This window comes from Lactobacillus sp. IBH004 (assembly GCF_026185255.2).
In the GTDB taxonomy this organism is placed as follows: Bacteria; Bacillota; Bacilli; order Lactobacillales; family Lactobacillaceae; genus Lactobacillus; species Lactobacillus melliventris.
In genome coordinates this window covers 57,672-115,342 of sequence record NZ_CP110217.2, presented here as the reverse complement: position 1 = coordinate 115,342, position 57,671 = coordinate 57,672, and the positions used below count along the sequence as shown (strand labels likewise).

General features: G+C 37.0%; 55 protein-coding genes and 1 rRNA gene (2 of these 56 cut by a window edge). 17 read left to right on the top strand and 39 right to left on the bottom strand.

Annotated features, from left to right (window positions below; genetic code table 11):
- Nucleotides 1-690 (bottom strand): 16S ribosomal RNA (locus LDX54_RS00540); it reaches 868 nt to the left of the window's first position.
- Between the two features lie 675 nt (nt 691-1,365).
- Here LDX54_RS00540 and LDX54_RS00535 point away from each other — a divergent pair.
- Entirely contained in the window at nt 1,366-2,451 is a 1,086-nt protein-coding gene (locus LDX54_RS00535) for a serine hydrolase domain-containing protein (protein ID WP_265667635.1), read from the top strand.
- A 259-nt stretch (nt 2,452-2,710) separates the two neighbouring features.
- Here the strand turns inward: LDX54_RS00535 and LDX54_RS00530 are convergent, their stop codons facing one another.
- The 3 genes from LDX54_RS00530 to LDX54_RS00520 form a co-directional block, all read right to left on the bottom strand.
- Nucleotides 2,711-2,962, bottom strand: a complete 252-nt coding sequence (locus LDX54_RS00530) for a hypothetical protein (protein ID WP_046324090.1) — start codon at nt 2,960-2,962, stop codon at nt 2,711-2,713.
- A 196-nt stretch (nt 2,963-3,158) separates the two neighbouring features.
- The gene (locus LDX54_RS00525) at nt 3,159-5,999 is read right to left on the bottom strand and encodes a DEAD/DEAH box helicase (protein WP_265667199.1); all 2,841 of its coding nucleotides are present in this window, start codon (nt 5,997-5,999) and stop codon (nt 3,159-3,161) included.
- Nucleotides 6,000-6,116: 117 nt separating this feature from the next.
- Nucleotides 6,117-6,944, bottom strand: coding sequence for an exodeoxyribonuclease III (locus tag LDX54_RS00520; RefSeq protein WP_122025471.1), 828 nt, complete (start codon nt 6,942-6,944; stop codon nt 6,117-6,119).
- Between the two features lie 325 nt (nt 6,945-7,269).
- On the opposite strand from LDX54_RS00520, the gene LDX54_RS00515 reads away from it, so the two are divergent.
- Nucleotides 7,270-8,280 carry a D-2-hydroxyacid dehydrogenase gene (locus tag LDX54_RS00515; RefSeq protein WP_122025470.1) on the top strand — a complete coding sequence of 337 codons (1,011 nt, stop codon included), beginning with the start codon at nt 7,270-7,272 and terminating at the stop codon, nt 8,278-8,280.
- 98 nt (nt 8,281-8,378) lie between these two features.
- Here the strand turns inward: LDX54_RS00515 and LDX54_RS00510 are convergent, their stop codons facing one another.
- The 3 genes from LDX54_RS00510 to LDX54_RS00500 all read right to left on the bottom strand — a co-directional run bounded on the left by LDX54_RS00510 (nt 8,379) and on the right by LDX54_RS00500 (nt 10,799).
- On the bottom strand, nt 8,379-9,146 hold the full coding sequence (locus LDX54_RS00510) for a pyrroline-5-carboxylate reductase (RefSeq protein ID WP_122025469.1): 768 nt from the start codon (nt 9,144-9,146) through the stop codon (nt 8,379-8,381).
- A gap of 15 nt (nt 9,147-9,161) precedes the next feature.
- Nucleotides 9,162-10,025: an aldo/keto reductase gene (locus LDX54_RS00505; RefSeq protein WP_046324085.1), complete on the bottom strand. Its 864-nt coding sequence runs from the start codon at nt 10,023-10,025 to the stop codon at nt 9,162-9,164.
- A 63-nt stretch (nt 10,026-10,088) separates the two neighbouring features.
- Complete coding sequence (locus LDX54_RS00500) at nt 10,089-10,799, bottom strand: YjjG family noncanonical pyrimidine nucleotidase (protein ID WP_122025468.1); 711 nt, start codon at nt 10,797-10,799, stop codon at nt 10,089-10,091.
- A 637-nt stretch (nt 10,800-11,436) separates the two neighbouring features.
- On the opposite strand from LDX54_RS00500, the gene nrdJ reads away from it, so the two are divergent.
- From nrdJ to LDX54_RS00475, 5 genes are all read left to right on the top strand, one after another.
- Nucleotides 11,437-13,671, top strand: coding sequence for a ribonucleoside-triphosphate reductase, adenosylcobalamin-dependent (gene nrdJ, locus LDX54_RS00495; protein WP_122025466.1), 2,235 nt, complete (start codon nt 11,437-11,439; stop codon nt 13,669-13,671).
- A 23-nt stretch (nt 13,672-13,694) separates the two neighbouring features.
- On the top strand, nt 13,695-14,078 hold the full coding sequence (locus LDX54_RS00490) for a DUF4430 domain-containing protein (protein ID WP_122025465.1): 384 nt from the start codon (nt 13,695-13,697) through the stop codon (nt 14,076-14,078).
- Nucleotides 14,079-14,157: 79 nt separating this feature from the next.
- Entirely contained in the window at nt 14,158-14,550 is a 393-nt protein-coding gene (locus tag LDX54_RS00485) for a DUF4430 domain-containing protein (RefSeq protein ID WP_265667200.1), read from the top strand.
- Nucleotides 14,551-14,556: 6 nt separating this feature from the next.
- Entirely contained in the window at nt 14,557-15,075 is a 519-nt protein-coding gene (locus tag LDX54_RS00480; protein WP_046324079.1) for an ECF transporter S component, read from the top strand.
- Complete coding sequence (locus tag LDX54_RS00475; protein WP_122037100.1) at nt 15,072-15,614, top strand: cob(I)yrinic acid a,c-diamide adenosyltransferase; 543 nt, start codon at nt 15,072-15,074, stop codon at nt 15,612-15,614. The genes LDX54_RS00480 and LDX54_RS00475 overlap by 4 nt, the downstream gene beginning before the upstream one ends.
- A gap of 76 nt (nt 15,615-15,690) precedes the next feature.
- On the opposite strand, the gene LDX54_RS00470 is transcribed toward LDX54_RS00475, so the two are convergent.
- On the bottom strand, nt 15,691-16,554 hold the full coding sequence (locus LDX54_RS00470) for an NAD(P)-dependent oxidoreductase (RefSeq protein ID WP_265667201.1): 864 nt from the start codon (nt 16,552-16,554) through the stop codon (nt 15,691-15,693).
- A 677-nt stretch (nt 16,555-17,231) separates the two neighbouring features.
- On the opposite strand from LDX54_RS00470, the gene LDX54_RS00465 reads away from it, so the two are divergent.
- Nucleotides 17,232-18,977, top strand: coding sequence for a 1-deoxy-D-xylulose-5-phosphate synthase (locus LDX54_RS00465; RefSeq protein WP_265667202.1), 1,746 nt, complete (start codon nt 17,232-17,234; stop codon nt 18,975-18,977).
- 33 nt (nt 18,978-19,010) lie between these two features.
- Nucleotides 19,011-19,877 carry an alpha/beta hydrolase gene (locus LDX54_RS00460; RefSeq protein WP_265667203.1) on the top strand — a complete coding sequence of 289 codons (867 nt, stop codon included), beginning with the start codon at nt 19,011-19,013 and terminating at the stop codon, nt 19,875-19,877.
- Nucleotides 19,878-19,882: 5 nt separating this feature from the next.
- Here the strand turns inward: LDX54_RS00460 and LDX54_RS00455 are convergent, their stop codons facing one another.
- Nucleotides 19,883-20,236, bottom strand: a complete 354-nt coding sequence (locus LDX54_RS00455) for a MerR family transcriptional regulator (RefSeq protein WP_110445384.1) — start codon at nt 20,234-20,236, stop codon at nt 19,883-19,885.
- Nucleotides 20,237-20,528: 292 nt separating this feature from the next.
- On the opposite strand from LDX54_RS00455, the gene LDX54_RS00450 reads away from it, so the two are divergent.
- A complete protein-coding gene (locus tag LDX54_RS00450) occupies nt 20,529-21,407 on the top strand; it encodes a LysR family transcriptional regulator (protein WP_265667204.1) in 879 nt (292 codons plus the stop codon).
- An 83-nt stretch (nt 21,408-21,490) separates the two neighbouring features.
- Here the strand turns inward: LDX54_RS00450 and LDX54_RS00445 are convergent, their stop codons facing one another.
- The 5 genes from LDX54_RS00445 to LDX54_RS00425 form a co-directional block, all read right to left on the bottom strand.
- Nucleotides 21,491-22,270 (bottom strand): ABC-2 family transporter protein, encoded by a 780-nt coding sequence (locus LDX54_RS00445; RefSeq protein WP_199282444.1) that lies wholly within the window; start codon nt 22,268-22,270, stop codon nt 21,491-21,493.
- Nucleotides 22,270-23,040: an ABC-2 family transporter protein gene (locus LDX54_RS00440; RefSeq protein WP_046324072.1), complete on the bottom strand. Its 771-nt coding sequence runs from the start codon at nt 23,038-23,040 to the stop codon at nt 22,270-22,272. The genes LDX54_RS00445 and LDX54_RS00440 overlap by 1 nt, the downstream gene beginning before the upstream one ends.
- Nucleotides 23,037-23,984 (bottom strand): ATP-binding cassette domain-containing protein, encoded by a 948-nt coding sequence (locus LDX54_RS00435; RefSeq protein WP_265667205.1) that lies wholly within the window; start codon nt 23,982-23,984, stop codon nt 23,037-23,039. The genes LDX54_RS00440 and LDX54_RS00435 overlap by 4 nt, the downstream gene beginning before the upstream one ends.
- Before the next feature lie 134 nt (nt 23,985-24,118).
- The gene (locus tag LDX54_RS00430) at nt 24,119-25,012 is read right to left on the bottom strand and encodes an EamA family transporter (protein ID WP_265667206.1); all 894 of its coding nucleotides are present in this window, start codon (nt 25,010-25,012) and stop codon (nt 24,119-24,121) included.
- Nucleotides 25,009-25,170, bottom strand: a complete 162-nt coding sequence (locus LDX54_RS00425) for a hypothetical protein (protein ID WP_265667207.1) — start codon at nt 25,168-25,170, stop codon at nt 25,009-25,011. Before LDX54_RS00425 ends, LDX54_RS00430 begins: the two co-directional genes overlap by 4 nt.
- Nucleotides 25,171-25,309: 139 nt before the next feature.
- On the opposite strand from LDX54_RS00425, the gene LDX54_RS00420 reads away from it, so the two are divergent.
- Nucleotides 25,310-26,704, top strand: coding sequence for an IS3 family transposase (locus LDX54_RS00420; protein ID WP_348650909.1), 1,395 nt, complete (start codon nt 25,310-25,312; stop codon nt 26,702-26,704).
- 67 nt (nt 26,705-26,771) lie between these two features.
- On the opposite strand, the gene LDX54_RS00415 is transcribed toward LDX54_RS00420, so the two are convergent.
- The 4 genes from LDX54_RS00415 to LDX54_RS00400 all read right to left on the bottom strand — a co-directional run bounded on the left by LDX54_RS00415 (nt 26,772) and on the right by LDX54_RS00400 (nt 31,909).
- On the bottom strand, nt 26,772-27,995 hold the full coding sequence (locus LDX54_RS00415) for an ABC transporter permease (protein ID WP_265667208.1): 1,224 nt from the start codon (nt 27,993-27,995) through the stop codon (nt 26,772-26,774).
- Nucleotides 27,988-28,884, bottom strand: coding sequence for an ABC transporter ATP-binding protein (locus tag LDX54_RS00410; RefSeq protein ID WP_265667209.1), 897 nt, complete (start codon nt 28,882-28,884; stop codon nt 27,988-27,990). The genes LDX54_RS00415 and LDX54_RS00410 overlap by 8 nt, the downstream gene beginning before the upstream one ends.
- 220 nt (nt 28,885-29,104) lie before the next feature.
- On the bottom strand, nt 29,105-29,782 hold the full coding sequence (locus LDX54_RS00405; RefSeq protein WP_265667210.1) for an NAD(P)H-binding protein: 678 nt from the start codon (nt 29,780-29,782) through the stop codon (nt 29,105-29,107).
- A gap of 147 nt (nt 29,783-29,929) precedes the next feature.
- Nucleotides 29,930-31,909 (bottom strand): PTS glucose transporter subunit IIABC, encoded by a 1,980-nt coding sequence (locus LDX54_RS00400; protein ID WP_265667211.1) that lies wholly within the window; start codon nt 31,907-31,909, stop codon nt 29,930-29,932.
- A 207-nt stretch (nt 31,910-32,116) separates the two neighbouring features.
- On the opposite strand from LDX54_RS00400, the gene treR reads away from it, so the two are divergent.
- Nucleotides 32,117-32,848: a trehalose operon repressor gene (gene treR, locus LDX54_RS00395; protein WP_265667212.1), complete on the top strand. Its 732-nt coding sequence runs from the start codon at nt 32,117-32,119 to the stop codon at nt 32,846-32,848.
- Complete coding sequence (gene treC / locus LDX54_RS00390; RefSeq protein ID WP_265667213.1) at nt 32,845-34,497, top strand: alpha,alpha-phosphotrehalase; 1,653 nt, start codon at nt 32,845-32,847, stop codon at nt 34,495-34,497. Before treR ends, treC begins: the two co-directional genes overlap by 4 nt.
- An 86-nt stretch (nt 34,498-34,583) precedes the next feature.
- Here the strand turns inward: treC and LDX54_RS00385 are convergent, their stop codons facing one another.
- Entirely contained in the window at nt 34,584-35,075 is a 492-nt protein-coding gene (locus LDX54_RS00385; RefSeq protein WP_046324058.1) for a PTS glucose transporter subunit IIA, read from the bottom strand.
- 272 nt (nt 35,076-35,347) lie between these two features.
- Nucleotides 35,348-36,241: a LysR family transcriptional regulator gene (locus LDX54_RS00380; protein WP_265667214.1), complete on the bottom strand. Its 894-nt coding sequence runs from the start codon at nt 36,239-36,241 to the stop codon at nt 35,348-35,350.
- Between the two features lie 117 nt (nt 36,242-36,358).
- Between LDX54_RS00380 and LDX54_RS00375 the strand changes: the two genes are divergently transcribed.
- Complete coding sequence (locus LDX54_RS00375; RefSeq protein ID WP_265667215.1) at nt 36,359-36,901, top strand: PAS domain-containing protein; 543 nt, start codon at nt 36,359-36,361, stop codon at nt 36,899-36,901.
- 301 nt (nt 36,902-37,202) lie between these two features.
- On the opposite strand, the gene LDX54_RS00370 is transcribed toward LDX54_RS00375, so the two are convergent.
- Complete coding sequence (locus LDX54_RS00370) at nt 37,203-38,168, bottom strand: nitronate monooxygenase (protein ID WP_265667217.1); 966 nt, start codon at nt 38,166-38,168, stop codon at nt 37,203-37,205.
- Between the two features lie 113 nt (nt 38,169-38,281).
- Here LDX54_RS00370 and LDX54_RS00365 point away from each other — a divergent pair, with 113 nt between their 5' ends.
- A complete protein-coding gene (locus tag LDX54_RS00365; RefSeq protein WP_265667218.1) occupies nt 38,282-38,836 on the top strand; it encodes a TetR/AcrR family transcriptional regulator in 555 nt (184 codons plus the stop codon).
- A gap of 143 nt (nt 38,837-38,979) precedes the next feature.
- On the opposite strand, the gene LDX54_RS00360 is transcribed toward LDX54_RS00365, so the two are convergent.
- The 4 genes from LDX54_RS00360 to LDX54_RS00345 form a co-directional block, all read right to left on the bottom strand.
- On the bottom strand, nt 38,980-39,684 hold the full coding sequence (locus LDX54_RS00360) for an ATP-binding cassette domain-containing protein (protein WP_265667219.1): 705 nt from the start codon (nt 39,682-39,684) through the stop codon (nt 38,980-38,982).
- Nucleotides 39,685-39,699: 15 nt separating this feature from the next.
- Entirely contained in the window at nt 39,700-40,458 is a 759-nt protein-coding gene (locus LDX54_RS00355; RefSeq protein WP_265667220.1) for a hypothetical protein, read from the bottom strand.
- Between the two features lie 502 nt (nt 40,459-40,960).
- Nucleotides 40,961-41,239 (bottom strand): DUF2087 domain-containing protein, encoded by a 279-nt coding sequence (locus tag LDX54_RS00350; RefSeq protein WP_265667221.1) that lies wholly within the window; start codon nt 41,237-41,239, stop codon nt 40,961-40,963.
- A complete protein-coding gene (locus LDX54_RS00345) occupies nt 41,229-42,827 on the bottom strand; it encodes an ABC transporter ATP-binding protein (RefSeq protein WP_265667222.1) in 1,599 nt (532 codons plus the stop codon). Before LDX54_RS00345 ends, LDX54_RS00350 begins: the two co-directional genes overlap by 11 nt.
- 140 nt (nt 42,828-42,967) lie before the next feature.
- Between LDX54_RS00345 and LDX54_RS00340 the strand changes: the two genes are divergently transcribed.
- A complete protein-coding gene (locus LDX54_RS00340; RefSeq protein WP_265667223.1) occupies nt 42,968-43,813 on the top strand; it encodes a helix-turn-helix transcriptional regulator in 846 nt (281 codons plus the stop codon).
- On the opposite strand, the gene LDX54_RS00335 is transcribed toward LDX54_RS00340, so the two are convergent.
- The 10 genes from LDX54_RS00335 to LDX54_RS00290 form a co-directional block, all read right to left on the bottom strand.
- Entirely contained in the window at nt 43,810-44,679 is an 870-nt protein-coding gene (locus tag LDX54_RS00335; RefSeq protein ID WP_174794535.1) for an ABC transporter ATP-binding protein, read from the bottom strand. The two genes, LDX54_RS00340 and LDX54_RS00335, sit on opposite strands and share 4 nt — an antisense overlap.
- Nucleotide 44,680: 1 nt before the next feature.
- Nucleotides 44,681-45,943 (bottom strand): tellurium resistance protein TerC, encoded by a 1,263-nt coding sequence (locus LDX54_RS00330; protein ID WP_265667224.1) that lies wholly within the window; start codon nt 45,941-45,943, stop codon nt 44,681-44,683.
- Nucleotides 45,940-47,058: an ABC transporter permease subunit gene (locus LDX54_RS00325; protein WP_265667225.1), complete on the bottom strand. Its 1,119-nt coding sequence runs from the start codon at nt 47,056-47,058 to the stop codon at nt 45,940-45,942. The genes LDX54_RS00330 and LDX54_RS00325 overlap by 4 nt, the downstream gene beginning before the upstream one ends.
- A gap of 230 nt (nt 47,059-47,288) precedes the next feature.
- Nucleotides 47,289-48,506: a DUF4874 domain-containing protein gene (locus LDX54_RS00320; protein WP_265667227.1), complete on the bottom strand. Its 1,218-nt coding sequence runs from the start codon at nt 48,504-48,506 to the stop codon at nt 47,289-47,291.
- 49 nt (nt 48,507-48,555) lie between these two features.
- Nucleotides 48,556-48,756, bottom strand: coding sequence for a hypothetical protein (locus tag LDX54_RS00315; RefSeq protein WP_265667228.1), 201 nt, complete (start codon nt 48,754-48,756; stop codon nt 48,556-48,558).
- A 13-nt stretch (nt 48,757-48,769) separates the two neighbouring features.
- Nucleotides 48,770-50,197: a DUF4874 domain-containing protein gene (locus LDX54_RS00310; RefSeq protein ID WP_265667229.1), complete on the bottom strand. Its 1,428-nt coding sequence runs from the start codon at nt 50,195-50,197 to the stop codon at nt 48,770-48,772.
- A gap of 15 nt (nt 50,198-50,212) precedes the next feature.
- Nucleotides 50,213-51,223 (bottom strand): substrate-binding domain-containing protein, encoded by a 1,011-nt coding sequence (locus tag LDX54_RS00305; protein WP_046324040.1) that lies wholly within the window; start codon nt 51,221-51,223, stop codon nt 50,213-50,215.
- Between the two features lie 282 nt (nt 51,224-51,505).
- A complete protein-coding gene (locus tag LDX54_RS00300; protein WP_046324039.1) occupies nt 51,506-52,339 on the bottom strand; it encodes a PTS system mannose/fructose/sorbose family transporter subunit IID in 834 nt (277 codons plus the stop codon).
- A complete protein-coding gene (locus tag LDX54_RS00295) occupies nt 52,329-53,162 on the bottom strand; it encodes a PTS sugar transporter subunit IIC (protein ID WP_046324038.1) in 834 nt (277 codons plus the stop codon). The genes LDX54_RS00300 and LDX54_RS00295 overlap by 11 nt, the downstream gene beginning before the upstream one ends.
- A gap of 1 nt (nt 53,163) precedes the next feature.
- Entirely contained in the window at nt 53,164-53,655 is a 492-nt protein-coding gene (locus LDX54_RS00290; protein ID WP_046324037.1) for a PTS sugar transporter subunit IIB, read from the bottom strand.
- Nucleotides 53,656-53,820: 165 nt separating this feature from the next.
- Here LDX54_RS00290 and LDX54_RS00285 point away from each other — a divergent pair, with 165 nt between their 5' ends.
- Entirely contained in the window at nt 53,821-54,213 is a 393-nt protein-coding gene (locus tag LDX54_RS00285; protein ID WP_046324036.1) for a hypothetical protein, read from the top strand.
- A gap of 108 nt (nt 54,214-54,321) precedes the next feature.
- On the opposite strand, the gene LDX54_RS00280 is transcribed toward LDX54_RS00285, so the two are convergent.
- From LDX54_RS00280 to LDX54_RS00265, 4 genes are all read right to left on the bottom strand, one after another.
- Nucleotides 54,322-55,893, bottom strand: coding sequence for an ABC transporter ATP-binding protein (locus LDX54_RS00280; RefSeq protein WP_265667231.1), 1,572 nt, complete (start codon nt 55,891-55,893; stop codon nt 54,322-54,324).
- A gap of 185 nt (nt 55,894-56,078) precedes the next feature.
- A complete protein-coding gene (locus LDX54_RS00275; RefSeq protein WP_265667232.1) occupies nt 56,079-56,537 on the bottom strand; it encodes a hypothetical protein in 459 nt (152 codons plus the stop codon).
- The gene (locus tag LDX54_RS00270; protein ID WP_281214429.1) at nt 56,524-56,673 is read right to left on the bottom strand and encodes a helix-turn-helix domain-containing protein; all 150 of its coding nucleotides are present in this window, start codon (nt 56,671-56,673) and stop codon (nt 56,524-56,526) included. The genes LDX54_RS00275 and LDX54_RS00270 overlap by 14 nt, the downstream gene beginning before the upstream one ends.
- A gap of 191 nt (nt 56,674-56,864) precedes the next feature.
- On the bottom strand, nt 56,865-57,671 hold the 3' portion of the coding sequence (locus tag LDX54_RS00265; protein WP_265667233.1) for an NAD(P)-dependent oxidoreductase. It continues 150 nt past the right edge of the window; 807 of the gene's 957 nt are visible here — the last part of the coding sequence; its start codon lies off the right edge, out of view; its stop codon occupies nt 56,865-56,867.

Here is a 57,671-nt window from a genome sequence, read left to right as displayed (position 1 = left end):
CTCTCCTCTTCTGCACTCAAGAAACATAGTTTCAGCTGCAGTTCCCCAGTTAAGCTGGGGGCTTTCACAGCTGACTTATCTTCCCGCCTGCGTTCGCTTTACGCCCAATAAATCCGGACAACGCTTGCCACCTACGTATTACCGCGGCTGCTGGCACGTAGTTAGCCGTGACTTTCTGGTTGATTACCGTCAAACAAAGATCAGTTACTTTCCTTGTCCTTCTTCACCAACAACAGAGCTTTACGATCCGAAAACCTTCTTCACTCACGCGGCGTTGCTCCATCAGACTTGCGTCCATTGTGGAAGATTCCCTACTGCTGCCTCCCGTAGGAGTTTGGTAGTGTCTCAGTCCCAATGTGGCCGGTCAGTCTCTCAACTCGGCTATGCATCATCGCCTTGGTAGGCCGTTACCTTACCAACTAGCTAATGCACCGCGCCCATCCTTTAGTGACAGCTCGAAAGCCGCCTTTCTCAGCTTGAGCATGCGCTCTTGCTGCTTATTTGGTATTAGCACCTGTTTCCAAGTGGTATCCCAAGCTAAAGGGCAGGTTGCCCACGTGTTACTCACCCATCCGCCGCTCGCGCTTCTGACTTCCTACCGAAGTATTCTGTCAAAATTGCTCGCTCGACTTGCATGTATTAGGCACGCCGCCAGCGTTCGTCCTGAGCCAGGATCAAACTCTCATTTTTTAAATGTTTGTTTGAATGTTTGCTCATTCGTTCCAAGATTCGCATCTCGGATTTATTTGCTTGCGAAATTGACTTCGCTCTTTTGTTTTGGGTTCTTTAAACCCGCACATTTTTGCGAAAACATTGTTCAGTTTTCAAGGTACTACCTGCTGCTAAAGCAGCTTTTTTATTTTGCCAGATCCACTTGCTTTTGTCAAGCACTTTTTTCTGACTTATTTTGCCGTCTTACCGGACAGCGTTTATTATCTTACTAAAACAATTGTCTTTTGTCAACTGCTTTTGCTTGATTTTTACGCTGTCTTCGTGCTCTTGCCTTGCGGCTCATTGCCCGACGACAGTTATTAATACTAGCAAGTATTTTTCTTTTTTGCAAGTCTTTTTTGCATTTTTTTGAAATAAAAATATTTCTTCATTATATTTGAATTATTTTTGCTCAATTAATTAGCCTAGCTTCGCCGTAATCTAGTTTGAATTGCCCCACAATTTCCTTGAAATATTTGTCTCATCTATTCTTTATTTGTCAAAATTTCGTATCTTAAAAATAGCAAACGTTATCTAAACTTAATCCTTTCGTATAACCTAATTAATTTAAAAGTTTTATAATACAACTATCTTTTTAAGGAGATTAAAACTATTTTGAAACATAAAATCATTACACTAGTCACGGCCTTAGCTATGGCCGCTACACCCCTAGCCGCTGTTTCTACTACACAAGTCAACGCAGCACCAAGCAGCACGCAGACAGAAATGTATAATTTTGTCAGAAATACCTTGCAAAAACATCATGTTCGCGGCATTGTCACCGTTGTTAAAAACGGTGTACCACAGACAATTAGCTATGGTTATGCTTGGTATGGCAAGCGTATCGGTAACGGCAATAGCAAAGTTGTCTATCCGACAGCTTCTTTGCAAAAAGTAATAACCGCGGCCATGGTAGTACAATTAATTAACGAAACCAAGGGCACTAATAATTCCTTTACTCAATATACCAAAATATCCCGGTGGTATCCTAACCTCAAAAATGCGGATAGTATCACTGTAGGCAATCTGTTAACTCATACCTCCGGTATTATGGCGACTAAAACCGAAGTAGACAGGGGCCGAAATTATTCGGAAGAAAAAGCAATTAACTGGGTAGTTAACAACATTAATTCTTCTCCATCCGACACAATAGGTAATTATCATTACAATAATAGTAATTATATTTTACTTACAGGCATTATCAGACAAATCACCGGTAGATCGTATGCGGATAATATCCAGAGCCGAATTATTGACAAGCTGAACTTGCAGAATACATATCTTTACCAAAACATTCCTAAGGGTAAAACAGACCCTATTTCATACTATTCAAATGGTGGTAAAAATTATCAGCAAGCCGCTTATCTTAAAAAGAGTTTAGTCTCACAGATTCCAGGTGCCGGCAATCTATTTACTACTACAGAAGAATATTACAAAATGCAAGTTGGTTTAACAGATGGCTCTATTCTTAGTAAAAACGATTTTTATTATCTAACACACTTAAAAAGCAAGGTAGTTAATTATTCGGGCGGACTTTATTTATATAATAACGATAATATTAAAAACGCCTATGGGAGTTTTAAAGGGGTTCATTTTGGTACCTGGATGCAGCTAACTGCAGATAATCAAAACGGTATTGTGATGTTTTTAAATCAAACTGATGATAATGAAAACAACCAAAAAGATGTAGGCTACGAAATATTGCAGCACATCAAGCCTAATACTTTCGTCGCGCGTTAGTTTTAGTTATCAACTCTTTGATTTAGCTTAACTTCTATAATTATTTAATTGCGATAAATTCAGTTTAAAACAAATAAGAGTTAGGAAATTTCCCTAACTCTTATTTTTTACTTGTAATATTTATTAAAAGTTACTCTTTTTGACGTATTGATTTTTCCTTACGATTCCTTACGATATAGTATAACTTCCGATGGGATCTTAACGGCTGCGCCATAAAGTTTCATTTATCTTGATTATTTTTAATATTTAAAAGTTAAAATTATTTTTCACGTTTCTTTTTGATTTTGTCATACAGATACATCGTATCAGAGATAGCGAAATAGACAAGTGTAATAAAAAATGCAACTGTAGCAATTTTAAGAGCCAAACTAAAATTAGTTAATGCTGTCCACATTAAAAAGACTACATATAGAGCCGCAATTGGTAAAACAACTCGATTAATTCGATGTTCTTGACGCATAGCATGAATTGCTTTATTTTGATCTGCATCTTTAAGGTTACGTTCTGCCATTTTGTTACCTCCTTTTTATGGCCTACTTATTTAAATTTTATAGTATTTTAACATAATATTGGTAAAATAGATAATTTTATTAATATTTATTTAATATTTTTTATTTATCTTATCAAGTAAAAATTCTATAATGGCGACTCTTGAAGCGTTACAGCTAACACAAAAAGTCTAAGAAAATTAATTCTTAGACTTTTTCTTATTCATTAAATAATAACTCATACATTTTTGTACTCAACGGCTTTTCTAACAATAAATTCATCCCTACCGCTACTTTTTTCTTCGGCCCTAGCAATTCTTCTTTGACCGTGTCTTTTTGAATATCTACCTGTCCTAAATAGTAAAACTGTTTGCCAATCGCATCACTCTTCTTAACAAAAAGTAGCAACTTCATTTGCGGCGTATTAAGCAATCTCTGCACCTCATCTGATTCTAGATGACGTGGCGATCGCGTATACCAGCGTAAACAGCGGCCGTCTTCTAGCGTATTATGGTATAAAGCATTGCGCTTTTTAGCCGAGTCTTTTTGATAAGTGATAAAAATAGGAGTTTCATGTTCGTCCACACGGTAGCCATACATTGGTGCAGAAACATCTAAGGGCCAATTGAGCAATCGACAAGCATCTTTACGATCGTATTGCTCGTAAAGAGTAAATTGCTTTTGGTTATCATATTTTTGATTCATTGCCAAACCGGTTTTAATCACATCAACAAACAATTTTTTAAAAGTATTATTTTGCAAAAGAGACTGCGTCAATTGCGGTGCTAATGCATAATCCAGTAAATCAGCTTTAATCACAAGCGGCTGGCCGCCATATTGTTCTTTTTTGGTTGTCTTGCCCTGCTTAATGGCAAAAAAGCTTAACGAAAGAATATCTTCAACTGAAGTTAACACTCTTTCATTAACATAGGCACCATAATCATGCAATTTTTTTTCAAATTCTTCCTGACTAACCTGCTCTTTTTCTAAAAGCAGCTTTAAAAGCAGCAGTTCATGTGGCCTTTTGCCATTCAATAATTCTTTAGTAACAAAAGATAAAACCGCACTCTCATAACCATTCAATTTTACAGGCTCACCCATCTTGACCAGAAACTCGCCATAGTGCCCAAGACTATGATTATTCGCGAAGACCATTGGTGAAGTTGAACCGTAACGATAAAAATCAAATAGCAAGGGCGGACGCCCTATCTTTTCAGCTAATTCTTGGTAAGATTGCCGCAATTCCTTAATGCTGTCCAATTTAATCTTATCCAGCGAAGCCAAAATTTTGGCAGAAGCAATTTGGCTAAAGTTAATCGTTGAAACATCAATAAAGCTCGGGAGCACACTTTCTTCACGTGCCTTATCCTGCGAACGACTGTCATCCTGATTCAAAGCAATCGGAATTAAATAGTTATTTTTATAGTTACCGATAAAGTCGATGACCGTAACATAATCTTTACCGGGATATTTACGTAAGCCCCGACCTAGCTGCTGGATAAAAACAATACTGGACTGCGTATTCCGCAACATAATAATCTGATTTAAAGCCGGTATATCAATTCCCTCATTAAAGAGGTCAACGGTAATAATGTAATCAATTTTACCTTGTTCCAGCTGCCTGACTACTTGCAGTCTTCTTTTTTCACTGTCTTCATTAGTTAAGGCGATTGCTGGATGCCTGCGCTCTGAAAAGCTTTGAGCTAATTCACGCGCTTCTTCTTGGCGACTGCAAAAGACCAGACCTTTAGCTTGAGAGCCACAATAACCATAATAATCCAGCTGCTTTAAAACATAGTCAACACGCTCCGGCGCCAGTAATCTGCGCAAGTTGGCGGTCTCATCAATGCTTGCACCAGCAACTTCATAGTCCGCAACTCCCACATAATGAAAAGGAGCCAGCATTTTTTCTTCTAACGCTTCCCGCAAGCGGATTTCATAAGCTAGATTATAATCAAACAATCTATAGACATCCTGATCGTCCATTCTTTCTGGCGTGGCAGTCATCCCCAGCCAAAACTGCGGCTTAAACTTGGCAAAAATTCTCTGGTAACTTGGTGCGGCTGCTCTGTGGGCCTCATCAATCAAAATGTAATCAAAAGTTGTTGCACTCAGGCTGGCAAGGATATCCGGCTGACTCAAAGTCTGCACGGTGGCAAAAACATATTTGCGCTCAAGCTGGTGCTTATGTCCGGTTAACAAGCCATAATCAGTTGGATTGCCGCCAATTACCTGGTAAAAACTTTTTAAAGCTTTTTTGGCAATTTGTTCACGATGAACTACATAAAGAAACTTATGCGGTTTAAAATCTTTAACCGCAAAAGCCCCCAAATACGTTTTCCCAGTTCCAGTCGCTGAAACTACCAGGCCGCGTTTTTGACCATCTGCAACTAGTTCCTTTAGTTCACGCAGAGCTTCTACTTGCATCTTATTTGGCACAATTTTAGCTGCTTCATTAACATGAATCTGTGATTGCGGTTGTGGCTTTACCCAATTTTGTTCATATTCTCTTATCCAGCTTGCGGATAATGGCGTGCTCGTCTTTTTTAATTCATGCAGCTGTTGAGCAATTTGTGTTGTCAGTGTCGCATTATTCTTCGAACTAATTTTCAAAGCCCATTCATAATTACTTAAAAGTGCCGCACGGGTAAAATTAGCACTGCCAATAACCAAAGTTTGCCAATCGTCATGGTCAAAGAGATAACCCTTAGCGTGAAAACCGGCTTGCGGCGTAATCTTTACCGTTAAGTTGCTAATCTTCATTAATTCACGGAAAACTTTGGGATTGTTAAATCCTAAATAGTCACCTGTAATTAACGTACCCGTAACGTTTCTTTTAGCCAAATCGGCCATGACTACTTTAAAGGGGACAAGCATGTCCTGCGTCACAAAAGCCACTGCCCAGGTAAAAGTGTTGCAACTGAGGAGCTCTTGGCGCAAAGTCAGCCAAATGTTCTCCTGCTTATTATTTTGCAGGAGCTTTGGTCCTAATACTTCATGTCCCGGATAACTGGAATCATATAAACCGTTAAGAATGGCATCTTGCAGAGGCTCATTCATTCACATCACCTCAAAATTATTTTACACAAAAGAAAAAGAAACCCAACCTGATATGACCCCCAATTTATCCTAATTTTAGGGAACACTTCAATCCTTTGGATCTCTTTTGCTAGCTATCTACCAGTCTATTTCCAGTAAAATTGGGCAATGATCGGCGCGCGCTCCTGTATCCATCATTTCAGAGCGCTTTACCTTATCAGCAACTCTATTGCTTGTCAGCCAGTAATCAATTCTCCAGCCTGAATTGTTGGCTTTAGCAGTTCTTACCCTTTGAGCCCACCAAGAATAGACCCCTTCAACGTTGCCGTGAAGTTTTCTAAAAGTATCTGTAAAACCGGCTTTAAGCATTTTGGTAAAATCTGCCCGTTCTTCATCAGTAAAGCCAGCAGAATGATGATTAGTATCAGGATGCTTCAGGTCGATTTCATGGTGCGCACAATTATAATCACCACTAGCCAAGACCGGCTTTTCCTGATCTAATTGCTGCAAATATGCGATGTATTTTTCATCCCACACTTGCCGGTCATCTAGGCGCTTAAGGCCATTGCCAGAATTGGGGGTATATACTTGCGTGACAAAATACTCAGGAAACTCTAAAGTAATAATTCTGCCTTCGTGATCCATTGGCTCCGGCGCTCCAATAATAGGATAAGTTACTTTAGGCTTAAGTTCTTTTTTATATAAAAACATAGTTCCGGCATAACCTTTACGAGCTGGTTCTTCTGAGGAACGCCAGACTATATCATATTCAGGGAATTCCTTAGTTAATATTTCCCAATGCTTTTTAGTAGGACCCGTGGAGCGTAATTTTGTTTCTTGAATGGCAACAATATCTGCATTTTGGTCATGTATTTTTTCTAAAACCTTACGTGTCTCCACTGCACGCGAGGAAGTTCCGGTTAAAGCAGCATTTAGTGAGTCGATATTCCACGAAATTAAGATCATATTCTTCTCCTTATTATTCATTTCTTTCATTATATAGTTTTTTCACGGGGACTCAAAATTTCAGTAATTTTACCAGTACTATTTTGACATAAAACTTTATCTGATTTGCTCAAAAATGCTGTTATTTTTTTCACGACCTCAGCAAAAAAATTCGAAATTTTTTTAATATTGCTTAATCCCTTGATGCACAATATTGTAAGCGATTACTACTGCGGCGCGGTTTTTGCAAAAATTAATTTTTCACAATTTTATATTTTTAAATCATTTTGAGCAAGTGTATAATAGCACAAGAGATAACAATAATAATCTTTGGAGGTTAGATTTTATGACTAAAATTTATGCTTATGCCATTCGTAAAGACGAGGAACCATATGTACATGAATGGAAGGAAGCGCACAAGGATATTGAGGTTGATTATACTGATCAACTTCTTACCCCTGAAACAGCTGAATTAGCTAAGGGTGCTGACGGTGTCGTAACTTACCAGCAACTTGATTATAAAGCTGATACAATTGAAGCTTTGGATAAATTAGGTATTCATAACTGGTCAATCCGTAACGTTGGTATTGACAACATTGACCTAAAGAAAGCTAAAGAATTAGGCTTCAAGATCACTAATGTTCCTGTTTATTCACCAGATGCCATTGCTGAACATGCTGCCATTCAGGCTGCCAGAGTTCTACGTCAAGATAAGGCAATGGACGAAAAAATCGCTAAGCATGATCTTCGCTGGGCACCTACAATTGGTCGCGAAGTACGTGACCAAACAGTTGGTGTTGTTGGTACTGGTCATATTGGTCAAGTATTCATGAGAATTATGGAAGGCTTTGGCGCTAAAGTTATTGCCTACGATATTTTCAAGAACCCAGAATTGGAAAAGAAGGGCTACTACGTTGACGACTTAGATGAGCTTTACGCTAAGGCTGACGTTATTTCACTTCACGTCCCTGATACTCCAGAAAATGTTCACATGATTAACGATGATTCAATCAAGAAGATGAAGGACGGCGTTGTGATCGTCAACGTTTCTCGTGGACCATTAGTTGATACAGATGCAGTTGTGCGCGGTCTTGATTCAGGCAAGATTTTTGGCTTCGTAATGGATACTTACGAAAACGAAGTTGGTATTTTCAACAGTGACTTTAGTGGCAAAGAATTTCCTGACAAGCGTCTGGCTGACTTAATTGCACGGCCAAATGTTTTGGTTACGCCACACACAGCCTTCTACACTACTCACGCTGTACGCAACATGGTCGTTAAGGCCTTTGACAACAACTTGAAGTTAATTAAGGGTGAAAAAGCTGATACTCCAGTTGATTTAAATAAAGAGTTTTAATTTCTACACTTATTTCCCTTCTTAAATACACTTTTAACATTTCAAATAATACAAAAAGACACCAGATAAAATTATCTGATGTCTTTTTTAGGCTAAATTTAATTAGCAGAAGCATTAACAGCTTGAATTAATGCGTTTCTAAAGCCCAGTTCTTCCAGTTTGGTGACGCCTCTGATGGTTGAACCACCTGGGGTAGTGACTTCATCTTTTAACTCTTCAGGCAGCTTTTTACTAGCTAATGCCAATTTACTGGTACCTAAAAGCATTTGGTTAATTATCTGATATGATTCTGCTCGCTTAACACCGTTTTGCACAGCGGCATCACTAAGAGCTGCAACCAGCAAATCAACGTAAGCAGGTGTGCATCCGGCTACTGTACCATAGATACCCAGTAAGTTTTCGGGTACGACATATACTGTTCCCATTTGTGTAAAAATCTTTTTCACAGCAGCGATTATTTCCGGCTTTTCATCTGGCAGAAAACTAATAACAGTAATGCCAGCACCAACTTGAACCGGTGTATTGGGTACAACTTTGGCAAAGGTAGTGCCTTGCGGAAGATCTGCATTAATCTGCGTCAGGTCACCGCCACCAGTTGACAAAATTATGCCATGATATTTTTGACCTAAATTTTTGATGATGGTTGCAGTAATTGAACCGCCCACTGCAACTAGCACTGCTTGACAGTCCTTAAAGTCATCATAATTATTAATCAAGGTTAAGTGCAGCTTAGCTGCAAGTTTTTGCGCTGTATGATGTTGTCCACCGTCAAAAACATAGATGTCTTCACTGGGATTTTTAGCATTTAACAAGCCCTTAATAATTGCGGCGCCAATCTTACCAGCCCCAATAAAGCCAATTTTCATCACTTATTCACCTTTTTAAAAGTCTGTTTGATCTGGATCATTTGCTAACTTACCTGCTCCATGCAAACCATCAAGTTTAGCCATATCTTCTTCAGATATAGTAAAGTCAAAGACTTGTAAGTTGGATTCAAGACGCTCGCGGTGGACCGATTTTGGTAATGGAACAAAGCCATGTTGCAACGACCAGCGTAACAGGACTTGTGCTGGACTTTTATCATAGTGTTGGGCTACAGAAACTACTGTTTCGTTGGCAAATAAATCTCCTCTGCCTAGTGGTGAGTAAGCCTCACTCAGAATACCCAGTTCTTTGTTATAAGCTGTTACGTCTTCCTCCATATCACTAGGATTCAAGTAAATTTGATTGACGGCCGGACGAATTTTGGCAGTTTTCAGTAATTCAGCCAAATGCTTGCGTCTAAAGTTAGAGACTCCAATTGCACGAATTTTTCCTGCTTGCACTGCTTCTTCCATTGCCTGCCAGCTCTCCGCATTTAACTCAGCCCAGTGATCACGTACAGGAGCCGGATTAGGCCAATGGATTAAATACAAATCAAGATAATCCAAGTCTAACTTAGTCAAGCTTTCGTCAATGGCAGCTTTAGTTTTTTGATAGCCGTGATGATCGTTCCACAACTTAGTGGTTACAAACAAATCATGTCTGTTCACTCCACTTACTTTGATTCCCCGGCCAATACTTTCTTCGTTACCATATGCGGCAGCAGTATCAATTAACCGGTAGCCCAGATCCAGTGCATTCTCAACGGTTTTTTGAGCAACTTCACCGTCAGGAGTTTGCCAGGTTCCCAGTCCGATAACCGGTATTTTGACGCCATTATTTAGTTCATAAGTATCATTTAAAGAATGAATTTTGCTAGTCATAATTTTTCACCTCTCCCATCATTATACCGGATTGAACTATACTTCTACAGTAAAAGATAGCAATTATTGCGGTTGTTTTTGGAAGTCGCTTTTAAGTAAAGCCACAAATTCAGGATAGGTAGTTACTTCGTATAACGGATGCAAGTTCATCGTATTTTTCCGTTTCCGGTGGTTATACCAAATACTGTCAAAGCCATATTTTTCTGCACCTAGTATGTCTGACTGCAAACCGTCACCAAAGAAAACTGTTTGTTCCGGGCCGATTTTAGTATGAGCAAAAAAGTAATCAAAGATACGGGCATCAGGTTTAGCAAATCCTGCTTCTTCTGATGTCACAATCAACGAAAAATAATTAGCGATTCCGGCTAATTGTAGCCGATGTCTTTGCATATATGCTTCGCCATTACTTAAAATAGTCAATGCATAATTTTGTTTTTTGGCATAGCGTAAAGTATCAACTACACCCGGGAGCAGTTTATGTGCTTCGCCAAAATAAGAGCGGTATTCGTTCATTACTGCTAAGCCGTCAATTTCAATCCCGAATTTAGATTTAATAAAATTGGCAAAAGCTATTTTACTCAGCTGCTCATAGTCGATCTTGCCCTGCTCAAGCTCACGCCACAGACCTTGATTATATGCATGATAGTCCCGCTGCAGCTCATCAGTTAACGGCCATTGGTGCGCTTTAAAAAGACTCTGCAGAGCAAAACTTTCTGTAGCAGCAAAGTCAATTAAGGTATCATCAACATCAAAAATTATTTGTTTATAACGCAAGCATGTTCTTCCTCTCCAACTATTCCTCAGAATATAACACGTATTCACTAAAAATTAGTGTGGAGATTCATTATAACAATATTTCACAGCTAAAGAACATAATTAACTATTTTTAAATTTTGGGTTGCATTGCTACTGCTATTTCACAAAATAAGCTATAATATCCTTTAATTTTAGCAAAAGGGGTGATTGAGCATGTTTACACTATTATTGATTTTTTTTCTCATTTGGCTTTTTGTCAAAATGGGTATTGGCATCTTTAAAATTCTATTTTTCCTTCTGACTTGTGCTCTGACCTTCTTTTTCTTTGTTCAATTACTGCTTCCGGTAGCTGTTTTTCTGGGAGTCATTTTTCTCATATTTGCCCTAGTTAGACGCTAGTTTATCTCCAAAATTAAACATATATTCAAGCATAATAAGTATCACTTTTAACTTATTATGCTTTTTTATATTTGCGAATGCTATATGATTTTTTATTAACCTCGATAACTTACTCGCACATCACGTTGTGACTTTTACTTGTGTTTGAGACTAAATTTTTCTCTATCAAATACAAGATATTGTGGTATAGTTCTAGTGGACACCATAGATAATGTATCTGTGGAACAATAATTAATTTTAAGGAGTGACTTTGAATATGAAAAATACGAGCATAACGTTGGATCAGGGCTACATTGATCAAGTGAAACAAAATGTCACCCCCCATTGGGGAGAACTTGGCTGGGTTACTTATAAACGAACCTATGCCAGATGGCTTCCGGAAAAAAATCGTTCCGAAAATTGGGACGAAACGGTTAAACGTGTAATTGAGGGCAACATTAACCTTGATCCTCGTCTCAAAGGCACTCCTTCAAAAGAAGTAGTCGCTGAACTAACAAACGAAGCCAAGGATTTATTTAAACTAGTGTACGGTTTAGGAGCAACGCCTTCTGGACGTAATCTGTGGGTTTCCGGCACCGACTACCAAAAGCGCAATGGTGACTCGTTAAATAATTGCTGGTTTATTGCTATTCGGCCACAAAAATACGGTGATAGCCATATAGTTCCCGACTATTTAGGTCAAACGCAAGAAGCAGTTTCAATGCCTTTTTCATTTCTTTTTGACGAATCAATGAAAGGTGGCGGCGTTGGCTTTTCTGTTGTCCAAGACAATATTAAAAAGATTCCTACAGTTGATAATAAAATTGATTTAACGGTTGTAATTGATAAAAAGAGTGCTTCATACGCTGATTCAGTTAAACTTGGTGCAACGGATAAAGATGAATGGGCCAAGCAAAGCAAGGACAAATCAGATTACGTTTATTACAATTTGCCTGATACTCGCGAAGGTTGGGTTTTAGCTAATGCCCGTTTAATCGACATGCACTTCAATCAAACTAATCCCGAGAATAAGACCAAGCTGGTACTTGACATCAGCAGAATTCGTCCTTACGGAGCTAAAATTCACGGCTTTGGCGGTACCGCTTCTGGTCCTATGCCATTAGTGGAAATGTTTTTCGATATTAACAACATTATTAACAACCGGGCTAGTGGCAACTTAACTTCTGTTGATTGTACGGATATCTGCAACCTGATTGGTAAAACAGTCGTTGCTGGTAATGTAAGAAGGTCAGCGGAACTAGCTTTAGGTACAAGCACCGACCAAGACTTTATCACTATGAAACAAGATAAAGACAAACTTTACCACCACCGTTGGGCCTCAAACAACAGTGTAGCCATTGATTCTAACTTTGATGAATATGAACCAATCGCAAACGGTATTAGAGAAAATGGTGAACCGGGAATAGTTAACCTGGATTTATCTCGTAATTATGGCCGGATCATTGACGGTTATCAAAAAGATATTGACGGTGATGTTGAAGGTACGAACCCTTGTGGAGAAATTTCCTTGGGTAATGGTGAACCATGCAACCTGTTTGAAGTATTCCCGTATATTGCCGAGCAAGAAAACTGGGATTTAAAAGATGTTTTCAGAATGGCAACTCGCTTTGCTAAACGAGTAACCTTTAGTGACTACGACTGGGAAATATCCCGCAACATCATTTCCAAGAACCGGAGAATTGGTGTTTCAATGTCAGGTATTCAGGACTGGCTCTTAAATGATTTAGGTCACCGCGTTGTTACCGGCTTTGAAGACAGCGTTGATGAAGAAACCGGTGAAAAGATTAAGAAGCCAATTTACGATCCTCAAGGAATTAAAATGGTCACTTCCGCTTACCAAGCTGTCGTTGATGCTGATAAAGAATACAGCAAGACTTTAAGCTGCAACGAGTCAATTAAACATACTACTGTTAAACCTTCAGGTACTGTGGCCAAATTAGCGGGAGCTTCTGAAGGAATGCACTTCCACTACGCCGGCTACCTCATTCAACGGATTCGGTTCCAAGCTTCTGACCCACTGCTTAAAGCGCTCGATGCCTGTGGTTACTACTCAGAACCAGATATTTACTCACCAAACACAACTTGTGTCGAATTCCCATTGCGTGCTGCTCACGCTGACAGCAAGAACTTTGCCTCAGCTGGCACGGTTTCAATTGAAGAACAGTTTGCAACACAAGCCTTTTTGCAAACTTACTGGTCAGATAACGCAGTCAGTTGTACGGTTACCTTCCAAAGCGATGAAGGGGACAAGATTACACCACTGTTTAAACAATATCGGCATGTGATTAAGTCAACTTCTTTATTGCCATATTATGGTGGCTCACTGAAACAAGCGCCAAAAGAACCCATTGACAAAGAAAAATATGAAGAAAGAAAAGCTGAGATCACCGGTGATGTTGCTCAAGTATTTGCCGAGCAAAATGATGATCAAAAAGATTTGGAGTTAGTCGATCAAACCGACTGTGAATCTGGTGCATGTCCTGTTAAATAAATTAAGTAGGCGAAATCTTAGTCATGAAAAAAAGTAAATTACCAGTAATTGCCAGCGTAGCTGCTATTTTTGCCTTTAGCCTATCCGGCTGTGAGAATAACCAGACAAAGCCAAAACCCAAGACAAATAATATTTCTGTTAGCTATGTTTTAGCTGCTAAAAATGATACTGAAAAAAAGACAGTTAAAGTGCCGCAAAAATCTACTGTAATGACCGGTTTGAAAAAGGCGTGGAAAGTTGACAGTAATAAAGGCTTTATCACGGCAATTGACGGTAAAAAACAAAATGCTAAAAAGAAAATTTACTGGACTTACACTATCAATGGCAAATACGCTACCAAGGGTGCTAACCAGCAAAAAGTCGCAAATAAAGACAAAGTTAAGTTTACTTTAGCCAAAATGAAGTAAAACTATTGGCCGTGCAAGTGACTAAGTACGAACTATTTTAGTGCTTGCACAAAAATATTAATAGATTGGGAGTTTATATATGAAAAGAAGCAAATTATCAGTTTTGACCGGAATAGCCACCATTTTTACCTTTACCTTTGCAGGCTATGAAACAACTCAAAATGTCCAACAGGTTGAAGCCAGCAGTAAGATCAAAGTTACTTACACTCTAAAAGTACATAATAAGACCTACAAGAAGAAGACTATTAAATTGCCAAAGCATTCAACTGTAATGCGTGGTTTAAGGAAATGCTGGAAAATAAAGAGTGACCATGGACTTATTACTTCAATAGCTGGTAAGAGCCAAAATCCAAGTAAAAAAATCTATTGGACTTACAAAATAAATGGTAAGTTCGCTCAAAAAGGTGCCGCAATCCAAAAATTGGCAAATAAAGATAAGGTTAAGTTTACTTTAGCAAAAGTTAATTTCTAATTTGTTATGGCACGTAATTCAACTAAGAAATTAGCATTACTAGCGATTTTAACAGCCATGTGCGTAGCGCTGAGAATTTTTAAAATAATTCCTGTGCCTAATGTCCAGCCGGTAACCGATATTTTAATGATTGTAACGTTGAATATCGGCTTCGGCTTTGGCTTTGCCTTAGCTCTTTTAACCATGGTGGTCTCCAACATTTACTTAGGCTTTGGCATTTGGACTGTGGCGCAAGTTTTAGCCTTTGGCGGCTGCGTCTTAACCGTTGCTTTGCTGGATAAATTCACGCCATTGAAAAAGCATTTTACTTTGCAACTGATTCTCGCCGTTTTTCTCGGTTGGGAATATGGCTGTTTTGTCGACTTTGGTATGTCTATTTTCGGCGGCTTTAACGCATTCTTGGCCTACTGGGCTGGTAGTTTAGTCTTTGATACCTACCATGCCATTGGTAATTTGGTATTCTACCCGATTCTCTACAAGCCACTGAATATTGCGCTTGATCATTACAAACGGAGGCTTTTATGACGATTAAAATTTATACTAAGGTAGGCGATCAAGGCTTTACCAAACAGGTTACCGGTAAAATGGTTCCTAAATATGACCTGCAAATTGTTGCTGTCGGTGATATTGATGAACTTGATTCATACCTCGGTGTCGTAATTGCCAATTTGTCTGCCAAATGCCAAGAATTGCATGATCCTATCCAAAACTTACAGCGGGACTTATATGAACTAGAAAGCGATATTGTTGTCAAAAGGCACGAAGAGATTACACCTGAAACAGTAACCAAGCTAGAAAAGGAAATCGACGAACTTAATAAGAAAATACCCCAAACAACCCATTTCATTTTGCCTGGCGGTTCGATTACGGCAACTCATTTACATTATGCTCGGACAGTTGCCAGACGGGCTGAACGTTCCATGGTTAAATTAAACGCCGAAGAGCAAAAGTTAGCTCCTGCTTGTTTAAAGTATATCAACCGTTTATCAGATTACCTTTTCATTCTAGCGCGCTATGCCAACGTACTGGATGGCGTGCCTGAAGTCAAAAGTAAAATCAAATAAGTTTATTAGCATTTAAAAAAGTGAAGTAGTTCCAACCAAGAATTACTCCACTTTTTCTTTATCTTAAATTAGTATTTTACTGCCACCAGAGTTTAATTAAACCTTGTGTGCCCAAATCACCTAAGTGCTTTTCATCAACAAGTATCTCATATAACTTCTTAGCTTCTGCAGTCGCCGGCAAGTCAATTTTCATTTCTTTTGCTGTCTCTAAAGCAATGCGCAAGTCTTTCAAAAAATGCTTACTGAAAAAGCCTGGAGTATAATCACCCTTTAAGACGCGCGGACCGTAGTTACTTAAACTCCAGTTAGCAGCACTACCAGCACCAACAGTTTTAAGGACGGCTTCAAGATCAAGGCCGGCCTTTTTGGCATAAACCAGCATTTCTGTCATGCCAGTCATTGTTCCTGCAATCATGATCTGGTTAGCCATTTTAGTATTCTGTCCCGCACCAGCTGGTCCAAAATAGTGAACTTGCTTGCCGAAATCCTTAAAAATAGGTTCCAAGCTTTGGTATGCGGACTCATCACCACCAATCATGATGGTCAGTATACCGTTTTTCGCTCCGAGGTCACCGCCTGAAACGGGAGCATCAAGGACTTTTGCACCCTGCTTTTCACCTGCAGTGAAAATCTTTTGCGCTAAAGCCGGCTTGGAAGTGGTCATGTCTACCAGATTTTTACCCTTAACTTCAGCTTGTAAAATACCGTTATCGCCGAAATAAACTTGCTCAACATCAGTTGGAAAACCAACAATCGTGAAAATGGTATCAGTTTGTTCAACTACAGCTTTAGGATTTTCACACCAAGTAGCACCTTTTGCAACCAGATTATCGGTCTTACTCTTTGTCCTGTTATAGACCCACAGCTCGTGACCAGCTTTTAATAAGTTAAGGCAAATTGCGTTACCCATTACGCCAGTGCCAATAAAACCTATTTTCATAATCAACATCTCCCTTATTAAAACGTTTTCTGGACAATTTAATCATACCACTAACTTATCTTTAATAAGCAGGTATTTAGATTTTGATTAATAAATAGTTCTGCCTGTCCACCATATTCCGGCATCCCTAATAAAGTAAAATTCTTGATGGCCCACTTGCACTTAGATATGCACTCTGATTTATGCACAAAATGATATTTGATTATATTTTCCAACAATACTAATACAGTTTGATAAAAACAGTTTAAGCCTCATTTTAATGCTTTAGCAGCTTTAACAAAATGCCGCGCTTCCTTATAAGCCTGTTGTTCAATGCAGATCATTAAGAGATTGTAAATTACTCTTAATAATTCTTCTTGCTGGCGCAGCCTTGAAGCGCCCTTTAATTTTTCAACTATTTTTTACCTATTAGCAAATTGCTTTTCAAGTCATAAATCAGGATTAAATCAATTGCAAACACACCTGTAATTATAGTTTAAACGGTGCCATATCATTTTTAACTAAAAAATTAGTTTACTATTTGACTTAACCTTAACTTTAAGTACTACAATTTTGATAATTATAAAATTTATCATGCTGAACATAGCAATTTATAAATGTCAGCTCGTTACCACAATAAAGTATTTTATAATTATAATTAATAAATATGAAACAAATTAGTGCAGGAGGCACTTTATATGAACAAACATGAAGATTTCTTATTAAACCAAATTGCCGGACCCCAGGATCTTAAAAAATTAAGCATCCCTGAAATGGAAAAATTAGCCCAGGAAATCAGAACATTAATCTTAGAAAAAGATGCGGCTGAAGGCGGGCATCTTGGTCCCGACTTAGGAATTGTGGAGGCCACAATTGCCTACCATTATGTCTTTAATGCACCCGAAGACAAAATTATTTGGGACGTTTCGCACCAAACATATCCCCATAAAATGTTAACTGGACGGGCACAGGCCTGGCTTGATCCCGACCACTATGAAGATGTCACTCCGTATTCTAATCCGGACGAAAGTCCTTATGATTACTATTCAATCGGCCATACTTCAACCTCTATTGCGCTAGCAACAGGTATGGCTAAGGCCCGCGATTTAATGGGCAAGCATGAAAACATCATGGCTTTAATTGGTGATGGTTCGATGACTGGCGGACTGGCCTTTGAAGGCTTAAACAATGCTGCAATTGAAAAACATAACTTGGTAGTTGTAGTTAATGATAATCAATGGTCAATTGATGAAAATGTTGGCGGCTTAGTGACTGCTCTAAAGAAATTACGTGATTCAAACGGCCAGACTGCCGAAAATCCGTTTACAGCTATGGGCTTTGATTACCGCTATGTCGCAGACGGCAATAACCTGACTGATATGATTGCCGCTTTTAAAGCAGTTAAAGATGTTGATCATCCCATTTTATTACACATTAATACACTGAAGGGCAAGGGCTATGAGCCCGCAGTTTCTGATGAAGAGGCTCACCACTGGGTATCACCCTTTAATTTAGAAAATGATCAACCACTTGCTCCAGAAAGTCAGGAGCCTACCCCTAATTCAGTGGCGCTTGACGTGATTAAAGATGAGATTAAAGCAGGAAAAAGCGTCATGGCGATTGATGCAGCCATTCCGGGTGTCTTTGACCTGGAAGAGTTCAAAAAAGAATTTCCCGATCATTACACGGACGTGGGCATTGCTGAACAAGAGTCTGTTGCTTTTGCCACGGGGTTTGCTAAAGAAGGTGGCATTCCAGTTTTAATGGAAAATTCTACTTTCCTACAGCGTGCTTTTGACCAACTGTCTCACGATACGGCTGCCAATGACCTGCCAGTTGTAATGCTAGTAGCTGGCGGGCGAATTTCTAACCAATCAAAAACGCACTTGGGAATCTTTGACCAAGTAATGATTTCTAACTTACCTAATTGGATTTATCTGGCTCCTACTACACTAGAAGAAGAAAAGGCAATGATTAAGTGGGCCATTAAACAAAGAAAACACCCCGTTGCTATTAAAATGCCGGCTAATGTGCCAGATGCAGACGAACAAACTGTAGTAACCAACTACTCAGAAATTAAATATCGGGTTAAACCAGGTAAAGATGTGACTGTCATAGCATTAGGAGACTTTTATCAATTAGGTAAAGACGTGGCACATAAGTTAGGAGCTACCCTAGTTAATCCACTCTCTGCCAATATTTTAGATAAACGAACCCTCGACCAGTTAGCAGCCAATCATCAAGTAATTGTTACGCTTGAGGATAATTCGTTAGATGGCGGCTTCGGGCAAAAAGTGGCTTCTTATCTGGGCAAAGAAAAAGTTAAGGTGCTCAATTACGGCCAAAAGCGCGTTTATACCGATCAAACTCCAGTTAAAGAAATTTACCAGCAAAATCATTTAACTACTGCTCAAATTGTGGCGGATGTACAGCAGCTTTTATAATTGCAAACTATGGCTGCAAGGAGTTGATTAATAATGACTAAAAAACATAAAACTATCATAGCAGGCACATTGCTATTAGTGTTATTGCTACTTGCGGTTTACATCTTCAAAAACAACTACCAAAAAGAAAATGGTGCTAGCATTCGCATCGCTACGCCGACACTTTTTGTACACGGCTGGGGCAGCAGTTACCACGCTGAAGAAAGTATGGTGGCTTATGCCCAAAAAAGTCATGCTACTAATTCTGTCATACGCGCTGATGTTAGTCCTGCCGGTAAAGTTACTTTACTAGGGACAATTAAAAAACGGGCCAAGAACCCGATAGTTGAAGTCAACCTCCAAAATAACAAGAGCATTTTTGCCGGATTAAGTAATCAAACTTCTGCCATGAACAAAAGCAGCAATTATATTAAAGATGTAATCATTGCACTGCAAAAAAGATACCGTTTTAACCGCATTAATTTAGTAGGTCACTCTATGGGTAATTTACAGATTGCTTACTACTTGCACAATAATGCCACTAATGCGCACATGCCTCACTTAAATAAACAGGTTTCAATTGCCGGTCACTATAATGGTTATATTGGTGAAGTGGGTGCTCCTAAAACAACTGTTCTTAATCATGCAGGCAAACCGCAAAAAATGAGTGCAGGCTACCGCGCACTTTTAAATTTAAGAAAAAAATTTCCTCAAAAAGCTGCAGTTTTAAATATCTATGGTGATATGGGGTCTGGCAGTGATGGTGATGTCACCGTTAACTCTGCCCGTTCTTACCGTTACTTAGTCAGTAAACGAGCCCGTTCATATCAAGAAAAAGAAATCAGAGGTCCTCGCGCCCAACATAGTAAATTACATGAAAACACACAAGTTGACCGTTTGCTAGTTAACTTTCTCTGGTAATTAGCTTACTGTATTTTACCTTGATCGTATAAACTTATTTTGTTTTTTAACCGCGCAATGGTAACTTGAATATTTTGGTCTTGCTTTTCTAGCCTATGCAATTCTTTGACTAAAATTTGCCGTCTGGGTTTCTTAGTATCACTGCCCTGCTGCATCAATTTAGTATATTCCAGCAAATCATTTACCGGAATTTTCACCTGACGCATGCACTTAATAAAACTAATCCAAGTAAGATCTTTTTCTTCGTAGTTTCTGACACCATGTTCCTTCTTTATCGCAGGTATTAAGCCCATCTTTTCATAGTATCTGAGAGTTACAGGAGTCAAATCTACTCTTTCAGCCACTTCTGATATTTTCATTATTGTTCCTCTTTCTGATAGACCTAAACTTAGATCTAAGTTTAAGCATTAGCTAAAAAAATATTGAGTTAAACACAGCGATTGTTCTTGCTTGTTTTATCTAATATTGATTGAAAAGTAACCTATAATTAATAGTTATAGGCGCTTTTTATCTTTCGCTTTTACCGATTAGTTAAAATTTTAATCATACTACTTTTTTATGTAAAATACTTTTTAAACATGATCTTGTATAACTCGTTTGCATTAAAGGGAATTTTTAGCGGCAAAAACTATTTAGCAAGGAGAAGATAATATGGAACTAAGAGTTTTAAATTACTTTGTAGCCGTGGCCCAAGAAGGCAATATGACCCGTGCTGCCAGAAAGCTGCTTATCTCCCAGCCAGCTTTATCAAGACAAATTGCTGAACTGGAAGCTGAACTTGGCGTTAAATTGTTTAGCCGTAAGTCGCGGCATTTAGCTTTAACTCCAGCAGGTCATTATTTACTTGAACAGGCACAGGAAATTTTAGATTTAACTACTAAAACGAAAAGAAACTTGACAAAAGCTTCTTTTATTAGTGGCGATTTAACCATCGCTGCGGGAGAAAGCCTCGGGATGCAGCGGGTCATGAATGTGGTCAGCGCAATTATTAAAGAGCACCCTTCTGTTAAAATTCACTTATTAAGTGGAGACTACAGTTATGCCGAACGCAAGCTAGATAACGGGACGGTTGACTTTGCAGTCATTATCGGGAACGTTCCTTTAGCTAATTACGCCTCTTTAACACTACCCGAAAAAGATACTTGGGGAATTTTAATGCCTACTAATGATCCCTTAGCGCAAAAAGCAGTGATCAGACCGGCAGACTTACAAGGACGCTCTTTACTAAATTCGCAGCAAGCACAAAAAATGCACCTTTTTCAAAACTGGCTGGGAAATTATTATGACACTGTGAATTTTATTGGCAGCTATAATTTAAATTTTAACGGTACCTTGATGGTCAAAAATCACGCCGCATTAATGCTTACTTTAGATAAATTAGCCGATACTTCAAAAAACTCTGGCATTACATTCAGAAAATTACAGCCAGAGCTGCACCAAGCTATCAAAGTAGTTTGGAAACACGGTGTTAATTTATCACCCGTCGCAGAATTATTTTTAAAATTACTGCAGGAATCAATTTTTAAGTAATAATACTTAATGCCAAAAAAAATGAAAAGAAAAAGAATATCATAGACTTTAAAAGCCCCGTAGCTATTACTACAGGGCTTTTTCTAACTGCCAGTACTTTGGTATTTTTGTAAAAATACCCGCCATAACTGATAAATTAGGATAAAAAAGAATACACACGCGGCAGGAACTAACAGTAGCCAGACCCACTCATGCTTAACTGCAATTTTTTCTTGTGGAATTGAAGCAACCCAGCCGATTGGCAAGATAAAGGTCATAATTAGCCTTAAAGCCGACGAATAGATCGCTAACGGATATTTACTCATGTCAAAAAAGTCAAATGTTGTTTCTGCCAAGTTGGCTAAACCATTAGAAAGTAGTGCAACGATATTACCTAATACGGCCAATCCCAAAAAGATGAGCGAAGTAAAAAGTGAGATAAAAATAAACATGACCGTGATATACCACGGATTATGTAACTGCATATCCACAATTATCAACAACAAAAGCGCAACAATTAAATCGCCCCACGCATCTTCATCGACTCGTTCATTAACAAGCTGAAATAAAGGATTGACTGGTTTAATTAAGATTGTATCTAAGCGCCCGTCATGAATATAATCAGAAATGTTGAGTGCATTGATAAAAAAGCAGCGAAAAATAGCAAAAGCTAAAGTTGCCAAGGCATAAGTTAAAAGCAGCTGTGCAAAACTATAGCCTTTAATGCGGGGCACAATATTAAAAATAAATCTTAAAGCCAGGATATTAAGCAAGTTTTGAATGATCATCCCTGCTAGCGCAAAATAAAAGTCCAGGTCATAAACAGCAAGTGATTTTAAATTTACTTTTAAATAAGTGGCTAACAATTTTAAATATCTCATTATTACCCTCCTTGAATCACAGTTGAAACAACGGAGCGCTTAAACAAGAATTTAAAAAGCACGTTGAACAGGGCAATATAGGTTAGCTGGATCAAAACTACTTGAATAAATAAACTCCACGATGGCTTTTGCGCCAGCATTCCTACTGCACCAAATGAATATTGAAATGGCAAATAAGCGGCCAACTTTTTGATCACTGCCGGATAAAAATTGGTCGGAAAAATATTGCCAGCTAATACCAATAGTATTGCTTCTTTAAAAGTGGAGATGCCCCAAATACTATAAGTATAAAAAGAAAATGTCCCTAAAAGCAGTTCCAGTTCAAAATACAATAAATACGCCAAAGTGGTTGTTACTAAGACCATTAAAATTGTGCTCACTGCAATTTGAAAATTCAGAATCCATAAACAAACTAATAAATCCACTGTACCAATCACTGCAAATTTGACAACTGAATAGCCAATGCTTTCCCACAGTAGCTGCGTTGCAAATGCTACTGGTTTTAACAGGTCAAGTGCAATATCACCAGAACGAACTTTATCATTCACATCGTAGCTGGTTTTAGGAAAAAGCACGGTCAAAAGCTGCATTAATACCAAATAACTAATTGTTTGTTTAAATTCACCGTTTGGCTTGCCAGTTAGAACAGCTTGCCACAAAAAATACTGTACGGTAAGCGAAATTAAAGATGAAAACAGCCAGAAAATCAAAGCATATTTTGAAGCTAGACCTTTTTTTATTCCTATTTTAATGAGCATTAGCCTATATTTCATTGCTGCACCTCCTGCTGTTTGAGGTGCGCCAATAAATATGCCAATTTATTGCTCTTAACTTCAATATTGGCAACTGGGATGCGGGCAGTAATTGTACTTAACACTTCTTTCAGATTTTCTTGCTTAATGCCTGCAATCTGGTATGAACCGTTTTTAAGCTGTATCATGTTGGGCCATTGCTTTATTAAAGTGGCGCTCAATTTATCCGCACTAGTAAAAGTGACTGTTGTGGGCACATCTAATTCTGCTAGTTGTAGACTACTTTGATCTAATACCAACTGACCTTTATTCAAAATTAAAATGCGTGAGCATACTTTGGCTACTTCATCGAGATCGTGCGAAGTGAAAATGATCGTTTTATCAGTCAATTGTTGTAAAAATTGCGTGATACTATTTTTTGTCAGAACGTCAAGACCAATTGTGGGTTCATCTAAAATAAGCAGTTCAGGATCGTGAATAAGAGCTGCAATAAATTCAGCTTTCATCCTTTGACCCAAACTAAGGGTGCGCACCGGTTGCGTTAAAAACTCGGTAGCCTGCAACAGCCGCGCTAACTTTGTTACCCGTTTGGTAAAAATATCCTCCGGTACTTGATATATTTCACGGTTGAGTTTGAAGGTGTCTATTGCGGGCAAGTCCCAGCGTAATTGGCTTCTTTGCCCGAATACTACTCCTATTTTAGCCGCATTTTTTTGTCTGTTATTAAGCGGATCTCTACCAAAAGTCTTGATACTGCCGCCATCAGGCTGCAAAATACCTAAAATCATTTTGATCAAGGTTGACTTGCCGGAACCATTTAACCCCACTAAGCCAACATGATCTCCTTGATGAATCTCTAGAGAAACATTTTTTACTGCGTCAAAAATGCGATATTCTTTGTGAAACAGCTTAGCTGCTTTCACCTTACGATACCGTTTCGCCAGGTTCTTGGTTTCAATTATCATTAATTATTCCCCAATACTTAATTCAGAGTGCAGATTTCTTCCCCAATATAGAAACCAACACTCACCTTGAACCGGCGTTTCCAAATCATAGCGCCATTATAGCGCTTAATTTTTATTTTTCCAAACTCTTGCAGTTACTTTGAAAATAAAGCCAAGATAAAAATGGCCACAATTACCAAGATATCTGCAAATTTCATCTTTTCTTTAAGGAAAATATCGCCAAAGATGACGCTGTATAAAGAGGTCATATTTAAAAAGATCCAGGCAATGCTTGAATTGGGTGAAGACGTTGCCAAAGTATAAGTTACTTGCGCTAAAAGCGTTAGAATCGCCCGGGAACCATAAACTAGATAAACCTTACCTTTGAGATTTTCAGCGCTGATTTTAAGAGTTTTGTTTTTATAAATAAAAGTAATTAAGGTAATTAAGCAGCGCACATAAATTGTCATGATAGTAAAAAAGACCAGATCAATCGGTTTGATAAGGCCTTTGGTTAATAACGGCGAAAGTGCCGCTTGAATAATCAACAAGGGCGCAATGACGGCAAATGTGGTTAATAAAATTTTTAAATTTAAATTATTATGGCGCTGCTCGAAAACAATATAAATAACCACGATTACAGTGGAAATAATAGAAACTAAATATGAAGATTTGCTAAAGTAACCCATCGTGAGCAAGATGGCCCAAGGAATAAAAAGATCGGTCACTTTACTCAAAAGCACAGACTGCATGATTGAAACTTTTTTGAACACATAGCTGTAACCATAAGCAACAACTTGTGCCAAAAAAGCATATAAAAGGACTTTAATAAGATAGTTATTGGTTATTCTGGGACTGGGAAAACTGTGCAGGACGTAAATTAGAAAGAAAGTTACTAAAACCGAACTACAAATATTGTTTAAAAAGTTCACATCAATTGAACTTTGCTTGCGATAGCCCATTTGGTAACGGTCAATAACTGATATTATTCCCCTGGAAAATGAAGAAATAGTGGCAAAAATAATCAACCAAATATTACTGATAATCATGCTTCCTCCGAATGACAAATTTTGTTTAAAACTATTACTAATATTTTGGTCTTTGCAGCCACAATTAAAAAGTCAGAGAAATAGTTATTACCAGTAACTATGAGTTGTTCAGTTACTAAAATCCAGCCATTGGACATACAAAGTTTAAATGTATTCAAATGAAATCCACTTAAGACTAATCATAAAAATACAGTATTTGGTTTGAATAGTACTTTATTATACATCAAGTTTAACATTCAAAAAAGACTAGGATTTGATATGACCCCCAAATTTAGGACAAATTTGGGGGTCATTTTTATGTCTAAATTATCTAAACAAGATAAAATTGAAATCTATCATCTTTGGCACGATTATCAAATAAGCCCTGCTGAGTTAAGTCAGCGTTATCGGGTTGGCAGATCTAATATTAATTACTTGTTAGCTTTAATTGGCCGTCACGGTCTAGCTATTTTAGATCAGCCTTTCACTACTTATACAAGTAATTTTAAGGAGCAGGCCCTTAGGCGAATCATAGTTGAACATGAGCCTGCCCGTCGAGTATCTATTGACTTGGGCTTAAAAAGTAGTGGCATGTTGTACAACTGGCTGCGCGAATACCGTAAAAATGGGTATAATATCGTTAACAAGCAGAGAGGACGACCGCCCCATGACCAAAAGAGAACAGCTGATCAAACAGGAAAATCATCGGCTCAAGCAAGAAAACGAACGCTTACGCCAGCAGAACTTGAAGCTGAAAATCGAGAACGAATTCGTAAAAAAATTGAGCGTCTTAGTCGACCAGCGGACCAAGAACCGCAAGCCGCGGAAATAGCCCAGGCAGTTACCCAACTAAGACGCGAGCTTAAAGTCAGCGTAACTTTTATTCTTGATGCCATTAATGCCAATCCCAATCTGCCCCATCTATCCCGCAGTAATTATTACTACACTTTAAAGAAGAAGGACAAAGAGCGGGACAATCGAGAAATAATGGCTGAAATCAAAGCTATCTATGAAGAACACAAGCACCGCTATGGCTATCGCCGCATTACTGCAGAGCTTAGGCGTCGCGGTTTATTAGTCAATCATAAAAAGGTGCAGCGCCTAATGAACAAGCTGAAATTGTTTGGCATAGTCAGTAAACGCTGGCACAAATACAGCAGCTATCGCGGCACTCAGGGTCCGATTAAGCCTGACCTGATTAAACGCAGCTTCAGTGCGGTTTATCCCAATCACAAATGGTATTCAGATGTGACGGAGTTTAAGCTCAAGGGGCAAAAGACCTATTTATCACCGATCATTGATGGCTGCACCCAAGAGATTGTTTCCTATACTATTTCCCGCAGCCCTAATCTTAAGCAGACCATGGACATGTTAAGGCAAGCTTGGCGCAAACATCCGGCACTGAATGGTTTGATCTTTCACACAGACCAAGGCTGGCAATACCAAAATGGTCAGTTTCAAGCGTGGCTCAAAAATCATGGCATTAGCCAATCAATGTCACGCAAGGGCAATTCGCTTGATGATGGGCTAATGGAAGGCTTCTTCGGGATACTCAAGCGAGAAATGTTTTATGGCTTTGAAAAGCACTTTAAGAATCTCACTGAACTGGAAGATGCGATTAGAGACTACATTGAGTATTACAATCAGAAAAGAATCAAAATTAAACTAAAAGGACTAACTCCGCTTGAATATCGAAAGTTAGTCCTCAGTTAGCAGCTAATATAAAGTGTCCTAATTTTAGGGTTCACATCAATTTTTTCATCCTAGTCTTTTTTATTATTTATGCTTTACTATATGCCAGCCCTCGTTTTAATCTCTGCCAAAAGCTGGTATCTTCAGTTTGCAAAATTACGCCTTGATAGATTTTACTAATATATACTGTCATGCCAATAATACTTACTATTAAAATTACCAGCGACAGAATAACTTCCATATTACCCACATGACCATTAATTATCCGAATTGGCATCATGAATGAAGAAAAGAATGGCACATAGGATAATATTTGTGGCAGAATTTGTTCGGGGTTAGAAATAAAGGCAAGCGACAGGAAAAAGGCAATAAGGGAAATCATCGTAGTGCCTTGAGCAGCTTTTGAAGAATCTTCTGGCTTGGCTACTAAAGCTCCTGAAAAAGCTGCCAATATCGTATAAATAATTACACCCAGAATCAGGAAAATGAGATTGACATTTACCAAATTGCCCAGAATTTTATTTATTACTACCTGGTTGTCATGCATAAATGAAGCCGTAATTTTTGCATGTAAAGCCCAGCGGTAAGTGGCCCAGCCGCCAACAATATAGATTAAAAGTTGCGTAATAATTACACCAAAAATACCCAGAATTTTTCCTAAGAAATATTTTGCCGCAGTTGTACTGGAGAAAATGATTTCCATAATCTTCGTACCCTTTTCAGAAGCTATTTCTTGAGCTGTAATGCTACTGTAGGAAAGCAAAACCATGTAAACGACCATAATCACTATAATTAATGACACCATTTTAGCCAGTTTATCGCCCAGCTGCTTTTTCTGGAGGATCTCACTATACTGCGGTTGCTGTTGTAAGGCCTTAAGCTGATGTGGTGCTAATTGCGCCTGCTGCAAATTCAGTTGACTCTGCAAGACTTGTAAATAACTTTTTACTTTAGGCTTCAATTCATCATCAATGGGTGACGCTCCGTGATAAATGGCCTTAACCTGCTTTTTTTGCGTTTCAAATACCAGGTAACCATCAATCTTTTCTTTTTTGACAGCCTTTTTAGCAGATTCAGCGGTTTTAATTTTAGCATCAACATATTTATCATTGTTTTTAATAAAGTTTTGGCGAACTTGCTCATTGGAACTGATAACTGCAATCTGGCTGTCTGGATCAGAACTAGCACCGATAGCTCCTCCTAAAGCACTACATCCAATTATGAAAAACGGTCCCAAAATCAAAAGCAGAAAAGACCAAGACTTAACTTGATGCCAATAAGTTTGCAGCGTTACGGTCCATAACTTATTCATGTTGTTCACCAGCTTCCATTCTAAATATTTCGTCAAGCGTTGGTGGCTGTTGCCGAAATTCTTCAATATATTCGCCATTTGTTAAGGCATCAAAGACCTCCGGACCACTATTCTCATCATCAATTCGTAAAAGATATTGACCATGCGCTTTCTTTTCCACTTTTTTAACGTGAGGGAGCTGCAGCAATTCTGCAAGCGACTTAGTAGTTTTGCAGTAAATTTCCGTTTTACCAAATGAGTCACGAACAGCGTCAACCGTACCATTTAAAACAATTTGTCCCTTTTTCAACATGATTAAACTGTCGCAAATTTCTTCGACATTTGACATATCGTGACTGGAGAAGATAATTGTTGCATTATTCTTTTTAGCATCTAAAACTGCGTTTTTGAGCAAATCTGCATTTACCGGATCCAAACCACTAAATGGTTCATCCAAAATAATTAATTTTGGATGGTGAATCAAAGTACAAATTAATTGCACCTTCTGTTGATTACCTTTTGAAAGTGTTTTTATTTTGTCACTTTTTTTGCCCTGGACATCAAAGCGATTTAACCAATCATCGATTTGCGGTTTTATTTCTTTTGCCGAGCGGCTTTTTAGCTGCGCCAAATAAATAATTTGCTGCTCAATAGTCATTTTGGGTAGTAAACTGCGTTCTTCCGGCAAATAGCCGATAGTATCAAAAGTTTTTTCAATAATGGGCTGATCTTCCCAAGTAATTTTTCCTTCATAGTGCAGAAAGTTTAAAATACTATGGAAAGTCGTAGTTTTCCCTGCGCCATTTTGACCAATCAAACCCATGATTTCACCAGGCTGAATGGTAAAGTTAACGTCTTTAAGAGCCTGAAAATCACCAAAGCGCTTACTTAAATGCTCTACTTTTAGCATAGCTCCCTCCTTTATTCTAATAACAATATAAGCAGATTTTACCATATGCACTAATATAAACGAAATAGTTTTTTAATTTAAGCAGACTTAAAGCAACAGTATTTGCAATACTACTTTCATTCATCTTTTACTGAGTTTTAGCTCAGAGTAAAAAGACTAATAAATCATGTTAACAAAACATTAATTTATTAGCCTATTAAAATTTTTGATCAAAATATTTTTACTGGAAGTTTGTAATTGCCTGTGCAATAGGTACTGAGCCATTAGCAATATCAAATTCCTTTTGGTGTAATTTTCCCGTTAAAATAATGTCAGCAACTGTTCGGGCCACATCTTGACGAGTAATTGTCATATCTGCAATAGAATCAGTAAAATGATTTGCCACTTTGATCTTTCCCGTTCCCTTTTGATTAGTCAGTGCCACTGGCCGCAAAATTGTATAGTCGAGTGAACTGTGCAATAACCACTGATCAGCATAATATTTTGCCGCATAGTAATAATTTTGCGGTCCTGCTGCTGGTGTATTATCCGACCAAAAGCTGCGATCGTCAGATTTAATTGCACTAATCATGATAAAACGGTGAACACCAGTTTCTTTTGCTGCGTTAATTGCTTTGACTGCTCCATCAAGGTCAATCATCATCGTTGCATCAGCACCTGTTTTGCCACCTGAACCCGCCGCAAACACTACTACATCAACCGTTTGCATGGCTTTTGCCAATTGCCGTTGCGGTCCTGCTAGATCAATAAATGCGGTAGTAATTCCCTTTTCTTGATAGGCTTTTTCCTGCTCATGGGAGCGCAAACCGGCAATGACCTGGCAAGTCGTACTTTCTTGTAAGCATTTTACCAATAATTGCCCAATCTGTCCGTGAGCACCAATTATCAGAACTTTCATTTTGTAATCACTCCATCCACAATAGTTCATTTTATTATAGTTTAACCGCGTATTTCAAAAATGCATTATAAAAGGGCTCTTGACTAATCACTATTAGTTTTAGAACCCTTTTAGATAATTCAAATGTTTTATTAATTAATCATATCATTATATATTAGCTAAATTCTTCTTCTTGGGTGCATCCTTAGGACTATCAGCGTCGTTTTCCTTATAACCAAAGAAGTAGGTCAAAGCAAATGCAGCAACAATAGTCACAATGGAAGCAATCCAGAAGTTTAACAAGTTGTTTGGATTGCCTTGCCCAGCTTTAGGAACAAAGGATGGAAAGCCAATCAAGCTGCCAGTAAAGCCATACATATCAACTTTAAGCAGACCGTTAACCAAACCACCAATGGCAGCACCAAGACTGGAAGTCATAAATACACGACCATACTTTAAGTTAACACCGTACATTGCCGGCTCAGTAATACCGACAGCGGCGGAAATAGCAGCACTTAAAGATAAGCCCTTTAAGTCAGGATTGTGCTTAGTCTTAAACCAAACTGCAAGGGCGCCGGCACCTTGGGCGATCATTGTTACTGAAACAATACCGTTTAAGATACTGTGTCCAGTAGCTGCTATATCATTCGCAATAATTGGCACTACTGCCCAGTGCAGTCCGAAGATAACCAGTATCTGGTAAAGACCACCGATAATGAGACCGGAAAGTGCAGTGTTGACTGTCAGTAGCCATTGCAATACTTTGGCAATTCCCGTAGAAATAAATGAAATTACAGGACCAACAATAATTAAGACTGTCATCCCTACTAAGAAAATCTCAACTAAAGGAGTAAAAATTTGTCTTAATGTGACTGGCATCCACTTCTTAATCCACGGTTCAATCTTAGCAGCCATCCAAGCCGCAAAAATCATTGGGAAAATCGAATAAGTATATTGCGGAATATGAATTGGAATACCAAAGAAATTGGCATTAATACCAACGCCAGCTAAGTAGTAACTAAATTTACCGCTGGCATAAATCTTTACTAAATCAGGATAAATCAGAAAGCCGCCGATAATAGAGACAACTACCGGGTTAGAACCTAATCTTTGAGCAGCAGTAAAGCCAACGATTAAAGGCAGGAAGTAAAACGACGCATCCCCCATCGCATTGATAATAGTATAAGTTGGCGAAGCCGTAGACATGTGGCAAAAGTTAGTTAAAATGTTAAGAATACCTTTTAACATACCACTGGCGGCCAGCAAACCAATCACAGGCATCATAGAGCCGGTAATTACGCCTATTAACTGGAAGAAGCCATTTTTAATCTTGCCACCAATAGATTGGTTAGCTGCTGGAGCTGGAGTTGCAGGTGCAGCATCTCCTTGCCCAGCATATTCAGGTCCGAGTAGTTTAATTAGCTCGTCATAAACGTCTTCTACCGTTTGCCCAATTACTATCTGATATTGGTTATTAGCACGAGTAACATCTATTACTCCTTTAATGTTGTTAACTTCATCATCATTCGGAATGCTATCATCGTTTAAAGTAAACCGCAAACGAGTAAAACAGTGCATAACGTTTTTAACATTATCGGCGCCGCCAACAGCCTGAACAATTTCACGCGCTGTAGTTTGATATTTATTTTCATTTTTATTAGCTGCAGCTGGTGCTGCTTTAGCCTGTTTTAATGTAACAGTAGCAGCTGATTCGCCAGCAGCTTTAGTACCCAGAGCAAGGTCAATGCCAGCTAGAACATCTTGAGTATTTGTAATTGCCAAGATGACGGTATCATCTTTTTGAGCATCTTTAATCGCTTGCAGATCCATCGTCCCTAATTGCTGCCCTGCTTTTACCTCAGAGTTTGCTGCTACTTGCAAATCAAATGGTTTGCCGTCAAGTTCAACGGTATCTATGCCAAAGTGAAGCATAACTTCCACACCGTCTGCAGTCTGCAGGCCAAGTGCGTGCTTAGTTTCAGCCACCATTATCACTTTACCTGTTACAGGCGAGACAATCTTCCCAGAGCTAGGTTTAACGGCAAAACCTTCACCTAGCTTCTTCTGAGAAAAAACCGGATCATTAACATCCTCGAGGTTAATGACCTCACCGGCAACAGGTGCCAGTATTTTTATCGTATTACTCATAATTACGCCTCCATGAAACTACCACATAAAAGGTAGTCATATATATTGATAACGCTTTCATTAAGATTATAGTTCTTGTATAGACAAGTGTCAACAAATTGCTTATTATATTGTTGTAATAAATAATTTTGTATTATTTACCAGACTAGACAGGTTAAAAATTAACATAAGGTGGTATGATTAGTGTTAAAAGGTGGATAACAAATAATGAGAGCTAAATATTTACAAATTGCGGCAGATTTAACGAATAAAATTAGGCATGAGCAGTATGTTGCCGGTGATTTCTTGCCAAGTGAACCAGCACTATCAGAGCTATATAATGTTTCACGTGAAACTATCAGGAAATCTTTAAATGAACTCTTAGATGCTGGCCTAATTCAAAAAATAAAAGGTAAAGGTTCAGTAGTTATTAATGCCGCGCGCATTGCCTTCCCAATTTCTAATATTGAATCCTTTGATGAACTTAATAAACAAAAGCAAATGCATGCTACGACCAAAATATTGGAATTAAAAGACACGCAGGTGCCTTTGACTATTATTAAGCATTTATCTTTAACAGAAACTGCTGCAACTTATGTGTCCCGTTTACGATTAATCAATGATGAACCAATTGTGGTTGATGAAGATTATATTTTAAAAAAATATGTACCTAAAATCTCGGCTAAGCAAGCTCAAAGCTCGTTATATCAGTATTTTGAAGATGATTTAGGACTTGAAATTGATTATGCCACTAAAACTATTACTGTAGAACCAGCCAGTCAAAACGTAATGCAGCAGTTGCAGCTTACTGATACCAACTTAGTTGTAGTAGCGCGCAGTTTAACCTATTTAAAAGATACATCTTTTTTTCAATATACTATTTCCCAACACCGGCCCGACAAATTTAAATTTGTAGACTTTGCACATAGAAAAGCACAAAATGGAGGACTTATATTATGAGTTTAGCTGACAAAGTGATTTACCAAATATATCCCAAATCATTTTATGACAGCAATGGTGACGGGATCGGTGACTTAAGGGGGATTATCCAAAAAATTCCTTACTTAAAGAAATTAAATATTGACATGATTTGGTTTAATCCTTTTTTTGTATCTCCTCAGAATGATAATGGCTATGATATTGCCGATTATTATAGTATTGATCCACTATTTGGTACAATGGCTGACTTTGAAGAGCTAGTCACAAAGCTTGGGCAAAATCATATTGGTGTGATGCTCGATATGGTCTTAAATCATTGTTCTACTGATCACATTTGGTTTAAAAAAGCCTTAGCTGGAGACGAATATTATCAGAAGTTTTTCTACATTAGAAAGCCTAAAGCGGATGGCAGTATGCCCAACAATTGGACATCTAAATTTGGTGGCTCAGCCTGGGCACCTTTTGGTAATAGTGGTAAATATTATCTTCATTTATACGACAAAACTCAAGCTGATTTGGACTGGCACAATCCTGCAGTGAGAAAAGAACTATTTAAGGTAGTTAACTTTTGGCGTGACAAAGGGGTTAAAGGCTTTCGCTTTGATGTAATTAATGTTATTGGCAAAGATGAAAAACTTACTGACGCGCCCCAGAACACCGCCAGTAAGCTAATGTATACTGACCAGCCCATAGTCCATCAATATCTAAAAGAATTAAATCAAAAAACTTTTGGTCAGCAGCCAGATACAATTACTGTCGGGGAAATGTCATCGACGACTATTGCTAATTCTGTTGCTTACACTAGAAAAGATAATCATGAGCTGTCAATGGTTTTCACTTTTCATCATCTAAAAGTCGATTACCAAAATGGCCAGAAATGGACCAGGATACCTTTTGACTTTTCCGCTTTAAAAAATGCTCTTAACGAGTGGCAGATTGGAATGAGTCAAGGTGGCGGCTGGAATGCTCTCTTTTGGAACAATCATGATCAGCCTTGGGCCTTAAGTCGTTTTGGTGATCCTATTAATTTTCGCGAAAAATCCGCAGAAATGCTGGCTACCGTAATGCATCTATTACGTGGTACACCTTATATTTATCAAGGTGAAGAAATTGGCATGATCAATCCTAATTACCAGACAATCACTGACTATGTAGATGTAGAAACGCTTAACGCTTATGACGAGCTTAAACAAGAAGGCTTAAGTGACGCCCAAGCTCTGGCAATTATTCAGGCTAAGTCGCGCGATAACAGCAGAACCCCCATGCACTGGGATAACACTGTTAATGCCGGTTTTACCACAGGAACTCCTTGGCTTAGGCCTAAAGATCAAGATAAAATTAATGTTGCAGCTGAATTGGACCATGGTGAGATTTTCCCTTATTATCAAAAACTGATTTACTTGAGAAAACATTATCCCATTATCGCCAAGGGAAGTTACGAACCGCTTGACTTGGATCACCCACAAATTTTTGCCTATTGCAGACTTTATCACAGGCAAACCTTACTGGTAATTAATAACTTTTATGGTAAAAAAATTACTTATAGCTTACCTGACACTTATCAAGGACAACAAGCACAAACATTGATTAGCAATTATCATAAAAATTTACAGGAAGTACCAAAAACTGTAGAGTTACATCCTTATGAATCACTGGCCTTGTTAATATAGATTAACGCAAAAACACCTCCAAATTTGTCCTAAATTTGGAGGTATTATCTTTGAAAATCGAATCTATTTTTGTTTATCAAAAACGTCTAGCCAATAAGTAAATCATTAGCTTTAACTTCTGCACCATCGTCCTGGTTCAGTTTGATTTCTTTTTCATATCCACTAGTGAACACAACAATGACAGTAGGGTCTAAATTGTTATCCGTTACTACGTTCTTATCAAATACTTCTAATTTTTGACCTTGAGTTACCTCGTCATCTTGGTTTACCATCACTTCAAAGCCTTCTCCTTTTAAGTTCACAGTATCAATCCCAATATGAATAAGAATTTCGACACCTTGTGCAGTTTTAATACCTACAGCATGCTTTGTCTTGGGAAGAGCCTCAATTTTGCCTGCTACAGGTGCATAAACGGTTACTTTATCCTCATCAGGAATAATGGCAAAACCATCTCCCAGCATTTTTTGTGCAAAAGCCGGATCGTTTACTTTTTCAATCTTTTCAAGTTTGCCACTAATTGGTGCAGTGACCGTAAAGTCTTCCTGCTTCTCTTGTTTCTTACCAAACCACTTAAACATTCTTCTGACCTTCTACTTTCATTAACCTTAAGTAATTAATTTCATGTTTTATTACAATTTTAGCTTTCTAACTATTAACAAATATATACTTTTAATCAAGAAAAACTAGTAATGAAAAAACATTTTCCTGTTTTTTAAGAAAATTGCTCCAAAAGTGCTTTTTCCGTTAACTCTCAATATAGCAGCTGTTCATATCTAACTCACAAAAACGTTCAATATATAAAAGTAAAGGGACTTCTCTCTAATCTAATCTTTAACAAGTGAATTTTGTACTATTCAAAATCAAAATTAAAATCTTGAATAAACTTGATAAACTGATAAACAATTCTTTTTTTATTATCTTTCTGCGTAATGGCTACTAAATCAACTTGCGGTTCCCAGTCAAGGGGAACATAGGCTAAGCTGCTGTCAAGTTCAGGATAAATACAGTAAAGACCTAATCCCAGACCTTGATTTGCCTTAAGCAAAACATTTAAAGAAGATATTTCAGCGGCATAAGTAATATTTAAATCTCTATTCAGATGAATAATCTTATTTTGTAAATTAATGATATCTGTCGCTGCCCATCTGTTATCTAAAAACAGTAGTTTTTCACTCTGAAAATCCGTCAATTTAATTATACTTTTTTTACTCAAAGGGTTATTTCGAGGGACAATTACTTTGAACGGCTCTGTTTCAATTGGATAGACCTTAATATTATTTAAATCTTCAGCTTCCAATCCAGTTGTCAGCATAACATCCAAATTATTAGACACCAATTGCTGCTTTAATTCGTTGCGATTCAAATTTACCAGTACAAATTTAGCTAGAGGAAACTTTTTTTGAAATTGACTTAGCCAAAGGGGAATATATTTATCATTAAAAGGATTATATGAATAGCCAAAATTTATTTGCAATCTTTCTTCTTTATCTTTTTCCTGAATCTCCTGTACTGCAGAATTATAGTTATTAATTAATGGCCTGATTTTTTGATAAAAAGCTTCACCATTTTTCGTTACATTAACATAGCGCTTGTTGCGATTAAATAATTTGACACCAATCTCATCCTCAATAGCATTAATATCATGTGTGACAGTTGGCTGCGTAGCATGAATTGCCTTAGCAGTTTTTGTAAAATTTTTTGTTTCAACTAAATTAACAAAAGTAACAAGTTTCTTTATATCCATATCTTATTCCTTATAACTTATTTCTATTATTAATAACTGATATTAATTTCACTTATAAGTATAAATAAAATATACTATTTTTGTAAACGGTTTATATAATAAATAAGGAGATCAAAAATGGTTAAACATACAGAAGAAGCTACCAGTGCCTGGATTGCCGAAACAGCTAAAAAAGCTAATGCTGCTAAGGGCTCAGATTATGTAGAATTAGATCAAGGACTATTAACAGTTGACCAAATCGACGCATTGCTCAATTGTCTGCCGCTTGAATTAATTACTATTGACAAAGACGATCGTTATGTCTATTGCAATAATGAAATTCCTAAGAAAATGTTACTTTCACCTCGGTGGCCTGAAAAACTTGGCCAAACTTTATCTGAAGTTCACAAAAAGACTTCAATGCCTCATGTTCAAGAAATAATGGATTACGCCAAAACTGGCAAAACCTATAAACTTATTAAACCAAGTGATAACGAATATATGGTTGCCTCTTTTAAGAATATGACTGACAAAAATGATCAATATGCTGGCGTGACTGAATGGATTGTTGATTTATTACCAATCGTTAACTGGTACCTAAAACAAACGGGACAGAAACTGGTTCCTGATGAAACTAAAAAGGCAACCGATGTAGATTCCGGTGCCTCAATCCAGTCATAAATAAAATATAAATTCTTAAGTTGAAATGTTTCCTAGATTCTAATTGAGAACTGACTCTTTAATAATTAGCAAACAAAAAAGCTCTATTGTCGGGATAGAGCTTTTTTCTGTGATTCCAGTGGAATCGCTAAACTATTCATACATTTATACTTTAGCATAAAATTGTTGCAAAAAGAGAATTACCAATTTTCAAAGTAATAGTTCTTAATCGTTATCTTTATTAAATTCGCATGACGCCTGACAGCATCACCCTGTGCCGCAATCATTTCCTTATTTTTGCAGGGGACAATTAGCACTCAATCTACAACTCTACATTTTCCAATGAGTGCAGAACGTTTTTAGTATCTTGTAACACATCCGCAATAATTTGTTTAACAGACTTTGTTTCTTTAATTAGGCTCAAATCTTGACCAACCATAATTGCGCCATTTTGCGTATCACCTTGATACATCCCCATTTTGATAGTTTTAGCATCAAGGCCAGCTTCTTTTTGAGCTGCTTCAGCCTTCAAATGAGTAGCTTCTAAGTCTTTGATCTGATCAGAAAGGTTATTAGCGATCATTCTAAAGGGCGCATCATTAGCATAAGAAACTTCGGCAGTAGCCATATCTCCTGCAGCAATAATTGCTTGTTTTGCTTTATCATTAATCGGTAACTCATCTGCTACTAAAAAAGCAGTGCCCATTTCTATCCCTTCGGCTCCCAAAGCAAATGCTGCAGCACCACTATGGCCATCTACAATACCACCAGCAGCTACTACAGGAATATTAACTGCCGCTACCACTTGTGGTACTAAAGCCATTGTGGACTCAAAAGAAACATGGCCGCCACCTTCCCAGCCTTTGACAACTACCAAATCAGCTCCTGCTTTTTCTGCAGTGACCGCATCAGCCAAATAACTGGCCTTGACAATTATTTTCATACCCAGTTTATGCCAACGGGGGAAATACTTTTGGCATAAAGCGCCATTAAGCCGCATAGCATCAGCATAAACTACAGGCGGCTTGGTTGCTGCTAATACTTCATCTGCTTGCTCAACAATTCCCTCTTGCATAATCGCGTTAACGGCAAACGGCTTTTCAGTCAATTTTTTAGTTTTGTTAATTTCTGCAATGCTGGCATCTTTAGGCATATAACCTAAGCCCAATACGCCCAAACCACCAGCGTTTGAGACTGCAGATACTAAAGGAGAAAGTGAAGTAAACGCCATTGCACCCTGAATTACGGGCTTTTCAATTCCTAATGCTTCTTTTACTCTATTTACCATTTAGTTTTTACCTCCATCACTTATAAATTTGCTAAAATTAGCATAACGATTCCTTGGTTAAGGTGTAATGACAAATATTTAAATTTTGTCGAGTCAGAAGAAGGCATTACTTAATGGAAAAGCAAAATCCCAGTTTAGAGTTACGCCTAAGTAACGCGTTATTTAGCTTGTTAAGTGATAAAGATTATGAACAAATCACAATCTCAGATATCACCAGAAAAACTAAAGTGGCCAGAACAACTTTTTACATTTGTTTTGACAATAAAGATGAATTGCTGCGCTTTTCTATTAACCGGTATATGATTCCGTTTGTAGCCGGTTTGCGCAACTCACTTGAACTTAAACCTAAAGACAACATGACCAGAACTATTGCTGCACTGAATGATATAGCGCCACAAATTAAATTTCTGCCGCTTTTGCTTAGCATCAAAACTGCAACATTTAATCCCAGTCGCGAAATCGAAAATAATGTTAAAAAAGAAATCAGGCAGATATTACAAAAGGAAAAAATTGCTCCCGATATTTTAGAATACTTTGCCAGTCTTTATTTTGTCAGTTTATTAGAAACACAAAAATGGTGGGCCAAACATCCCAAGGTTGCCCCAGCTAAAGTCGCTCAACTAATTCACCAAAGCTGCTATCACGGACTTATTTCACTTCTTAATTAACAAAAAAAGAACCAAGTAGTTATTAGCTTCTTAGTTCTATTTGTTAATATATAGTAATGCATTGCTGATTAATACACCATGCAAACCAAAATAGTCTGTTCAGCTTAATCAGTTTTATTACCTCTTATAAATCAAAAGGATGGTTACTCTTGCTTTAACAAGATATTGCCTGATCGCATTTTCTTAAATGCAATATCAATATCATCTGTATCTGCAATGTGTAACATTTCACTGTAGGTACCTTGAAAAACACATTTTTTGTTGCCAACGAATACAATATGCGCCTGCATGGAATTTAATTTATCCAACTGGTGCAAAGTCATAATAACTTTTTTCTTTTTCTCAACAACTAAAGATACAATTAAGTCTAGAATTAAATTTTCAATATAACTGTCAATTCCACTAAGAGGTTCATCGAATAAATATAATTCCCGCTCCATTATGCTAGTACAATAAACCATAACAGATTGGTATTCCCCACCGGATAAAGACCTTAGTTTGGTATTTACCAGGCCTTTTATAATCTCATTATAAAAACTAGTTTGCGCATTAGTACTTGTAGCAGTGTGATCATTCATTGATTTAAAAAAATTTATTACTTGTTTTACCGTTAGTTCATCAAAGAAAGACATATTTTGAAATTTATAAATAATATTAGGCATAGAAGGAAAACCTATCATAGCTGTAGCAGGACTATCAATAAAGCCATAGATAAGATTAAGTAAAGTCGTTTTACCAGCACCATTACTGCCAATTATTACATTTAACTGATCGTCAATAAATTTTGCGTTAAAATCGGCAAAGATTTCTTTATTTTTATAAGAAAAGTTCAAATGCTTAATTTCCATATTGTCTCCTTACAACTATTTTTCAAAAATTGTAGAAATATTTTGTTTCGCAATAAAAATCATCCCAAATACGACATAAATTAGAATAACGATCAACAAATTAACAAGAGTAGCCCAATTTATTCTAGAAAACAACATTTGCATTATTACTTCATACCCCTTCATTAGGTATTTAACAGGTGTACATAGCAATAACAAATTTAATATTTTGTTTTTTGCTTCAACAGCTGACACCATGAATGAAGCCAAAATAATCAATGTAATGACAATATTGTAAGTTTGCAATTTTAATTTTGTTGTTAACAAAAAATACAATCCCATAGTTAAAGGCAAAACCAACACAGTCGCAGCTATGATAGTGGTTAACAGTAAATAACCCAGATAGGCAAAGGACTTAAACATTAGTGCGGTAATTAAGTTAAATAGAAATAATTCTATTATTAAAAACGTCCATTGCGATAAAAATTGACTAATCAGTACTAGATATTTTGAATTGGTTACCATGTAAATAACTTTATAATAGCCATAGTCACGATACTCAACCATTGCCAGAATCACTGAATTTAGAACAGTTGTTAAAGCAATATAGGCAAAATAGTATGCACTGCCGCTAATTAGTTTACTCTTACTGACAGTATAGTTATTAATAAAAACCGGAGCGTTAGATATAGCAAAATATATAACTGGAAAGACAATGTTAAACATTAAAGCCATTTTGTTGCTAAAAGCATTAATAAGGAAAATCTTGTAGAGCGAATAAAACTTTTTTTTCATATAGAAATCTCCGTGAATATTACCTAATATTTTGAAATAGTTTAAGCTTATCGCCTAAAAGGTGTACTCAAATTTAACTAAGAATCAAAATTCAGCTAATTTTCATTTCAAATAGATTCTCAGTTTAGCAACAACAGTCAATTTTTTAGTCTTCACTGTACGATAATTATGAAAATTATATGTTATTTTTATATGCCAGTCAATTAAATTTCATATTTTTGATATTTAAAGTTATAAAAATATCCCTTTTAGTCTTTCTAGTTTATTTGATATTGCAGTTGTCATTATACAAAATAAATTTTACTAAAAAGGCTGCATTATAACGTTATCGGGATCAATCAAAGTCAAAGTTAAAATCTTGAATAAACTTGCTAACCTGAAAAATAATTCTTTTTGTTGTTTTTCTGCATCAAGTCTACTAAATTAACCTGTAGCTTTTCGCCCAAACAAAAAGGACAAGCGGTTAATGTGCCACTTGTTCTTAATTATATTAAATTAAATTCTAATCCTTTACCCCAATTTCTTCATTCAGCCAGTAAACTCTGCCGTCATCCGTTCTGTTTAAAAGATGATTTTCAATTAGGTCTCGTCTTCTAGTAACATAGTCTGACACAAAGTGCATTAAAATCAGGTTCACTTCCTGCTCAGAATATTTTTTAGCTGGTTCAAATTTAGTTGCCAAATATTGTAAAATTAGCAGCCGATTTTTGGCTTTACCAGGCCATACTTTAACAACTTCATCATCATCAATATAGCGCATTAATACTTCTTTATTCTTCATTTTCTCCATTTAAATTAATTATTCGATCAAACAATGACTTTTCAGTAGCAGAAATTTTATGAGCCACTTCAATTACTGCCAAATTAGGCTTTTTTAATAACGTTTTATGAATTGCAAGTGACAGTTCCGGATCAAGGGCACTAGTAGCTTCATCAGCGAGCAATACTGGCCGTTCAGAGAGAAAAGCACGTGCAATTTCAATTCTTTGGATTTGTCCGCCGGATAAATTTGCCCCCTTTTCACCAACTTGATAGTCCCAGCCTTTTTCATCTATGAGCTCTGTTAGTCCCGCCGCTTCGGCTGCCTTAGCTAAACTTGCTGCAGAAACTTTTCGACCTAATAAAATATTAAATTTGATTGTATCATCAAAGATAAACGGCTTTTGGTTAACGTAACTGAAATTATCGTGGGCTTTGGTCCAACTACCGGTAACATCTTTATCATCAATAAAGACATGCCCCTCGCTTGGCTTAATTTTACCCAACATTAAGTTTAACAGTGTAGTTTTACCCCAGCCACTAGGTGCCATGAGTAAAATTTTTTCGTTAGGTGCTACCGTCAAGTTAAGATGAGCAAAAATCTTTCTTCCACCTTGACTATAAGTGGCATCTTCAACTTTCAAGCCAGTAAATTGACCAGTTTTCGCACTTTTAGTACTGTCAGCTGAAAAAGACAGAGCCTGCTCTACCTTATCCCACATCGGCTTAGTAGACTTGATTGCATTCAATTGTTCAAAAATATTAACTATCGGATTAATAAATTCATTTGATAGTTGCACTATCATAATTAAGGTACCAACACCAATTTGACCTTGCAGCATTAAGATAGCACCTACTAAAAATGGTAGTATAAAGCTGAAAATATCTGCGAAAGCCATAATGACTTCTCCCGCTGCAGCTTGTGTGAAGTTTAAGTTCTTTAATGCCTCTTCCATTCTTTTTGCACTGTTAACGACTTTACTAATAGTCGAACTTTGAGCATCGTACAATCCAACAGTTTGCGCTCCGTTTAGCCCGTCATTCACACTCTGGGTATACGAAACATTATTTGTCTCCCAGACTTTTGCTTTGGCTTGAATAGTTTTGGTAAATGCTCTTTGCACCAGTCCGGGAATTAAAGTAGTTACCATAAAAATTAATGTTAAAATCCAAGAATTGATTAAACCAACCACAACTGACAGTAGAAAAGAAGCTAATTCTGCAATGATCATTAGTTCATTTGTAGTCTTAGACGTTTCAATTTGTTTAAGATCGTTGGTCATCAGGCTTAAGCCGTCCTTTTGTGAATCACTGCGTTGTTCAATCAGATAATTCATCGTTTTCTCTTTAAGATAAACATTGACATCTTGAATAATAGAACACTTGATATAGCGGTATACAAAATTAGACAACATAATAATTAAGATTGTTGCAGCACCAATGCCAGCAATTTTAATTAAATTACTACTGTCGCCTTGACGATATTGCGCTGCATTTAACATGATCTTGGTGACATAAGCAATCACAACATTGCCAAACGCACTGACTATTGCTAAAAGTGTGTATGCACCTAATTTCCATTTAGGCGCAAATTTTAATGAAGATTGCATTTTTCTACTCCTTTTTCATTATTAAAACAGTTAAGATATTTTTTGATTAGCTATATTAAAGCATGACTAATTTTTGAATATCTTTCTTTTCTCATATATGAGAAAAAAGTGCCATAATATAGCAAAAAGGACAAAACAACATGCAATCAGGAATTGAATTTAAACAATTAAGAAGAAAACAGCATATTACGCTTAAAGAAGCAGCTAAAGGTATTTGTTCCATTCAGATGCTATCCCGGTGGGAAAATGATCAAGGCCATATGGACTTTAACCGGGTATTAAAACTATGCGAAAGAATCAGTTTATCAGCAACTGAATATATTGCACTTGCCAAACTAGACCCGCAGGATCATATTGCACTTATTTTAGAAGAATCTTGGAGCAACCACGATAAAGACTATTTGGAAAAACTGGCTCAATCGGCATTAAATAAGTACAAGTTAAGCCAAGATCCTTTTGATCTCGATTATGCAGCAATTGCCTGCAGTTTGTATTATAAAACTTCACAGCACAATATTTTTCCTATAGCCCAGCAAAATGAATTAAACCAGCAATTAAGTAAAATAACTGTTTGGGGTCATGAATTTCTTTCACTATTTGCCAATGTTATCCCTATTATTAGTCCCAGAATCATTTACCAAATTTCTGTTCAGGTTATCAATAATATTTCTTTTATTAGAAAAGCAGGAGAAGGTACATTTCATTTTGGTATAGCAGCACTATTTGAAGGTGTAATCGGCTTAATTACAAATAATCAGTTTAAATTTGCAGATAAACTGCTCACACAAATAAATCAGATTGACTTACCAGATAACGAAATGTTGCTAATTGTTGGACGCAAATTTTTAAATGCAATTCTTACCTTTCACAATACTGCCAATGATGATCTAGCTGTTTCTATCATTCATTTTTTAACCAGTATGAACATGCAAACTACGGCTATTTACTTTTTACAAATATTAAATCGGGTTAAAGCTCTAAACTAATTATAAAATTTGTTAAATAAGTCTTCGATATCAATTCTTTCAACCGAATACTGAATATCAGCTTGCACTAGGTTTGCTAGCAGCTGAGTCAACTTATCCGGAGTAATTTCTGCCAAAGGAACTAGTAGCAGATTATTGGGCAGAGTCTCATAATGATAATCAGATAGCAGCTTAGTAGCTTCAGGACTAGACTGCATTTTTAAATAACGCTTTTTTTGCTTTTTATTGTCTAAATCTTCAATGATATGTCCCTTACCCATAAACAAGACTCTATCAGCATACTGCTGCAAGTTGGACAAAAGATGTGAGGCCATAATGATCAGCTTCTTTTCTTCTTTTAATTTAAGAAGTATCTGTGAAATTAAAGCCACATTCTGAGGGTCGAGTCCATTCATTACCTCATCTAAAAGCATTACTGGAGAATCAGCTGCTACTACCATGGCAAAGCAAAGTCTCTGTTTCATTCCCAAAGAATATGTCTGCACTTTCCGATCAACATAACTTTTCATTTGCAAGTCAGCGATAATTTGGTCAACAGGTTTAGCAGAATTGTGCCAAAGATCAGCATATAAATTAAGATGGTCCCGTCCCGTCATGAAAGGAAATAAATCGCTTTGCTCGGGAAAAGAGCAGATTTGCTGGTGCAATTTTATCGTATCTTTTTGGCTTTGATAACGTGTACCTTCATACTCAACAAACCCTTTTTGCGGTGTTAAATTATGCAAAATAACATTAATCAGAGTTGACTTACCTGTTCCATTAGGAGCAACCAAGCCAACTATTTCACCTTGTTTAAATTTGAGGTTAATGTCATCTAAAACAACATTTTTTCCAAAAGCCAATCTGACATCTTTCAGTTCTAACATTTTAATCACCCCGCCTAACTAAAGGAATACTTTTAATTTGGGTAAACAGAAACAGTAATATTTCAATGGCAAGCATAGCTATAAGTAGTGGCCCTAGTCCTGAGTTAAAGCCCCAACCAGGAGTATCCATTAAATAAGCTAAATTGCCTGTAGTGCTGTCACCAATTGAAAAATAAGTCATGGGCAGCTTCTCCAACACTGGATGAACAAAGCCCATTCCGAATGAGAAGTACAGTACTTTGGCACTGATGGCAAACAGACTACTGAGCATCCCTGCTACATAGTCATTACGAAAAGTCAAAGACAGCAAAATTGTGAGCCTGATAAAAATAAAGGAAACAATGATTGCAAAAATAATGAATTGCAAATAATACATACCCAGCGTTTCCGTTTTAAAGATAAGTTTGAAGTCAATCCGCCCTAAATAGGCGACTGTATTCAATTTTAATGACCCCATACCATATTTAGGTGCGATACAGAGAAGAGCTATTACACTAGCTACAATAAAATCTAGTAGCACTCCTACTTCGACAACCCCTGTTTTAAGCCAGAGAATGGTTCGTTTACTTAAGGGAATATTTTCCAGTACCGTATAATATTTCCGGTCATTAGTCACAATATCAGCAGCAAAGAAGCAAACTATTACTACTAATATTAGAACTGTCCAGCCAGAAAGCGAATTTTGCATTACCTGCAAAGCCGTGCGCTCTTCTAGAATATTTTTATTCAGCGGCGTTTGCCTGTTCTTTTTACCAGCTAAAAGTGCATTGTATAAATGATACGTGCGTTGATAACCAAAATGCCCATCCTGCTGGTAATTATTACTTTTATTATAAGCAGCTGGATACAAGAAATTTTGGTTTCCTTCTGTATGAATCAGATTATCAATATATTGATAACGTTTGCTAGCATACCTAGTATATGCTTGCAAATCATTTTTCTTTAAAGCCCTTAAAAGCTGTTTATCGTATGCTAAAACTTTGGGATATGTACCAACCGCATCTATCGCACCCTTACTGGGAAAATAAAAATAACCCGGTTTATTGGAATAAGCTATCTCTTGCCGTGCTACTTTGAGAAAAGCTGTATCGTCAATATATTCTTTTTGAATTGGTTTAGCATCGACCTGCTCAATTACTTCATGATTGGGTACACTGACCAAACCAAAATAAAGAGACATAATAATAGTAGCAATAAATAGACCAATATTTTTAGGATTGAGCAAAAATGCCTTTAATTGGAAAAGAAAATAACGCCATCTCATCGTGCAGCCCCCTTTTTATTAACCAAGTACCTAAACCAAACTACACAGACAAGTGACCAAATTAACAATATTACTGCTGCGGTGGCAAAATTTAGTCCTGCAAATCCAGTTTTACTTGCCACTGTGCCGTTAAGCACATCATTAACATTTAAGTATACAGACGGTAGCCAAATAATGGCTTTAAGCAACTTGCTCGGTAAATAAGATAAAACATAAAGGGCAATGCCAATAAAGGTACTTAAATAAACATTTTTGGTTAGTTGGTTAAGAAGCAGGGTCAGACTGGTCACAAAGACCACCAAGACCGCTGTATAGAACAAAAAGATTAAACAATCCAGCCATATAGGAATTGCCCTAATTTTATTAAAATAAAAAACATTAGGATAATTCAAACTGCGAAAGCCGTTAAGAAGGCCGGCAAACAGATACGCGCCAATTAAACCAATAATTAATGGTATTAAAGTTAAAACCAGATTAATCATTGTTTTACCTTTTACTTCATCTTCCACACGATACGGAATATTACGTAAAACCGTTTCATGATCTAATTTAACCATCCACACATCATTAGCAATAAGCAAGATATAAAAGAAGATCAGGACAGCTATGAAGTTCACAATATAAATTAAATAAGTTACGGATACTTTTGAGCTCATTGCAGGTGGTATATGATGCCGGTAAAGATATTTATATGTAACCAGTCTCTGATGCAGTTGGTATTTAGGGGGGACATTTAAGGTGCTGGCACCTAAATAATTATTTTGATAACCATCAAGCATAGTTTGAAATAAGTTAAGTGAACTCTCTAAATATGTTTGTGGCGACTCTAAAACTTCACCATTTTGCAGACTGGCAATACAACCTTCCTGGGCGTTTAAATTGTCATAAGTTTGCTTATATTTTTGCTTACGTAATAAGTTACCGTTAAAGTAGCTGATATTAATTTCCAGTGAGTCATAGTATGACTGCCACTGACGGTAATTGTCGCCCAGATTCTGATTTCCAACTAATAAAACGAAGAAAACCATGAACACAATTAAGGCTCCCATTAGCAGAATGTTTTTCTTGGATTTGCGTGCAATATTGAAATTGGCTTTAAAATATGTGCTCTTCATGAATAATAATACCTGACTTTATGAAACTCACTAGAAACCGGCAAAAGTAATTAATAATGATTTTATCATATTTTAATCAAATTTATTATGGCTTCTAAAGGATAATGGCTAAATTTAAAACAAAAAATAATCTCGTTTTTTAATTATAAATCAATTAAAAAATCCGCTGAATTAACGTTTTAAGACGTAATCCAGCGGATTTTTAATGTTTAATTATAGTAATACAATATTTAATTAAGTGTCAGCAAATAATTATAGCCATCTGCAAAATTAATATTATTGGCCAAGCGATTTCCCGTATTACTGTAACCAGTAAATTTAAAGGCTAAATACTTTGCTTGGCTGACTAAGGCTTTATCTACTTGCCATTTGATTGGTAAAGTTTGCAAAGGCTGTAAATGAGCAATATCAGTTACATCCTTAGCAGCCACTACATTTTTAGCTGCATCCAATAATACTAGTTCTGCTTTATTAATTAAGACAGGAGCAGCCAGGCCATAATTAGTTAGATTAACTTGATAGTCGATATTCTGTTCGTCATTTTGATAGCTAATATCTTTAACAGCTAAACGGTAGCCCAGATAATCCCTGATATATTCATACCAAGAACGACTTACTTCATTATCATTAGCGTCTTTAAACCATAATTTCTGATACGGTAATTTATATTGATCTAAAAGTGCAGGTGTTACTAGTTGCCGTTTCCAAGCACTCAAAGAATAGTCCTTGCCGTCTTCTTTGTAATTATGAGCTATACTCAATGAAGTAAAATGATGAGCTGCTAGACGTTGAGCAATCAGTGGTGCAGAAATTAACTGACCGTTATTGTCTGATGCATTGGCAGAACCCCAAATCATTTCACCGTCAACCGGTACGCTCTGAGATTGTTTTGCCATCGCCTGCCATTCAGCAGAATTAGGATCAGCACCGGCAGTATTCCAAACATGAGGACGACCAATCAAGTAATCATCATGGAATCCAACTCTTTGCCAATCAGAACTCTGCGGGTCAACATTCCGTGACTTGATATTGTAATATCTCACTTGAATAAATAAATCTTTAGGGGTATTAGCTAACATAGCCTGGAGAATTTCTTTTTCATTCATACGGCTGCGGGCACCGCTGTCCCATTCTCCCCAAGCTCCAATAAACCCTGCTTGTAAATTCGCTATTTGATCGCGATGCTGGGCAATCCAGGGTGCTAGCTGTTTAATATGTGCAACTACCTGCTCAGTCGTAGGTTCCTGAGACTTTGGATGAGCATCGTCCCAAATATAAGCAAAGCGCAATACAGCCTGCAAATGGTATTGCTTTAACTTTTGGAAATATTGATCCATATTATTAAAGGCAGTTTGATCTAATGGCTTATTTTTATAATCTGTTAGATAAAAGTATACTTGTGCAAGTCGCGGATTATCAGCAGCAAATGTGGCCACCGCATTTTGCATTTGCGCTATCCCGGTTTTATCCGCATTAGCCCATAAACCCTTGCCGGTTTTAACATTTATATTTTAACTCTAAACGAAAGCCGCGATCGGTATTGTTAGCCATTTCTTGATTTTGTTGTTCGGTTAGGGGCTTTTCGTCATATCCAGTAACGGTTGCGGCCTTTACTGCAAATAAACTTTGCTGGCTTGGTAAAAGAAATAGCCCTAAAAATACAGCTATTAAAGTTAGTTTCTTAAATGCTTTTTTCATGATAATTCCTCGGTCATAATTTAAACCAATTGATGCCATCTGCCCACTGACATTCATTAGCCAGACGTGCCGTACTACCATTAGTAGCAAGCAGTTTGACTCCGACTTTGTCAGGCTGATCAGATTTAGTCAATGGAATAACCGTAGTTATTTCATTGTTAGTTTGTAAAGTGCTTTTTTCTACTAAAGCTTTACCAATAACATCCTGCTGTTTATTCACAGCCAGCAATTCTATTTTCGCCAAAGCTAAAGGTGCAGCAAAACCTGTATTTTTCAGTGTCAGGTAAACTGCGGCATTTAAAGCGGAATTATAGCTAATTTGTGTAGTCTCTAGGCGATAGCCTAAATAATCACGTAAATATTCAAAATAATTTCGTTTAATTGGCTGCTTTTTCTGATCCAAAAACCATGAAGATTGATATGGCCAATGCTTTTCATCTAATAAATCCGGTGTAACAGGAACATGCTTCCAATATTCAAATGAACCTGTTTGAGGGAATTTAAGCCCTTCTGGCTTGCCAGTTCTCTTTAATTCATTTTCCAGCGTTACGTTAAAATATGAATTAGTTTCTATTTCATGATAATTATGCGCAATACTCAAAGTAGTGAAATGATTCTCAACCATTCTTTGCGTCATTAATTCTGGATCGACATATTTTGTTTCTAAATACATAGGATTGGCAAATAACCAAATGCTTTCCCCATCAACAACTGTATTTTTTGATTCTCTTAATAGTTGCTGGTATTCATTAGATTCATGATTTTTACCAGCCGTATTCCATTCGTGGTCAATACCAATTAGAAAATCATCATGAAAGCCAATTCGCTGTTCATTCCATTTTTCAGTAACATTTATATTACGGTTTTTAATATTTAAGTAGCGTACTTGAACCGTCAAATCTTGGGGAGAATTTAACAACAAACTATGAAGAATAGTTGATTCATCAGTAGTATCACGAGCATGTTGCGACCACTCACCCCAAGGGCCAATGATTCCTGCTTGTAAAGCGTGAATCTGCCTGCGGTGTTCCTGCAGCCAACCTGATAACTGCTCCAAATGCTGCTGTACCCTGTGCACACTAGGAGCTTGTCTATAAGGCCTCTTATCTTCAGAAATATATGCAAAACGCAGCAGTGCCTTTAAGTTTAACTTAGCAAGTTCGTCAAAAAAGGCATTCATGTGGTTAAAAGCTTGTGCATCCAGCGGTTTATGTTGATAACCTGTTAAGTAAAAATAAACCTGCACTATTCGCGGCTGATCATCGGTATACAGTGATGCTTCTCTTTTCAAAGCAGCGATAGCATCTTGATCAGCATATTCATAAATGCTCTTACCTGTTTTTACATCTAAATAAACTTCAAAGCGAAAGCCACGATCAGGATTTATTAATAAAGTCTTAGTCTGATCTCCACTTAACTGCTTGGGATAATAATTTGACATCATTGGCCTCCAATATTAATTGCCAGTACTTTCTCGCAAAATTAGTTTAACTTCTAATAAAGTTGTAGCGGCGCGCGTCTTTTTTTCTATTATGTCTTCTCTAATTAAATGGACAGCAGTTATACCCAGGTCTTTTTCCGGAACAGAAACTGATGACAATCTGGGAATATAATATTGCGCCATTTGAATATTATCGAACCCAATAATATGGTAATCGGCAGGAGCATGAAAACCTTTTGTATGCAATTCCTGCATTATTCCAATTGCCAATTGATCATTTCCAGCTAAAATTCCTTTGGGTAAAGTAGGTAATTGTGCAATTTCTTTACCCGCCTGGACGCCATCTTCAATGCTCCAACCCGGAGTAAGAATTGAACACTCATCTTGATCATGCAGTTTCATCCACTCCCGATAGCAATTTAAACGAACCTCACCTTTTGCTTGCGTTTTTTCTCCTTGCAAATTAGTCATATAACGGGGACCACCAACATATACAATATTGGTTTGAGCAAATTTTTCTAATTGTGTTAAAGCTTCTTTTACTCCGGCAGTTAAATTAGCATTAACCAGCTTGACGGAATTATTTTTATATCTTGCTTCAATAATGACGATATTAGAGTTTAATTTTTTTAGTTCGCTAATGGCTGATTCGGACAAGCCACCGATAACAATCACGCCGTCCCAATAATACAGTCCATCCCAAAATGAACTATCCAAAGAGTTATTTAAATAATAGATAGAACTCAATGTCATTTTTTCTCTTTTGAGTTCTTCAATGATTCCCTGTTTTATTTGTTGGTAATACGTATATTCTGCTACTTGATCCAAGTCCATAGTTGTTAATACACCAACAACTGGACATTTTTTACTTTTATTTTTGATATGATAATTTAATTTTTTTGTAGCCGCTAAAACTTTGGTCCGTGTTTGATCAGTAACACTTAAAGAAGTGTCATCATTTAATATTCGTGAGACTGTACTTGCTGAAACACCTGCTAACTTAGCTACCTGTCTGATATTAGCCATCTTATCTTCTCGTCTTTCATATTTGGGTGTTATAACAGGTGCTATTAATATAAATTTCTTAAAAATATAAACTTTTAGAACCTGATATTCTACACATAATTGTTGCTATTACGGCATTTTTGCAATTATGATAACAAATATTTTTTGCAGTTCAAAGAAAAGACGGTTGTATTATTATTGAAAAATACATCCGTTTTTTCTTACTTTACCTGCTTAAATTTAGTAATATGCTTTTTCTCAGCAGATAATCTGATTACTTATTAATTTCTATATTTCATGCTATTAGGCAACAACTTTCAAGTTGAACAAAACAATAGCCAAGATTAGAACAAACCAAGTTGCTCTAGTTGAGTTCATATGTTTGCGATCCAGTAGCCAATAAATAAAGGCAACTAGTAAAACTGGCAGAAGCGATGGCATAATCTGATTAAAGATATCCTGCAATTTCATCGAAACTTTCCCAGCTCTAAAGATGAACGGAATCTTTAACGTAATAACAGTTGGAATTAAAGCTCCTACAACCGTTACCCCCAGCAAAGTTGCTGAGTCAGTCAGTGCATTAAGCTTAGAACTCATTGAAGTAACTAAGTTGACACCTTGCTTGTAGGCAAATGGCATCCAAGTATAAGCCCAAATGTAGAGAACGCCTAGTGCAACCATCCATAAAATAGCACCAAACGGATTACCTTTAAGGGCCATGTATGATGCAATCGCACCAAAGATAGTTGATTGAACGGTACCTAATAAAGTATCACCTACGGCAGCAAATGGTCCCATAAGACCAGTTTTAATACCTCTTACACCGTCAACTGACTTAATCCCCTCTTTTTCTTCAAGAGCAATATCGACACCTTGGATAATAGAACCCATATGCGGACTAGTGTTAAAGTATTCAGACTGCACCCGCATCATTTTCTTCATATCTTCAGGCTTGTCACCATACAACTTACGTAAGATTGGCATTTGTGAACCAACATAACCTGGAGCCATCATAGTTTCGTAGTTCCAGCTTAATGCAGAGGTAAAAATCCAGCGTAAGTTAGCGCTACGAATATCTTTTTTAGTTAACTTATGACTTTGCTCCGTCGTAGTTTTTTCTGTAGTATTATTCTTCATCACCGGTAATTACTCCTTTATCATCAATACCCATTTCAGCAGCTTTTTGTGTATCTAAGCCATTACTGTCGCCACCAGATTGGTTCTTATTATGAATGATAGAATTATAATGATTAATGGCAAAGCCGACTCCGATCAGCGCTACACCAAGCATTGGCACATTTAAGTAAGCAGCAGCTACAAAGCCAAAAATCATGTACGCACCAAATTTCTTAATAGGCAGATAATGCATTAAGATGGCAATACCAACAGCTGGTAACATAGTTCCGGCAGATTTTAATCCACCCATTAACCATTGTGGCATGTAATTCAGCACATTTTTGACAAATGCTTCACCAAAAATTAGCACCAATAATACGGGCACTGACCGTGAAAGCCCCCACGGAATAGCCCCATAAAGACTATTTCGTACAACAGCTTTATCATCGTTACGATCGATTGCCTTATCAATTCTGTGTGCAAAGTAGGTATTAGCAAAACGAGCCAAAATATCAAGTTGCACCATCAATAGGCCAACAGGAATAGCAACACCAATACCGTAGTTAATTCCTTTTCCTGAAATATGTGCAATTGCAGTACCTATGATTGCTCCAGTGGCATAATCAGGAATCGAAGCACCACCAAAAGTACCGACTCCCAATATCATTAACTGTAATGTTGCTCCTACGGCCAAACCTAATTTCATATCGCCGACAATTAGTCCTGCAATTAATCCAGCATTAACTGGGTTACCAAAACCAATACCAACTGTGATAATTTCATTGATTTGGAAGAAAGCGAACAAAGACAGCAAAATTATTTGAACTACACTCAATGAATTCATATTATTTCTCCATCCGTTTATTTAATTCAGACATAAAGTCTTCTCTAGAATCGTTCGGGACCATCTGGTGGTAAAGCTTTACTCCCCGAGCATCAAGTTCTTTAAAAGCCTTTATTTCTTCGTCATTTACTCCCACGCTCTTGAACAGTTGCAGTCTGCCTTCACCACTTGGCAAGTTACCAACGTTAACTTCTTTAATTGGTACTCCTGCATCAACCATCTGAACCAGAGCTTCCGGTTCACGTGTAATAATAAATATTTTTTGGTCGGCGTAGCGGCCCTGAACAATATTGTTACTTGCACGATCCGGTGGCAAAATACTTAAAGCTGCCTGGGTAGGACGAGCTAATTTCAAAGCAGTTTTTTCCAAGTCATCTTTAGATACTTTATCGCCAACGACCATTAATCTTTCTGCTCCTAATTGCCCAGTCCACACACGAGCTACTTGACCATGAATCAGACGGCTATCAACTCTGACATTTACTAATTGCACAATTCATTACCTCCTTCTTGTTATCGCTTACATCACTTACACTAAAATTATAGTTTATATATTTTGTTTTGTAAACATTATTTTTTTTAGTAAACAATATTGACATTGATTTGTTTTATTAATAAGCTAATCTTAAACAACTATTATTAAAGAAAGTGTACCGGTATGATTACAGTTCAACGATCAAAGAATAATATTTCAATGGGTAAACCAACAACTGTAATAGTCAATGGTTTAAGGGTAGGCAGTATCGCTGCTGGTTATGCTTTAAAACTAAACTTAAAAAAAGGAGACACACTGCAACTTACCCAAGGCGGTCTAAATCGCTCGCCCAAAATGGTTATTAATAAGACTGACGCTCATTATAAAGTTATTCCTAATCCCAAATCCTCAGTCTTAATAGCTGTCATGGTCGCAGCCTTATTGTTAATTCCGCCAATGATTAAAAGCTATGTTCCTTTTTCACAAAACGTTTCAGCTATTATTATTTTTTTAATCTTTTTACTTATTGAATTAGTTTTCAATTTCCGCTGTGGTTTACTTATCGAAGAAATTTAATTAAGTGTCAGCAAATGTTGCAGTTTTAACTTTTATATGCAAAAAAGCTTATTTTCTTTTTCAGAAAGTAAGCTTTTGTTAACTATGGCTCTTTTCGAAATATAAATTCTAGATATAATCATTGAAATCAATTACGGCATCATAACGCTTCAGTTCTGCCGGTTCATAGTGGTGAATAACCTCAATGAAAGTAAAGTCTGAGTCAAACAGATAATTATGAATTGCTTGAGAAGTAGCCTTATCTAGTGAGGCATTGACTTCGTCCAGTAATAAAATTGGTCGTTTGGCTAAAATTGCCCTTGCTAATTCAATTCGAGCTAATTGCCCGCCAGATAATTGGTCGGCATTATCACCTAATTGATAGTTAAAACCTTTTTCTTTAACCAGCTGTCCCAGTTCTAAATGTTCACACACGTCTGTAACTTTTTCTCGCGGGATGTCCGCACCTAACGTAAGGTTAAACCATAATGAGTCGGCAAAGATGACCGCACTTTGGCTTGAATATGCAAACAGGTTGGTAAAAGAGCCCGGTTGTACTGCTTTTTGATTAAGCAACTCTTCTTGTGCTTGGCCGTAATCACCATACATTAAATATTGGAGCATGGTGGATTTACCAGAGCCGGACGGTCCAATGACCGCAACTTTTTGTCCTTTTGCGACTGCAAAATTAATTTGACTAGCTAATTCTTTACCCTGACGCTTTAAAGTCAGATTTTTCACTTCTAATTGCTTAAAGTCGTCAGTGACAACATCGTTTTGGGGTTTTTGCTCACCTTTAGCAATAAACTGCTTGATCTTGTTAACGATACCCTTAGTGGTAGATAAATTGTTTCGTTCATTTAAAATTTGCAGGATAGGGTTAACAAATGAGTTAGAAAGCTGGGTAATGGCAAATAAAGCTCCCAAAGTTATTTGACCATTGACTACCAGAAATGACCCAAAAGCAAATGGTAGTAAAAAGGCACTGGCAATCGCAATAACATTAAGATAGGTATTAGTATTATTATTCAGCACATTCATTTTGGCCAGTTTTTCTTCCAAGCGATCAACGACACGCTTATTCTGCTTAACAGCATTGTCTTGCTTGCCGTATAAGTTAAAAGTTCCGGTGCCAGCTAAAATGTTTTTGGTTTGGCTGACATACTTGTCGTTGGCCTTAGTCCAATCACCTGAAGCTTTTTGAATTGGTTTTTGAAAAAAGTTAGACACAATTGTAGGGATTGCTGAGCCTACGAAATAAATTAAGGTAACAAACCAGTTTAGATATAAAGCATAACCTAGCGCTAAAATAACGGTATAGGCATAGATCAGAATTTCAATTTCAGCTTCATAACGATTAGTTTCTAATAACTTAAAGTCGTTAGTTAAAAAGCCTAAATTAGAGCTGTCTTCTTCTTTATTTAGCAGCATCCCCTTTAACACTTTAGTTCTCAACTTAGTGTTAATTTGCTTAACTGCATCGGTTTTTAAGTAATTAAATAATAAGCCTGAAATTAAGATTATAGTCAGCGCTACTATGATCTGCAGCATTAAAGAAGGTAAAGCTGAAAATTGTCTCTTAGTTGCCATATTGATCAAATTACTAAGCATATAAGCAGCAAAGATATTTAAAGCACTGTATATCAAACCGAAAACATTGAGCCAAAAGAATTTTAAATGTGAATAGTTATGGTAAATCATTATTTTTCTCCCTCAGTTTTGTTAATAATTTTTTCATTCATAAAGATGATAAATTAATTAAACTTGAGAAAGACTTTGATTACAATACTATTTGACTAAGAGGTCACTATTAGGAAAGTAAGTGGGACAAATTTTATACTAAAATGCAAAACCAGTTTTATATCCTTATAAATATTTAGGCCTTACTAATTTCTAAGTTCATTAGTAATACCTATAATCATTTCAATTAACAATAATAAGTTCCATAAGACGCTTAAAGTAGCAGCAATGGTTGTCAATATTATGACCGGTGTCGTAAAGCCTTGAGCTTCATACATGAACGCTGCGCTAGTTATAAAGACCAGGCTCAGAATATAAATTAACCAGTTAGCTATTTTATACATTTGGTGATCGGTTTTCACTGCAATAAACTCTTCACGCTCATCTTCATCATCTTCATCTGTGCCCACAGTTTTGGCTTTATAATAAAGATAAAAAGCAAAACTAATAGCAAAAACTGCATAAATAATATTTTTCGGTATATCGGTTTGCCTGCGGTGCTGCAGAACCTCTAAACTGATCAGCACTAACTCAAGAAGTGCTAAAAATGTAAAAAAGCATGCTGCGAAATAATATTTGATCTTTCTTTTCTTATTCTTCTTCATTTTCTATATATTCCTGTAAACAAAATAAGGTTGCAATATCGGTCCTAAAAACTTGCGCTAGTTTATACGCCAAGATGAGTGAGGGCTTGTATTTACCATTTTCTACTGAGATAATCGTTCGTTCAGTGACATCCACTTTAGCGGCAAGTTCACGTTGCGTTAAGTGCAGCTTTTTTCTATTTTCCTTAACTAAATTTTTGATAATCTCACCTTCTTAACAATATGAAGTTGGCTTCATGTAGTTAACTTCATATTTTATTACAGTAAAAGAAAAAAGCCAAGCAAAAACTTGGTTTTTATTCATGATTATTTTTACTAATTAAAAAATTACTTATTAACTTGGTTTAATGGCTTGTGATCCCTTAAATATGAAATGAGATTTTGTGAAGCCTCAGTAGTAATATTTGTGCGGGCAGCGAGCGTCCCTGAACCCGCGTGAGGTGACAAAATTACATTGTCTAATGCGCAGAGTGCTTGTGGCACCTTGGGTTCAGTTTCATAGACATCTAACCCTGCTCCAGCAATATCACCGTTTTGCAAAGCGGCAATTAAATCATTTTGTTTAATTAGCTTACCTCGGGCGACATTGATAATATAAGCCGTCTTTTTCATTTGCTTAAATACTTGAGCATCGAAAACGCCAGTCGTAGAAGGAGTTGCCGGAGCATGCAGGGTAATCACATCTGCTGTTTTAACAAGAGTAGCAAAATCCACGTAATGAACATTCTTCTTTGCTTCTTCTTGAGAACTTAAACGATGTCTATTATGGTAAATAACTTTCATACCAAAAACTTGGGCATACTTTGCTACCTGAGAACCAATGCGCCCCATACCGTAAATACCAAGCGTTTTTCCCTGGAGTCCCGTCCCCATATTTTCCGGTTTAGAAACATTAACCCATTTGTCAGTGCGAATAGTTTTATCATAAAAATGCAGGCGTCTTACGGTTGCTAAAAGTAAGGCAAATGTCATTTCAGCGGTGGGGATGAGGACACTTTTAGGACAATTGGCCACAACAATTCCTTTTTGCTTTGCATAATCAATATCAATGTGATCAAAGCCAACGCCATTAGCAGTAATAATTTTTAAATTAGTGCCGGCATCTATCAGTTCCCGATCGCCCTTCATTCCAGT

Bases quoted from the DNA above. Each gene is read 5' to 3' on its own strand.
- LDX54_RS00535 (WP_265667635.1), top strand. From the start codon at position 1,366: ATGGCCGCTACACCCCTAGCCGCTGTTTCTACTACACAAGTCAACGCA.
- LDX54_RS00530 (WP_046324090.1), bottom strand. From the start codon at position 2,962: ATGGCAGAACGTAACCTTAAAGATGCAGATCAAAATAAAGCAATTCAT.
- LDX54_RS00525 (WP_265667199.1), bottom strand. From the start codon at position 5,999: ATGAATGAGCCTCTGCAAGATGCCATTCTTAACGGTTTATATGATTCC.
- LDX54_RS00520 (WP_122025471.1), bottom strand. From the start codon at position 6,944: ATGATCTTAATTTCGTGGAATATCGACTCACTAAATGCTGCTTTAACC.
- LDX54_RS00515 (WP_122025470.1), top strand. From the start codon at position 7,270: ATGACTAAAATTTATGCTTATGCCATTCGTAAAGACGAGGAACCATAT.
- LDX54_RS00510 (WP_122025469.1), bottom strand. From the start codon at position 9,146: ATGAAAATTGGCTTTATTGGGGCTGGTAAGATTGGCGCCGCAATTATT.
- LDX54_RS00505 (WP_046324085.1), bottom strand. From the start codon at position 10,025: ATGACTAGCAAAATTCATTCTTTAAATGATACTTATGAACTAAATAAT.
- nrdJ (WP_122025466.1), top strand. From the start codon at position 11,437: ATGAAAAATACGAGCATAACGTTGGATCAGGGCTACATTGATCAAGTG.
- LDX54_RS00490 (WP_122025465.1), top strand. From the start codon at position 13,695: ATGAAAAAAAGTAAATTACCAGTAATTGCCAGCGTAGCTGCTATTTTT.
- LDX54_RS00485 (WP_265667200.1), top strand. From the start codon at position 14,158: ATGAAAAGAAGCAAATTATCAGTTTTGACCGGAATAGCCACCATTTTT.
- LDX54_RS00480 (WP_046324079.1), top strand. From the start codon at position 14,557: ATGGCACGTAATTCAACTAAGAAATTAGCATTACTAGCGATTTTAACA.
- LDX54_RS00475 (WP_122037100.1), top strand. From the start codon at position 15,072: ATGACGATTAAAATTTATACTAAGGTAGGCGATCAAGGCTTTACCAAA.
- LDX54_RS00470 (WP_265667201.1), bottom strand. From the start codon at position 16,554: ATGAAAATAGGTTTTATTGGCACTGGCGTAATGGGTAACGCAATTTGC.
- LDX54_RS00465 (WP_265667202.1), top strand. From the start codon at position 17,232: ATGAACAAACATGAAGATTTCTTATTAAACCAAATTGCCGGACCCCAG.
- LDX54_RS00460 (WP_265667203.1), top strand. From the start codon at position 19,011: ATGACTAAAAAACATAAAACTATCATAGCAGGCACATTGCTATTAGTG.
- LDX54_RS00455 (WP_110445384.1), bottom strand. From the start codon at position 20,236: ATGAAAATATCAGAAGTGGCTGAAAGAGTAGATTTGACTCCTGTAACT.
- LDX54_RS00450 (WP_265667204.1), top strand. From the start codon at position 20,529: ATGGAACTAAGAGTTTTAAATTACTTTGTAGCCGTGGCCCAAGAAGGC.
- LDX54_RS00440 (WP_046324072.1), bottom strand. From the start codon at position 23,040: ATGAAATATAGGCTAATGCTCATTAAAATAGGAATAAAAAAAGGTCTA.
- LDX54_RS00435 (WP_265667205.1), bottom strand. From the start codon at position 23,984: ATGATAATTGAAACCAAGAACCTGGCGAAACGGTATCGTAAGGTGAAA.
- LDX54_RS00430 (WP_265667206.1), bottom strand. From the start codon at position 25,012: ATGATTATCAGTAATATTTGGTTGATTATTTTTGCCACTATTTCTTCA.
- LDX54_RS00420 (WP_348650909.1), top strand. From the start codon at position 25,310: ATGTCTAAATTATCTAAACAAGATAAAATTGAAATCTATCATCTTTGG.
- LDX54_RS00415 (WP_265667208.1), bottom strand. From the start codon at position 27,995: ATGAATAAGTTATGGACCGTAACGCTGCAAACTTATTGGCATCAAGTT.
- LDX54_RS00410 (WP_265667209.1), bottom strand. From the start codon at position 28,884: ATGCTAAAAGTAGAGCATTTAAGTAAGCGCTTTGGTGATTTTCAGGCT.
- LDX54_RS00405 (WP_265667210.1), bottom strand. From the start codon at position 29,782: ATGAAAGTTCTGATAATTGGTGCTCACGGACAGATTGGGCAATTATTG.
- LDX54_RS00400 (WP_265667211.1), bottom strand. From the start codon at position 31,909: ATGAGTAATACGATAAAAATACTGGCACCTGTTGCCGGTGAGGTCATT.
- treR (WP_265667212.1), top strand. From the start codon at position 32,117: ATGAGAGCTAAATATTTACAAATTGCGGCAGATTTAACGAATAAAATT.
- treC (WP_265667213.1), top strand. From the start codon at position 32,845: ATGAGTTTAGCTGACAAAGTGATTTACCAAATATATCCCAAATCATTT.
- LDX54_RS00385 (WP_046324058.1), bottom strand. From the start codon at position 35,075: ATGTTTAAGTGGTTTGGTAAGAAACAAGAGAAGCAGGAAGACTTTACG.
- LDX54_RS00380 (WP_265667214.1), bottom strand. From the start codon at position 36,241: ATGGATATAAAGAAACTTGTTACTTTTGTTAATTTAGTTGAAACAAAA.
- LDX54_RS00375 (WP_265667215.1), top strand. From the start codon at position 36,359: ATGGTTAAACATACAGAAGAAGCTACCAGTGCCTGGATTGCCGAAACA.
- LDX54_RS00370 (WP_265667217.1), bottom strand. From the start codon at position 38,168: ATGGTAAATAGAGTAAAAGAAGCATTAGGAATTGAAAAGCCCGTAATT.
- LDX54_RS00365 (WP_265667218.1), top strand. From the start codon at position 38,282: ATGGAAAAGCAAAATCCCAGTTTAGAGTTACGCCTAAGTAACGCGTTA.
- LDX54_RS00360 (WP_265667219.1), bottom strand. From the start codon at position 39,684: ATGGAAATTAAGCATTTGAACTTTTCTTATAAAAATAAAGAAATCTTT.
- LDX54_RS00355 (WP_265667220.1), bottom strand. From the start codon at position 40,458: ATGAAAAAAAAGTTTTATTCGCTCTACAAGATTTTCCTTATTAATGCT.
- LDX54_RS00350 (WP_265667221.1), bottom strand. From the start codon at position 41,239: ATGAAGAATAAAGAAGTATTAATGCGCTATATTGATGATGATGAAGTT.
- LDX54_RS00345 (WP_265667222.1), bottom strand. From the start codon at position 42,827: ATGCAATCTTCATTAAAATTTGCGCCTAAATGGAAATTAGGTGCATAC.
- LDX54_RS00340 (WP_265667223.1), top strand. From the start codon at position 42,968: ATGCAATCAGGAATTGAATTTAAACAATTAAGAAGAAAACAGCATATT.
- LDX54_RS00335 (WP_174794535.1), bottom strand. From the start codon at position 44,679: ATGTTAGAACTGAAAGATGTCAGATTGGCTTTTGGAAAAAATGTTGTT.
- LDX54_RS00330 (WP_265667224.1), bottom strand. From the start codon at position 45,943: ATGAGATGGCGTTATTTTCTTTTCCAATTAAAGGCATTTTTGCTCAAT.
- LDX54_RS00325 (WP_265667225.1), bottom strand. From the start codon at position 47,058: ATGAAGAGCACATATTTTAAAGCCAATTTCAATATTGCACGCAAATCC.
- LDX54_RS00320 (WP_265667227.1), bottom strand. From the start codon at position 48,506: ATGCAAAATGCGGTGGCCACATTTGCTGCTGATAATCCGCGACTTGCA.
- LDX54_RS00315 (WP_265667228.1), bottom strand. From the start codon at position 48,756: ATGAAAAAAGCATTTAAGAAACTAACTTTAATAGCTGTATTTTTAGGG.
- LDX54_RS00310 (WP_265667229.1), bottom strand. From the start codon at position 50,197: ATGTCAAATTATTATCCCAAGCAGTTAAGTGGAGATCAGACTAAGACT.
- LDX54_RS00305 (WP_046324040.1), bottom strand. From the start codon at position 51,223: ATGGCTAATATCAGACAGGTAGCTAAGTTAGCAGGTGTTTCAGCAAGT.
- LDX54_RS00300 (WP_046324039.1), bottom strand. From the start codon at position 52,339: ATGAAGAATAATACTACAGAAAAAACTACGACGGAGCAAAGTCATAAG.
- LDX54_RS00295 (WP_046324038.1), bottom strand. From the start codon at position 53,162: ATGAATTCATTGAGTGTAGTTCAAATAATTTTGCTGTCTTTGTTCGCT.
- LDX54_RS00285 (WP_046324036.1), top strand. From the start codon at position 53,821: ATGATTACAGTTCAACGATCAAAGAATAATATTTCAATGGGTAAACCA.
- LDX54_RS00280 (WP_265667231.1), bottom strand. From the start codon at position 55,893: ATGATTTACCATAACTATTCACATTTAAAATTCTTTTGGCTCAATGTT.
- LDX54_RS00275 (WP_265667232.1), bottom strand. From the start codon at position 56,537: ATGAAGAAGAATAAGAAAAGAAAGATCAAATATTATTTCGCAGCATGC.